This window comes from Streptomyces sp. ATCC 21386 (assembly GCF_018728545.1).
GTDB lineage: Bacteria > Actinomycetota > Actinomycetes > Streptomycetales > Streptomycetaceae > Streptomyces.
The window spans coordinates 5886484-5944154 of sequence record NZ_JAAVVL010000001.1; the positions used below are offsets into that span (position 1 = coordinate 5886484).

Below are 57671 nucleotides of genomic sequence, written 5' to 3' on the forward strand. Positions count from 1 at the left end.
GAAGAAGGGCTCCGATCCCAGCCGGCTCTCGGACTCCGGGATCACCAGGGCCACGGCGTTGGTGCGGTTGGTGACCAGGCCCCGGGCGACCGAGTTGGGCACGTAATTGAGTTCCTTGATCGCGGCGAGGACCCGGGCACGGGCGTCGGCGCTGACGAGGTCGGAGCCGTTCACCACTCGGGAGACGGTGGTGCGGCCCACACCGGCGCGGGCGGCGACCGTTTTGATCGTTGGGCGGCGGTTGCCGGACATGCGCTTCCCCCTCGGCGTCGCGCGGCGGTGCCTGCCGCGGAGGTGACCTGCGGCAATTCTTGCAGACCTGGACCTCGGCACGGCACCCCGGGACGCCGCGGTGCCCACCGCACAAGCCGCGGACCCAGGACGAGTTGCGTTCAAGTCATTGACAGACCCGCCCTGCTCCGACGAGTCTTCGAGGCGCGGTGGGAACGTGCCCACCCAGCGTTGGGCACGTTCCCACCGCCATTTGTCAGAGCCGCTGTCCGGCATCGCTGCAGCCATCGCAGAACTCGTCACCGATGGGCCGGCGCCGCCGCTGGGAGGAGATCCATGGGCACTTTCGGTTGGTCGCACAGAAGGGCGATGGCGACGGTCGCGGCCGTCGGCGCGCTGACACTCGTCGTCGGTTGCAGCGGCAGCGACGACTCGGTCACCGGTGGGGGAAAGAAGGACGGCAAGGTCACCATCACCATGGGCCTGTTCGGGGTGATGGGCATCAAGGAGACGGGCCTTCTCGAGCAGTACGAGAAGGAGAACCCCGGCGTCGACATCAAGGCCGAGATCGCCGGTGACGAGCAGACCTACTACACCGCGTTGCAGACCAGGCTCGCCGCAGGCAAGGGCCTGAAGGACATCCAGGGCATCGAGATCGGGCGTGCCAAGGAGATCACCGAGACGCAGGCCTCCCGGTTCGCCGACTTCGCCGGGACGTCGGGCACCGACCACTTCCTGCCGTGGAAGGAGTCCCAGATCAGCACTGCGGACGGCAAGGTGCTGGGGCTGGGCACCGACATCGGCCCGATGGCCGTCTGCTACCGCAAGGACTACTTCGAGAAGGCGGGCCTGCCCACCGACCGCGAAGAGGTCGCGGCGCTCTGGGCGGGCGACTGGAAGAAGTACGTCGAGGTCGGCCGCACCTTCAAGAAGGACTTCAAGGGTGACAAGGTCGCCTACATGGACGCCGCCAGCGGCCTGTTCAACGCCATGGTCTACGGCTACCCCGAGCAGTACTACGACGAAAAGGGCGAGTTGATCTACGACTCCAACCCCGCCGTCAAGGAGGCGTGGAACCTCGCCGCGGACGCAGCGGAGGACGGCCTGACGGCCAAGCTGCGCCAGTTCCAGCCCGGTTGGGACCCGGGTCTGGCCAACGGCACCTTCGCCACGGCCGTGTGTCCCGCGTGGATGCTCAGCCACATCAGCGAGAAGGCCGGTGCGGCGAACAAGGGCAAGTGGGACGTGGCCAAGGCACCCAAGGGCGCCAACTGGGGCGGGTCCTTCCTCGGCGTGATCGAGCAGAGCCCGGTGAAGGAGGAGGCCAAGAAGCTCGTCGCCTGGCTGACCGCGCCGGAGCAGCAGGCCCACATCTTCAAGGAGATCGGCAACATCCCCTCCTCACGCGAGGCACTGGAGAGCGCCGACGTGAAGAACGCCAAATCGGCGTACTTCGGTGACGCGCCGATCGGCGAGATCTTCGGCGCCGCCGCCCAGGAGATACCGGACAAGCAGGTCCTCGGCCGCAAGGACGGCACGATCAAGGACACCTTCTCCCAGGGCCTCACCCTGATCGAGCAGCAGGGCACCGCGCGGGACAAGGCGTGGAAGACCACCGCGGAGCGCATCGAGAAGGCGGTCGGCTGACCCCCGTCCGTCCGGCCGCGGCCGTCCGGGCCCGCTGTTCGGCGGCGGGCCCGGACGGCCGGCTCACCCATCCGCTCTCAGGAAGGATCCTCCGGTGGCCACCTCCACCACCACGGCCCCCGCCGGGCACTCCCCGGACAAGGGCCCGGCGCGGCGGCGCGGCGCGCTCCTGCACCGCCTCGACCTCAAGGGCGCCCCGTACGCGTTCGTCGCGCCGTTCTTCGTGGTCTTCGCCGCGTTCAGTTTCTACCCCCTGCTCTACACGTCGTGGATCTCGCTGCACGACGTGGAACTCGCCACCCTCGACGTCATGCAGTGGGTGGCGTTCGACAACTACGTGGAGCTGTGGGGCGATTCACGGTTCTGGAACGCGCTGCAGAACACGATCACCATCGGTGTCATCTCCACGGTGCCGCAACTGCTGATGGCCCTGGGACTGGCGCACCTGCTCAACTACCGCATGCGCGCCTCGCTGTTCTTCCGCGTCGCCTCCCTGGTCCCCTACGCCACCTCGGTCGCCGCCGCCGCCCTCGTCTTCACGATGATCTTCGAACGTGACTTCGGCATGATCAACTGGGCGCTCGGCACGGTGGGGATCGACCCCCTGGACTGGGAGGGCGGCAAGTGGCCCGCCCAGATCGCGATCTCCACCATCGTCATCTGGCGCTGGACCGGCTACAACGCGCTGCTGTACCTGGCCGCCATGCAGGCCATCCCCGCCGACCGGTACGAGGCGGCCTCCCTGGACGGCGCCTCCCGCTGGAAGCAGTTCACCCACGTCACGGTGCCCGGGATCCGCTCCACCATCGTCTTCACCATCGTGCTCTCCACCATCGGCGCCACCCAGCTGTTCGGCGAACCGCTGATCTTCGGACAGGGCCCGAACGGCATCACCGGCGGCGCGGACAACCAGTACCAGACACTGGGCCTGCTGCTGTACGAGGAGGGCTGGAAGAACTACCAGATGGGCCGCTCGGCCACCGTCGCCTGGGCCATGTTCCTGCTGCTCGTCCTCGTCTTCCTCGTGCAGCGCCTCGTCAAGCGCCTGCGCTCCGGCACGTCCTGACCTGGAGTCACCATGACCACTCAGAGTCTCCCGGCCCGGACCGGCAGCGCGGTCCGCACCCCCCGCAAGCCGGCCGGCCGCGGTGGCCGGCTGCTGCGCCAGCGAGCGGGCCGCCAGCACCACGCCGGCCCGCTGGCCTATGTGCTGCTCGCCGTGATGGCACTGCTGTCGATCTTCCCGTTGTACTGGACGATGGTGGCGGCCTCCACCGACAACACCCGGGTCAGCCAGACACCGCCGCCCTTCCTGCCCGGGCCGAACCTGTTCAGCAACCTCGCCCGGGCCTGGGACGAGGCGGCGATGGGCAAGGCCATGGTCAACAGCCTCATCGTGGCCGGGGTGATCGCCCTGTCCACGGTCATGTTCGCCACGCTCGCCGGGTTCGCCTTCGCCAAGCTGCGGTTCAAGGGCCGCAACGCGCTGCTCATGCTGGTGATCGGCACGATGCTGGTGCCGCCGCAGCTCGGTGTCGTACCGCTGTTCATGATGATGTCCGAGCTGGGCTGGTCCCAGCAGCTGCCCGCCGTCATCTTCCCGACGCTGGTGAGCGCGGTGGGGGTGTTCTTCATGCGGCAGTACCTGTCCGAGGCGCTGCCGGACGAACTCGTCGAGGCCGGACGCGTGGACGGGGCGCACTCGCTGCGGATCTTCTGGAGCATCGTGCTGCCCGTCGCCCGGCCCGCGATGGCCGTCCTGTTCATGATCACGTTCGTGCACGCCTGGAACGACTTCTTCTGGCCGTTCGTGGTCCTCGACATGACCAACCCCACCGTCCCCGTCGCCCTCACCCAGCTCAGCGCGGGCTACGTCCGCGACCAGTCGCTGATCATGGCCGGCGCGCTGCTGGGCACCCTGCCGCTGCTGGCGATGTTCATCGTCTTCGGCCGGCAGATCGTCAGCGGCATCATGGCGGGCGCCGTGAAGGGCTGACCCGCCCCCGCGCGCCCCCGCACAGCCGAGCCCGCCCCTCGCCCGGCCGACACGCCCCGGAACCCACCGCGCCCAATGCCACCCACCGCACCCGCGCACACCACCATCCCCCCTCGAAAGGACTTACGTGGTCACCGCAGCACAGCAGAGCCGGTCCGCCCCGGACGCCGCACGCACCTTCCCCCGAGGTTTCCTCTGGGGCTCCGCGACCGCCTCGTACCAGATCGAGGGGGCCGCCGCGGAGGACGGCCGTACGCCGTCCATCTGGGACACCTACGCCCGCACCCCCGGCCGGGTCCGCAACGGCGACACCGGTGACATCGCCACCGACCACTACCACCGCTGGAACGAGGACGTCGCCCTGATGGCCGAACTCGGCCTGGGCGCCTACCGTTTCTCCCTCGCCTGGCCCCGGATCCAGCCCACCGGCCGCGGCCCGGCCGTGCAGAAGGGGCTGGACTTCTACCGGCGGCTGGTCGACGCGCTGCTGGAGAAGAACATCCAGCCCGTAGCGACCCTCTACCACTGGGACCTGCCCCAGGAACTGGAGGACGCGGGCGGCTGGCCCGAACGGGCCACGGCCGAGCGGTTCGCCGAGTACGCGGCCCTCGCGGCGGACGCCCTCGGCGACCGGGTGAAGACCTGGACCACCCTCAACGAACCCTGGTGCAGCGCCTTCCTCGGCTACGGCTCCGGCGTGCACGCCCCCGGCCGCACCGACCCGGTCGCCGCCCTGCGCGCCGCCCACCACCTCAACCTGGGCCACGGCCTGGCCGTCCAGGCACTGCGCGACCGCCTGCGCGCCGACGCTCAGGTCTCGGTCACACTCAACATCCACCATGTGCGCCCGCTCACCGACTCGGACGGCGACGCCGACGCGGTCCGCCGGATCGACGCCCTCGCCAACCGGGTCTTCACCGGCCCGATGCTGACCGGCGCCTACCCGGAGGACCTGCTCAAGGACACCGCCGAGCTGACCGACTGGTCCTTCGTCCAGGACGGCGACCTGCGCGACATCCACCAGCCGCTGGACTTCCTGGGCGTCAACTACTACAGCCCCACCCTGGTCTCCGAGGCCGACGGCAGCGGCACCCACACCTCCGACGGACACGGCAACAGCGCCCACAGCCCCTGGCCGGCCGCCGACCCGGTCGCCTTCCACCAGCCGCCCGGCGAGACCACCGCGATGGGCTGGGCCGTCGACCCCAGCGGGCTGTACGACCTCCTGCGACGTCTCTCCGTCGACTTCCCCCGGCTGCCGCTGGTCATCACCGAGAACGGTGCCGCCTTCGACGACTACGCCGACCCGGCCGGCCAGGTCAACGACCCCGCCCGCATCGCCTACGTGCGCGGGCACCTGGCCGCCGTCCACCAGGCGATCCTGGACGGCTCGGACGTGCGCGGCTACTTCCTGTGGTCCCTGCTGGACAACTTCGAGTGGGCCCACGGCTACAGCAAGCGCTTCGGAGCCGTGTACGTCGACTACCCGACCGGCACCCGCATCCCCAAGGCCAGCGCCCGCTGGTACGCCGAGGTCGCCCGTACCGGCGTGCTGCCCGGCGCCTGACCGGGCCGGTGCGGCCACACAGCATCCCGCGTGGCGTGCCGCACCAGGGGACCGCCCCCGCCCGCCGACGGAGCGCGGACGGGGGCGGACCGTGCCGGGCGCCCGGTGCGCGTGAACGACTGCAGGACTTCCCCATGCGGCGCGTCACCGCTCAGCTTGACTCTGTCGGGGATCTTGGTGCCGGCGGAGTCAAGTGCCCAGGGTTCGCCAGGACTTCAGGCGAGGGATCTCGCGTTGGTCGAGGTAGTTCTGGAAGGCCGTCGGCCGGCGGGATGTGGGGGCTTCCTCAGCTGGTGGCAGTCCGCTGAGGCGCTCGATGTTCACGGCGATGGCTGTCAGGACGTGCTGGACGTGGACCTTTCCCTTTCCTCGGTAGCGGCAGCGCCGTATGCCGTGTCCGTGGGCGAACTCGTTGACCGTGCCCTCCACTCCGGAGCGGACCGCGTAGCGGGCCTTCCACTCGGGCGTCTGCTGCTCGGCACGGACGCGGAGTTGCAGGTCACGGAGCTCTCGGGGAGAGAAGCCCACGGTGCGGGCGTCGTCGGCGGTGCTGGTGCACTGGGTGCGGGCCGGGCAGGGGCGGCACTGGCTCTTGGTGAACCTGGCCACGATCAGCGGGGCGGCGGTAGGTGAGGATGTCGGGTAGGGGCCGTGCCAGCCCGCGCTGACCTGTCCCTGGGGGCAGGTCACCTGCTGACGGTCGAAGTCGATATGGAAGTCGTCCCGGGCGAAGCCCTCGCCTCGGCGGTGCTGGCGGGTGGGGTTGCTCTTCAGCGGACCGGAGACGGTGACCTGGTGTTCACGGGCGGCCTTTTCCAGGTGGGGCAGAGAGGTGTAGCCGGCGTCGACCAGGTGCTCGGCGGGCAGCAGGCCGCGGCGGGCGAGGCGTGTGTGGACGCCGGGCAGGACCTGGCTGTCGTGGGTGGTGGCCGCGGTGGTGGCGACATCCGTGATCACGTTGGGGCTGTCGGCAGCACAGGTCTCGGTCAGATGAGCGGCGAACCCCTTCCAGCTGATGATGTGCCCGTGTCGCGCGTAGCGGGCCGAGGTGTTTAGGGAGAGACGATCGCCCTCGACGACGACGGCAGACCCGCCCCGCCCTCCTTCTCGGCGGTGCGCCAGCGCAGGTGGCCCGCGGCATCACGGTGATAGTTCTGCACCATGATCTGGCGCAGAGCCTGGATACGAGGACCGGACATGCGGCCCGCTCCGAAGCGGTGGAGGTATTCCAGAAGTCGGACGGCGTCGTTTCCGGTGGCAAGAATCCTGGTCACGGGCTTGGTGGGGTTCTTCCCCAGGCGAACCGGCCGGCCGTAGCGCAGCCCCCAGTCCTCGTCGACCAGCCCGTCCAGCAGATGAGGAGAGATACCTGCGACCTCTTCGAGCGCGGCGCGGACCGCCTCTGTGACCAGCTCCAGACGGGTCAGATCCCGCACCGCTGCCAGAAACGTGCGTGGAATCGGTGCGCTGGGTGGTGCGCTCGCGGACGAGACCGGCCTCCTTCAGGCGCGCGAGTGCGAGGTCGAGGAGGCGGTCGGCGCGGCCGTCCTCGGCGAGACGGTCTCGGAAGTCGCCCAGCACGCTGTGGTGGAAGCCGGGGTCGTCCAGCTCCATGGCCATGGCGTACTTGAAGTCGATGCGGCAGCGGACCGCCTCGGCGGCCTGCCTGTCCGACAGACCGAGCAGGAACTGCAGCACACACACAGTGGCCAGCTGAGCGGGCGACAGACCCGGACGCCCGTCCCGCGGGTACCAGTCGGCGAAGTCCTCGTCGCACCACAGCCCATCAAGGCGGTCACGCACCCATATCGCCGTCGTGCCACCCGGGTTGCTCGCCCGCGCGACCTGCGCAGTCAGAGGCGGAACCTGCTCACCGGAACGGGGACGAAGGGACAACGAGCACCTCGACAGCTGTATCGGTCGGCGGACCCACACGAGCATGCCTGTCGATCTCGCTGCCGTACCGGGAAACTCCAAGATCCCCGACAGAGTCAAGCTCAGCGGGCTGCAGAGCATGCGGGGAGCTGATGTTCAGCTGAGCCCGTCTACGACGACTCGTGTCGGTGACGCGCCACCAGGCATGGCTCTTCTTCCCCCTGACCCTCCTCGAAGGGCTGGCCCTGAAGCTCCACGGCTTCCAGGGCCTGCGCCGTCAGACCGGCCGCGAACGACTGGCGGAGGGCAGGGCATGCTCCTCGTCGCCCACGTCGCCGGGTACGTCACCCTCCTCCTGACGACCATGCCGCTCACGCACGCACTCGTCTTCGCGGCGCTCCACCAGGCCCTGTCCGGGCTGCACCCGGGCATGGCCTTCGCGCCCAACCACAAGGGGATGGACATGCCCGACCCCGACGGCGAGAAGTGGGGACACCTGCGGCTCCAGGTCCTCACGTCCCGCAACGTCAGGGGCAGCTTCCTCACCGAGTGGTTCCTCGGGGGCCTCAACCACCAGATCGAGCACCACCTGTTCCCCGGCATGCCCCGCCCGCACCTGAGGCTCGCCCGGTCCATGGTGAAGGCCCGCTGCCGCGACCTCGGCATCCCCTACGCGGAGACCGACCTCGTCGACTCCTGCCGTCAGGCCCTGCGGCACATGTGGGAGAACCGCTGCGTGCCGACATATGAGGAGCCGACGCCTTGCGCCACTCCGGACGCCGTCGCGGCGCACATAGGCTGGTGCGCATGACCTCAGTGGAGGAGGAACGCCCGCGCGCACTGCTCGCGGGGGCTTCGCGGCGATGGGTGCGGCTGCTGCCGTGGGCCGTGGCGTTCGTGCTGTGCGTCGCCCTGCTGCCCACGACCATCGTGGTCCTCACCGCCGACTACGGCCTGACCGGAGGCGTCGCCGGCGGGTTGGCCGTCGCGCAGGCCGCGCCGCTGCTGCTCGCCGTCGTACGGCCGCTGCAGGCCTGGTACGTGGTCTTCGTCGCGGACGTCGCCGGGGCGCTCGCCCTGCTCACCGTCGACTTCCAGGAGCGGCTGCTGTGGCCGTTCCCGCCCATGGAGATCGTCGGGTATGTCGGCCTCTGCCTCGCCCTGGGGCTGCGCGAGCGGCGCCGGACACTGCTGCTGGTGTGGCTGGCCACGGCCGCCGCGAACGTGGCCCTGGGGTTCGTCGCGCCCCATGGCTTCGGCGCCATGGGCCTGCTGTTCACCATCCTCGGGGGCGTCGCGCTCCTGCTGGGCGGTGCGCTGCGCGAGCGGTCCGAGGCGCAGCGCAGGCTGGTCGAGCAGGAGACGATCAGCGAGGCCGAACGTGGCCGGCGGACGCTGCTGGAGGAGCGCGCCCGGATCGCCCGCGAGCTGCACGACGTGGTGGCACACCACATGTCCGTCATCACGGTGCAGGCGGACACCGCGGAGTACCGCCTCGACAGGCTGCCGCCGGACGTGCGGGAGGAGTTCACGTCCATCGCGGCGACCGCGCGCGAGTCGCTCGGCGAAATGCGACGGCTCCTCGGCGTGCTGCGCAACGAGGAGGCGCACGGCGAGCTCGCGCCCCAGCCGGGCCTGGCGCAGATCGGGCAGCTGGTGGAAGTGACGGCGAGGGCCCGCGGGCCGGTGGAGTTCACCCCCTGCGACGTCGAGGTGCCCGAGGCGGTCGGCCTGTCCGCGTACCGGATCGTCCAGGAGGCTCTCTCGAACGTCGTGCGGCACGCGCCGGGTGCCCGCACGCAGGTGTCGCTGTCGGTGACGGAGTCCGATCCGCAGGACGGTGCGCGGCTCACCGTCCTGGTCGTCAACGGACCGCCGCCCCAGCCGCCCGACGGGCCGCTCGAGGCGGGCGGCACCGGGCACGGCCTCGTCGGCATGCGCGAGCGGGTGCGGCTCGTCGGCGGCAGCCTGGACACGGGGCCGCTGCCGGCCGGCGGCTTCCGGGTCGCCGCCCGACTTCCCCTGAACTTCCTTGACTGAAAAGGACTTCACGTGACGACGCGCGTCATCATCGTCGACGACCAGGCCATGGTGCGGGCCGGCTTCGCCGCCCTGCTGGCCGCCCAGAGCGACATCGACGTGGTGGGCGAGGCCCCCGACGGCGCGCAGGGCGTCGAGCTGAGCCGGCGTACCCACCCGGACGTCGTGCTGATGGACGTGCGGATGCCGGAGATGGACGGGCTGGAGGCCGCACGCCGCCTCCTGGAGCCGGCACCCGGTGTGACACACCGGCCGCGCGTCCTGATGCTCACCACCTTCGACGTCGACGACTACGTCTACGAGGCGCTCCGGGCGGGCGCGAGCGGCTTCCTCCTCAAGGACGCGCCGCCGGCCGACCTCATCGCGGCGGTCCGCGTCGTGGCCTCGGGCGACGCGCTGCTCGCCCCTTCCGTGACACGCCGCCTCATCGCGGACTTCGCCAAGCAGCGTCCCGCCGCCCGGGGCAAGCCCGCGGCGCTGCGGCTCAAAGGCCTGACGGAACGCGAGAGCGAGGTCCTCATGCTGGTGGCCCGCGGGCAGTCGAACAAGGAGATCGCGCAGACGCTGGTGCTGGCTGAGCAGACGGTGAAGACGCACGTCAGCCGCGTCCTGACCAAGCTTGACCTGCGCGACCGCGCCCAAGCGGTGGTCTTCGCCTACGAGTCGGGGCTGGTCACTCCAGGCGAGTAGGACCGCCCCCGCCCCTCCTCCACCCCCTACCGCGGTAGCACCCCCACATTGGCTCCCCGGTATGACGCCCGGCGCAAGGCCGTCCCCGCACTCTTCACCCGTCACAGAAAGTGCACGTGAGAGGGAGACGGGACATGAGGCTACGCAGGGGCAAGCGGCAGAAGGCGGACACCCGGCCCGGGGTCCCGGCCGCCACGCCCGCTCTCGCCGTCGAACTGCGCGACGTCCGGCGGCAGTACGGCCGCGGGGGCGGGCACGGTGCACGCCCTCGCGGGCATCGCCTCGCCCTGCCGCGCGGCACGTTCACCGCGGTCATGGGACGTGCTGCTGCCCATGCGCCTGGCCGGGCAGCGCCAGGACCGGCGCCAGGCGCAGGCGGTGCTCGCCCAGGTCGGACTCGCCGACAAGGCCAAGCGCCGGCCCGGAGAGCTCTCCGGCGGTCAGCAGCAACGCGTGGCCGTCGCCCGCGCCCTGGTCACCAGCCCCGACGTGATCTTCACGGACGAACCCACCGGCGCCCTCGACACCGGCACCGCCGCCGAGGTCCTCGGCCTGCTGCGCAACGCGGTGGACGCTCTGGGCCCCACCGTTGTCATGGTCACCCACGACCCGGCCGCGGCCGCCTGGGCCGACCATGTGCTGTTCCTCGCCGACGGCGCCTTCGCCGACCACCTCGAGCGCGGTTCGGCGGAGCAGATCGCGGCACGGATGGCCGTGCTCACCTCGCGCGCCTCCCGCTCCGGTGCGACGGCGGGGGTGGCGGCATGACGCGCCCCAACGGACTCGCCCGTGAGGCCGTGCGCTTCAAGCCCGCGTCCTTCGCGGGGACCTTCCTCGCGCTGCTGATGGAGGGTCGAGGAGAAGGCCACGGCGAGCACGATCGAGGTGATCGCGGAGGCGAGGCGGCGGGCGTTGGTACGCGCGACGGTTCCGGCGGCCGTGAAGACCGCGACGATGGCGGCGACGCCGCCGAAGGAGCCGCCGATTCCGAAGAGCGTCACCTTGGCGTACCCGAGGCCCGGGTCCTCGACGGCACCGCGGTCGTCGCCGGTGTGGACCTGGACGCCGGAGCCGGCCAGGGCCTGCTTCACGGCGCCGGCGAGGGCGTCGGCGTCGGTGCCGTCCTCCGCCGGCACGGCGCCGGCGTCGGCCTTGCCCTGCCGGCGGTCACGCTGCCGGCCCGGGCCACGCTGCGCCGCTGGTCCTAGCCCATCCGGGGCGGCAGCCGGCATCGCATCGGCCCCCGTACCCGGCTCCCACCCCGTATCGGCTCCCGTCTCTCGGGCCGCGGAGCAGCGCACACCGTGCCGCGGCGGCCCTTGCCCGCGTCCGGCACGAGCCGCGGGGCGGCAGCGCGACATGCCGTGCGCGCCCCCTGCTGCCCCCTTCCTCACCCGGGTAATGACGGAAAGGACACTCATGACCACAACCCTGGCTCCCCCGGCCCCCATCGGGAAGGCCGCTGTCGGAGCCCTCGGTTTACTGGCACTGGCCACCGGCGCTCTGGAGTCGGTGGTGTCACCGACGGTCCCGCTCCTGGAACGCGAACTGGACATGAGCCAGTCCGAAGGGGCGCTGCTCAGCATCGTGCTCCTCATCACCGGGGCACTCATCACGCCGTTGGCAGGCAAGTTCGGCGACCGCTACGGCGGGAAACGGGTCCTGATCCGGCTGATGGCGGTCGTCGCGGTCGGCGGCACGGTGTCCGCCCTGGCCCCGAACCTGCCCGTGCTGCTGCTCGGGCAGGTGCTGCAAGGGGCGATGGTGGGCGCGCTTCCCCTGTCGTTCATCGTCGTGCGCAAAAACCTGCCCCCGGGAGAGTCGAAGGTTGCCATCGGGGTGGTCAGCGGACTCTTCGTCGGGGGAGGGATGGTCGGCATGCTGTCGGCCGGGCCGGTGGCGGAAGAGCTCTCCCGGCACTGGATGTTCGCGCTGCCCACGATCGCGGTCATCGGGGCCACCCTGCTCGTGAACAGGCTCATGCCGTCCGACCAGCCGGGCGGGTCGGACGACGCCGACATCGACTGGCCCGGCCTGCTGCTCCTGAGCGGGACACTGGTCACGCTCATGCTCGTACTCGCGCTGGCGCCCGAAGCGGCCTCGCAACCACTCGTGCTCGGCGCCCTCGTCGTGTTTCTGGCCGTCTTCGTCACCGGTTGGGTGTCCGTCGAACGGCGTGCGGCCTCTCCGATGATCGATCTGCACATGCTGGCACGGCCCGCGATCTGGAAGGCGTGTGCGCTGACATTCGTGATCTGCCTCGGCACCTCGATGGCGGTCTATCTCGTTCCGCAGCTGCTCGACGAGCGCGGCGACGGGTACGGATTCAGCGCCAGCGCCACCGAGATCGGCTTCTTCCTGCTGCCCGGCGCCGTCGCCGCGACGCTGGCCGGGCCGCTCGGCGGTATCGGGGACCGGCGTTTCGGCTCGCGTGCCGTGGTCGACACCGGGGTCGTCATGATGGCCGTCTCCCTGGTCGTCCTGGCGTCCGTGCACACCGAGGTCTGGCACGTCGTCGTCGGCAAGGCGCTGATCGCGCTGGCCAACGGCCTGTGCGTCACGGCGATGATGACCAGCACCGCCACGGCCGTCGATGCCAAGGACACCGGCATCGCCACCAGCCTGATCCTGGTGAGCCGCGTACTCGGCTACGCCGTGGGCGGGCAGCTCGGTGGTGCGCTCCTCACCGCCGCAACCCCTTCCGGGTCGGAGGTCTCGGCCGAATCGGCCTACGTCACCGGCTTCGTCATAGCCGGCGTCGTCACGTCGCTGGCCCTGTTCGTCACTCGTACCATGCCCAAAGGAGTCAAGGAATGACCCTCACCGATCAGCTGACGGATGTCCGTAGCACGCCGAGGCGCAAGGTCCTGGTATCCGGGGCGAGCATCGCGGGGCCCGCCCTCGCGTTCTGGCTGAACCGCTACGGATACGCGGTCACGGTCGTGGAGAAGGCGCCCACCCTGCGTGGGGGTGGCTATCCCATCGACGTGCGCGGCACCGCACTGGAAGTCGTCCGGAGGATGGGGATCCTGCCGCGGCTGCGGGAGGCGCACATCGACCTGCGGCGGCTGACCTTCCTCGATTCGGACGGCAGCGAGGTGACCTCCCTTCACCCGCATGCCGTCACCGGCGGCGTCGCGGGACGGGACCTGGAGGTACGGCGCGGGGATCTGACGGAAGCGCTGCACACGGCGGTCCGTGACGACGTGGAGTTCCTGTTCAACGACTCCATCGACACCCTCGACCAGAGCGACCACGGGGTCGACGTCACCTTCCACGGGGGCGGCAGCCGCACGTTCGACATGGTGTTCGGTGCGGACGGCATGCACTCGCGCACCCGGGAGATGCTGTTCGGTCCCGAAGAGCAGTTCCACCGCTACCTCGGCTACTGCTTCGCTGTGTTCACCATGCGCAACACCTTCGGGCTCTCCCACGAGACCGTGATGTGGAACGCCCCGGGCAGGGCCGCGGCACTCTACGCCGTGGGGGACGACGACGAGGTGCACGCCTTCCTGAACTTCGCCCGGCCGGAGCCGCCCATGGAGGCGTTCCGGGACCCGCAGGCCCAACGCGACCTGGTCGCCAAGGTCTTCGCCGACGCGGGATGGGAGGTCCCGGGCATGCTGGCCGCCCTGCGCGAGGCGGAGGACCTGTTCTTCGACGGGGTCAGCCAGATCCGCATGCCCCGCTGGTCCAGCGGCAGGGTCGCGCTGGTCGGCGACGCCGCGTACGCGCCCTCGTTCCTCACCGGACAGGGCACCAGCCTCGCGCTCGTCGGCGCGTACATGCTCGCCGGCTGCCTCGCCAACCGGGGTCACGGCGCGGGCTTCGCCGCCTACGAACGCGACACCCGGCAGTTCGTGACCGCGAACCAGGGGCTGGTCAGCCAGGGCGGCGCCACCCTCTTCCCCACCACCGCCCAGGCCCTGGAGCAGCGCAACGAACGACTGCGCAGCCTCAGCGCCATGCCCCCGGCGGAGGGAAGACCGGCTCATTCGGCGCTCACTCTGCTCGAGCCCCTGCGCCCGGCATGACCGCCGAGCCGGGTCGGGCCCTGCCGGCTGATGGAGCTCCATCTGGAACAAGCCGAGCCGTTGCGTCACCGACCCGTGTCATGCCGTCAGCGCGGGTCGACGCGCGGCCGTAGCGGGCGATCGTCATGTTCAGCTGTTTCTCGTCGGCAGCCTCGACGAGCTCGTTCTCCAGCTTCGTGGCGAGCGTGCAGCGCACCCGGTAACTCCGGGCGGCCCCGCCGCTGTCGTTCTCGCACCGGCCGTCACCGGGGAAGCTGGGCGGTCTTCTCCGGACGGGCCACGCCGACGTAGTGCATGGCGGTCTTCTCCGTGATGCCGAACAGGCGCATCAGCCCGCAGACTCACCAGCGGCTGAGCCTGGCCCACTGCGACGTGCCGGCCCACCTGAGGACCAGCGCCGACACCTACGACGTGCTCTACAGCGTCTTCGGCGCCGTCGACTTCACCGAGCCGCGCGAACTGCTGCCCGCGGCGCTGAGCGCGCTGCGCCCCGGCGGGCGGCTGGTGTTCGCCACCCTTGCCCATCACCTCGGCGGCGCGCCGGCCCATCCTAGAGTGCGGCACACCGAGATCGGTGCGAAGACGCCGGACGGCACGGTGGTGCTCATGCGCCGCTGGGTGCTTCAGGAGCCCGTGTGGATCATGCTTCTCGACGAGGCCGGGTTCACACAGATCAGTACCGAGGTGCTGCCCGGTGGACCGGGGACGCGCGCCGCCGACACGCTCCTGGTGACGGCGTTTCAACGGGTGGTCGGCAGACCGTCTGACGCGATGCCTTACGCGGTGGGCCCGGCTGCCCGGGACATCCGTAGGTTCGGCCGCTTCGTTAGCAGGAGGCCCTGCTGAGACTGCGGATTCCGCGTCGCGTTAGCAGCGTGTCGATCGGCTGGTCTTTAGCAATCGCGTGGACCGCCGGGAAGCATCGTCGGAGTGGAGCCCGGTCCGGCTGGGGCTGTTCAGTCGGCAGTCTCGATCCGCTCCGGGGCGATGCCCAGGATGAGCTTCTCCAGCGCGTCCTGGGCATCGCCGAACGTAGCCAGCCAGGTCGCGACCAGGTAGATCTCGCTGTTCTCGTCGATGCCGAGGAAGAATCTGCCCTCATCGAGTTCGCCGAGGGGGAAGATGGCGCGCCCGATGGTGTGACTCCAGTCGGCGAAGCGGTCTTCCTCGCCGATCAGGTTGTCCGGGTCGAAGTTGAAGGGGGTCTTGGCGCAGGTGATCCCGGGGCCACTGATCTGGACGTCCAGGCCACCGAACTCCGCCAAGAAGGCTTCAGCGGCATCGTGCATGCGGACCAGGCCGGTCTTCTCGAGCGTCTTGCGCCAGTGGTCCGTCGAGATGTGCCGTCCCGGCCGCCAGCCTGCTGAGCGCAGTGTCTCCTCGATCACGCCAGTTCCCCGTAGATACGTCGCCGCCGCATCGACCCATGCCTTGTCCACCGGCACGTCTTCTGGCCAGCCGGGCCGCCGGTCCGCCTGCCAGTGGGCGAAGTCGTCACGCAGGAACTGCGGGTCAACTGGCTTGAGTCGCACTTGCTGTCGCTGATCGGCCCACCAGACCTCGAATTCGGCCTCGGTTCCTTCGTCTGGCCAGCGTTCTGCGACCGCCGGCAGAAGCAGAACATCGACGAACCCTCCGACCGGAAGACCGATGTCGACGAATATCCCGATCGCGCCCGGCCTCGGGACTGCTGTCACCGTCCCTCGGAACCGTTGTCCGAACCGCAGGCCGCGACGGATTCGAATCCACTCTTCAGCGCTGACCACCCGGACATCCTGGCATCCCGCTGTTGCGCGTGGCGGCCAGACAGTCGTGGTGGTGGGGCTGGGGCCCAGCGCCGTTGACCCGGGACTGCTCGCTTCCGACCCAGTCGTTGCTAACGCGCGTCGGAAGATTGCCAGCCGACTGCTGGAGATCGACCGACACTGCTAACGGACCCCTGGAACCTACAACATCGCCTACGGCTCATTCCGCCGGCCTCCGGAGCCCCGTGTACAGTGGCGCCACCGACGCGGGGTGGAGCAGCTCGGTAGCTCGCTGGGCTCATAACCCAGAGGTCGCAGGTTCAAATCCTGTCCCCGCTACGAAGGAGAAGGGGCCCGGCATCAGCCGGGCCCCTTCTCCTATTTCTTTGATCAAGCGTGATAGCCGGTCCTGAACCTGCCACCGGGGTGCAGCCGTGCCTGGCCCGAAGTGACCGACTGCCGCAGCTGCCCCCTTTCCCGCCATTGACCGGTTACAGCTCGAACTGGAGGTCGACGATGTCGTTGAGCTGCACTTCCAGACCGTGCGCGCGGCGCCCGTTGTCGCGAAAGTAGACCTCGCCCAGGGCTTCGGCGGCGACCTGGCGGAGGTCGTTCTCGTCGGCGCCGGTTTCCTGGGCTTGGAGGAGGCGGGCGGCGTGGTGGGGTGGGAGGGCGAGGGTGAGGTGGCGTACGCGGGCCTGGTCGGTGCTGCCGGGGGCGGCGGTGTAGCCGAACCTCGCCTGGACATCGATCATGATGCCGCTTGTGGTGGCCGCGGCCTGCTTCGCCTTCGCCCTGATCTGCGGCTGCCAGCGCGCGCGGACCTCACGCTCCAGCCGCTCGGCGAGCTCCGGCCGGGGGGTCTTGATCTGCTTGTTCACATACCGCTCGACGGTGCGCTGGCTGATACCCAGCAGTTCGGCCACGCGTCGGGTGCTGCGCTGGTGTTGTCGGACCAGGTAACGCATCTGCGCCCCGGCGGACTTGGGGACAGGCCGCGTGAACGCCCCCTGCACCGCCTTGTCGAGTTCTTCCCCGACCGTGACCATCGGCGTAACTCTCCTATTCCCCGGTGTCCTTGGCGGTGACCTCGCCGGTCTTGATGTAGCGGGCGAGGTTGGCGACATGGCCGTCGGCGGCGAGCTGTTCGAGGACGTCCGCCCCCCACAGCACGCTCTGGGTGCCCTCGTGTTTGACCATGCCCGGCGAGACCCCCAGCCGGAAGCTGCCCGGTACGGTCTTGCCGTCCGCGCCGTAGGGCAGCACGTCCAGCGGGCTGGGGCCGTCGGCCGCGTACACGGCGCAGTCGGAAAGCACCGCGACCGGGTAACGGCCGGTGGCGGCTGCCAGGTTGAGCATCTTGCGGTGCATGTTGATGCGGGCCCGGGAGATGACGGTCGCGCGGATGTCCGGGCGCCAGGTCGGCCGGGCGAGCGCGGGCCAGGCCTGCCCCGGCTTCCAGCCGCCGCCGCGCGCCTTCTCCTGCAGCTTGCCGATGCCGCCCTTGACGGTCATCTTGACCGCGTCCACCACGATCCCCAGCTCCGGATCACGGCTCTTGTAGCCGTCCATCGCCTGAAGGAAATCGGCCGGGGACAGCTTCTCCGCGACGCCGAGGTCCGCCATGGTGGCGACGTAGGCATCGCGCAGCCGCTTGTACCAGCCGTCCAGGAACCGGCCGCTCTCCCGGCGCACCCACGCCTCCACGGGCGCGACGTCGTAGCCGAGCTCGACGGCGTACGCCACGGTGGGCGTGGCGTACCAGGCCGGACCGGTCGGGCGCTGGCCGCTCGGCGTGAACGGGCTGGGCAGCAGGCCACCGTCGAGGTCGCGCCACTGCTTGGCGACCTTCACCCGGGACAGGTCGACGTGGGAGAGGTCGACCAGCCAGGAACCGGGCACCGCCGCATCGAATGCGGGGCGGGTGACGTGCTCGGGCGGCGATGACAGCCCGACGACCGCCCCGTTGGCGGCCGCGCCGAAGGCGAAGTTCACATCCACGCCGACCAGGTGCCGCTGCATGCACTCGGCATCGGTCAGGTCCCGCGCCCAGTCGTAAGCCTCCTCGAACAGCCGCTCGCCGGGGCCGCGCACGTGGAAGCGGGGCAGATGGGCCAGGACGGGGTGTCCGTCGGTCGCCTCGCACGGCGCGGGGTCCACCGGCTGCGTGCCCAGTGACCCGGGCCGGTGCTCGCGGTGCCGCTTGCCGGTGGCGTCCGGCTCGCTCGCGCGGGTCGGCGGGTTGAGCGCGGTCATCAGCTGCAGCCCCGTCACGGCCGTTGAGCCGACCGGCGTCATCACCCGCACCGCATACACGCCCAGCACTCGGGCGAGCTCCGCGGGCTCCAGCTCTGCGGCATGGCCCCAGGCACGACCGTCCAGGGCACGCCAGGAGGGGATGCACAGCTGTACGCACTGGCGGCGGCTGCCGTGGGCGGGGCGGTAGATCCGCGCCCACGGCCCCAGCCCACGCTTGGTGAGCTGCCAGTCGGCGCGCTCCAGCTGCTTGATGACCTTGTGACCTTCCGGCAGCCGCCCGGCAAGCCGCTCGGCCTCGGACAAGGCGGCGGGCAGGCCGTAGCGCTCGCACGCGGCCTCGGTGAGCACCAGCAGCGGGTCGCCGTCCTTGCCCGAGCCGTGCAGCTTCTCCGACCCCAGCTGCGCCTCGGTGAGCGTCCACTCCACCAGCGCGGGCAGCGACTTGGCGGGCACGTCCAGGATCAGACCGCCGACGCCGTAGCCGGTCACATTCCGCTCTGTGCCGGCGTCGAGGACGAGCAGCGGACCGTGCACGTACAGGCCGCTGGGCGCGGGAGTGTTCGCCGGGGCGGGCTTCTTCGCAGCAGGGCGGCGCGGGCCTGAGGTCCGTTCGGCACGCGGCGGCGGCCCGGCGGCCGGTGCGCCCGCCGCCGGGGCAGTGGCCGAAGGTGCGGCGGTGGGCTCCTCGGCCGCAGGCGCGACAGCCGCTTCCGGCGCCCCGCCTGCGGGCTGGGGCCGCGCCGCGGGCGCTACGGGAGTGACGGTCGGCGCCGCCGGGGTGTCCGTGTTCTCCTGCGGAGCGCCGGTGACCTCGGCGGCGGGGTAGAGCTTGGCGAGCTGCTTCAGCAGGCGCGCGTACGCCTCCCGCTCCGGGGGCCGCGGCTCGGACTTGCCCGACTCCCAGCCCCCCACGGTCGCCCGCCGCACGCCCAGGGCAGCGGCCACCTCGTCCAGGGTGAGCGCGTGCGCCTGGCGCAGCCGCCTGCGCTCGGCCGGCAGCGGCAGCGCGGAACGGGACGCGACCAGAGCGTCAACCGCGTCGAACAACTCGGACATCGAGACACCTCCGCCACCCATCTTACCCTGAAACGGCCTTCTCGCGTACTAATAGCGTGCGGATCGCGTACTAACAGCGTACGGACGGCGTTCGGGGTGGTAAGGTCCGTCACCGAACCTGGACTGGTGAGAGCGTGACGAAGCAGCGCGAAAGCATGCGACGTGTTCGAGGGGGAGCGGTGGCAGCACAGGGTGACGGCTGGTCCGGCATGGGAGGGAACTGGACGGACGCCGACGACATCCGCCGGCGCCTCGACACCGGGCGGCGGTGTTCGGCTCTGCGGAGGCTGTTGCGGAGCTCGCCCACCGGGTTGCGGATGGACGCGCTCGAAGACGGGGTGACGGCCCTGTGGGAAGCCGTCATGTCCCGGAAGCCGGCCAACGCACGGGCGCTCGCCGCTGCCGGGGCCGATCCCTGGCGGCCGTCGCTCGGCGGCTGGTCGCCGGGGCGGCTGAGCCTGGCCGGACCGACGCCCGGGCTGTTCCCGGCACCGGACGGGGTATCCCTCACCGCTACCGAGCGTGCGGCAGCGCAGGAGGCCCCTCGCCTCACCGCGGCGCTGGGTGAGTTCTACTACGACGGCACGGGCCTGGCCTGCGTGGCGGGCATCGACGCAGCCGAGGCGGTACGCCGTCTTGAGGCCACGCCGGTGGTGGACGACAGCCTCCTCGGCGTGCTGAACGAGCTGCTGGAGGACCCCTACGCGCACGACATGGACGAGAGCCTGCACATCGTCGGCGTGACGTCCGTGCCGGGCGGCTGCGTGGTCACGGGGTGTTCACGAGTGGGTCCGGCCAGCAGCAGGTGGACCCCTTGAAGATCGCTTCCCGTTCGCCCGGTGATCGTTTCCCAAGTGGGCTGTCACCGCCGGGTGGGCCAGATCATCGGCTTGGAGGAGCGTCTCGCCGAGACACTGGACCGCTTGGTCCAGAAGCAGTTCGGGACCTGCCGGGGTGGTGTCGCCCGACGGCTCGCCGTCCCAGCAGTCGGCGGACTGGGAAGTGTTGCGGAGCTCAGGTGTTGGGGTGGGTCCAGTTGTCGAGCAGTCGCCGCAGGTGGCGGCGTTCGACATCGTTGCGGGCGGCTTGGATCGCGTGGTGCATCAATTGCCGCGCTTCGAGTCGCCGGCCGAGTTCGGCGGTGAGCTGAGCCCGGAGTGCGAGCAGCCGGTGATCGCCGGGGGCGGCTGGAACACCGTCGAGAGCGGCGATACCGGCGGCGGGTCCGCGGGCGAGGGCGATCGCGGCGGCGCGATTGGCCAGGACCGCCGAGGACGGTGTCTGTTCGGCGAGCCGGTCGTAGAGGGTGACGATGGCATCCCGGTCCGGCACGGGCTGGACCTGGAGGGCGGCGATGCCGGCCTGCAGTACCCACCGGCCGGGGCGGCTGCCGCTGCGGCGCAGGGCCTCGGTGGCGAGGCCGAGTCCATGGCCGATGTCGTTCCACCGCCAGCGGTCGCGGTCCTGATCGGCGAGCAGGACCAGACCGTCGCCGTCGGTGCGGGCGTCGCGTCGCGCGTCGGTGAGCAGCAGCAGTGCCGACAGGCCGAGGACTTCGGGTTCGTCGGGCAGCAGCCTGCGCAACAAGGCCGCCAGGCGCAATGCCTCGTCGCACAGGGCGGCACGGACCAGCACCGGACCTTCGGCGGCAGTGTGCCCTTCGGTGAAGACCAGGCCGATGACGGTCAGTACCGCGTCCAGGCGGTCCGGCCACGCGGCGCGGGGCGGGATGTCCAGCGCGATCCCGGCGTCGCGGATCTTGCGTTTGGCCCGGACCAGGCGCTGGGCGACGGTCGATTCGGTGGTGAGCAGCAGCCGGGCGGTTTCGGTGGCGGTCAGCCCGCACAGCAGGCGCAGCGCGAGCGGCACCTGGGCGGAGGCGGCCAGGGCCGGGTGACAACAGGTGAACACCAGCCGGAGCAGGTCCTCGGCTGCGGTGTCGGACCAGCACACGGCGCCGAACGGGTCGTCGGGATCGCTGACGCTGTCGGCCGCCGGTTCGTCGCGCAGTTCGTGGGCCAGGGTGGCGAGTTTGTCCACCGCGACCCGGTCGCGCCGCAGCCGGTCGAGAATCCGGCGGCGGGCGGTGGTCTGCAGCCAGGCGCCCGGCCGGGTGGGAATCCCGTCGTGGGGCCATGTCTCGAAGGCCTTGGCGATCGCCTCGGCGGCGGCGTCCTCGGCCCGGTCGAGGTCACCGGTCCACCGCGCCAGAGTGGCCACCAGCGTGGGCCACTCGGCCCGGTAGACCTGTTCGACGGCGACCTCGACCGGGTCGGACACCCGCTCAGCCCAGCTCGGCCAGGGACCGGACCTCGACCGAGCCGAAGTCAGCGGCCGGGCAGTCGGCCGCGTACTTCAGCGCGGTGTCCAGATCGGCCGCCTCGACGATCCAGAAGCCGCCGAAGGACTCCGCCAACTCGGCGTACGGCCCGTCGGTGAGCAGAACCTCCCCCTGCCGGTTGCGCACCGTCGTCGCCGTGTCGGCGGAGTGCAACTGCTCCGCGCCCCGCAGCACCCCGGACTCGGCCAGCGCCCGGGTGAAGGACACGAAACGTTCCATCGTCGCCTGGAGCACCTCCGGCGTCATCTCGGTCAGAGCGGAGTCGTCGACGTGTGACATCAGGATGTAGCGCATGGCAGTCCCTTTCCTCGCGGCGGCTGTACCGCCTCTCACCAGTCCGACGCGCGCACCGGCGAGGTTTCGACAGCGTAGGACATGTGTTTTTCGGGCCGGCCGTCAGCGCTGCGTCCGCACGGCCGGGTGCCGGGCCGTCGAGGCGGCCCGGCCGCTCAGGCGAACCGCGCCTGCAGCGCGGTGAGCGTCCTGTCCACCGCGGTACCGGCCCGCCGCGGGACACCGATCAGCCGTACCAGCCGCCGGGCCCGCTTGGCGGTGTAGTCGAAGGTCTCCGTGACCTCCGTGCCTCCGGGTACCGCCCGCAGCCGCCACCGCCACACATGCCGACCGCGGTGCCGCCACGCGATCAGCGCATCGTCCTCGAACTCCACAATGGTGTTCGTGGTCGTATAGCCCTTCATCCGCATCCGGAACACCGAGCCGAGCTCCAGCCGCTCCGGCCCCTCCACGACCCCCTGCACCTGACCGGTACCGTCCAAGCCCGCGTGCTCGCCCGGTGCCGCGAGCAACGCGAAGATCGCCGACGGATTGGCAGCGACCGTGACCCGGCGACTCACCAACGCCGCGGTACGGGTCTCGGGGCGGGGGGTGGTGCTCATGAGGGCCTCCCAGGCGTCCTGTGCGGGAGCTCGTCGCCACCCCGCTCACTCCGTCGACGCCCGGGCAGCCTCCGTTTCGACACCGGCCCCGCGAATCTCCGGAGAAGGTTTTGGGCAGAGGCCGTGCGAGTTCCGGGTCATCGTGGATGACTGCCAGACTCCGGCAGGACAGCCGCTGCCCGAGCCCCATGTGGGACTGCGCACACAAACCTGTCGCCGCTTCTTGAACCGTGGTTCTGGATCGCTTTCCGTGCCAGGGCCACGGAGGGTCACCGAATCTGCGATCATGAACGGCCGTGAGCGATGTCGTATCCAGGGACCTGTGGTTCCCCCAAGTCGATGGTGCCCTGGTCGAAGAGGTGCTGGTAGACGGCGAGTCAGTCGTAGTGCGGGCACGCTCGGGGGGTGGGAGCCGAGTGCCCGGGTTGCGAGACAGTTTCGGGCCGCGTGCACAGCGGCTACGTGCGACGACTCGCGGACCGTGCGGTCGACGGGCGCCCGGTGGTGATCGAGTACGGGTACGCCGGCTCCGCTGCTTGGACAGGGGCTGTCTGCGGGCGACCTTCGTCAAGCAGGTGGACGGGCTGACCTACCGATACGGACGGCGGTCGGCCGCCTTGCGGACCGTGCTGGAGGCCATGGTCGCCTCCAGGCGTTGTTGACCAATCGCCCAGGCGCACGGCATCGACGCTCTCGCCAGGCCGCTCCCCGGTGGTACTCCACCTCAGCGCCGGTCACGGCCCACCCAGGACTGTAGTGGAAGTGCGCTGAGGGTGAATCGCGCCTTTGAAGATCACTCACCGATCTCCTGGAGGCCGCTTCTCGGCTGGGGTGTGATCGTTTCCCGTGGTTCGGGGCGGTTCAGTGTGCCCGGGGTTGGGAGGCCACTTCCAGGTTGGATTCGATGGCCCGTACCTGGGCGGTGAGGTATTCGGCCCAGGTGCTGTGGGGGAACAGTTGGAGGTGGGGTCCGAGGGTGCCGGTGAGCATGCGGCGGAACTGGGTGAGGCGTTCGCTGATCCAGGCCCGTTCCCAGTTCTCCAGCTCGGCCTCGTCGGCGCAGAAGTGGTAGTCGCGTTCGCGGGTCCACAGGAGGGGCGGCCATTCGTTCTGCGCGCAGACGTTTTTGAGGGCGGCGATCGCGCGGCGGGTCTGCCAGCGGCTGAGTCCGCATGTTGCGGCGAGTTCGAGCAGAGTCATGCCGGCAGGCGCGGAGCGGAGCAGAGCGGTGCGGACGAGGTCTGCGTGGCGCTCCGAGGTCGGGGAGCGCTTGTCCACCGCTATTCACCCCGCAGAAGGCGGGCGAGTTCATCGTCCACGTCGACCTTGCCGGTGTCGACGGCGGTCTCGATCCAGTCGAGGGTGGCGCGGACCTTGGCGATGTTCTGGTGGACGATGGTGCGTTCGTCGTCGACGAGAGTGCGATCGCGCAGGCCAGGGACGGTGCGGCCGGCGGCAGCGACGAAGGCGTGACAGGCGGTGACGAGGTCGAGGAACTCGGCGGTGCGGTCGATGTGGCGGACAGCGGGGGCGACGGGGCTGGTGCGTTCGAAGTGCTCGCGGGCCTGCTTGCCGCGTTCGACCTGGGCGTGGTTGACCTGGGAGCGGGCGGTGTCGTCGCCCATGGCCTTGAAGGCGATATCCGGCCGGCGCAGCAGGTTGGTTGCCGCGGTCGTGGCGACCGTCTCGTCGCGGGTGAACTCCTCGACCATCCGGACCTTGTTCTCCGGGGAGACTTTGGCCGCGACCTGCGGGCGCTTGAGGAAGTCGGTCGTCACCGTCGCGGCGACTTCCTCGTCACGGGCCAGGTGGTGGATCTCGGTGATCTTTTCCTGCGGGGTCTCCGGGGTCTCGACCTTCCATCCGACCCGCCGCCTGGCGTCGTCGGGCAGCCACCGGGTCTTGCCTTCAGGTGGCGTCCTGACCGCGGCGAACCTTTCCTCTTCGTCCTCGATCCTCGCGAGGATGCGGTGGATCGTGAACGAGACACCCTCTTGGCGGTGTTCCTTCGGCCAGTGCGCCGCGGTGGACCTGGTGTTCTTCACCGTGCTGAACGTCACCCCGATGTCTGCGGCCAGGCGCAGCAGGGACTGCTTGACCGTCCATTCCATGTCGACGATGCCGCCGCGGGGCCTCATGGGCTCGATCTCCAGGGCTCGGTCGCCGATCGTGAAGGAGCCCTGGCTCTGCTGTTCGACGACCTGCCGGAGTTCGGCGACGATCTGTTCGTAGCGGGACTGGCTGACGTTTCCGACCTTCTCGGTCTCCTCGGTCATGGCGCATCACCACTGACTGCGGGCCGGGGCACGGCGCTTGGGGCCGTGACGGGACAGGACCCGCTTCCTCAGCCGAGAATCGGGCTACGAGTGAAGAGATCACAATAAGTAGCCACAAAGAGATTGATTGCGGCGAAATTCAGGCAATAAGCGTCACGAGCAAGGCTCTTGCGAACGGATCATGACCTGTTGCGGCCGGTTGGGGTCGTTAGCGGTCACCTTCTGTGATCATGTCGGGCCTGCTTCTACGGTGACTGCGGGGTTCCGGTCCGGCCGGGGCTGTCGGAGAACGCCGGCGGGTGCCGCGGGCGGGAGGCAGACGATGACGATACCGCCGTGGTCCGAGCGTCTGGACCATGAAGAGTCTTTGGTGCGCGGGGAGTTGGCGGCGCTGCGGGAGAAGGCGACGGTGCTGGAGGAGCGGCTCGCACGTCTGGTCATCACCAGGGAAACGCTGGCATCGCTGACGGGTGACGGGCTCGGAAGCGTCACCGGCGGGCCGCTTCGCGCGGCGCAGGACCCGCCGGTGGTCCCGGCTCCCGCGCCCGGCGCAGGCGCGGTCGGCGGTGAGCCGCCTCCGGCGCCGGGTCCGTTGGATCTGGAGGTGGCGCGGGAGCGGATTCTGGTGCTGCTGGCGGGCGCTCACCAGGCGTTGAAGGTGCAGGACATCGGGGAAGCGATCGGTGAGCATCCGGAGCGGGTGGAGACGACGCGTTCGCGGCTGAAGAAGCTGGCGAAGGAGGGGCTGGTGTCGGAGGTGTCCCCGGCCTGGTTCGCGATCACGCCTGCTGCCCGGGACCACGCCGGTGAGGGCGGGGAGGTGTCCGGGACGGCCTGATCAGGAAGACCCCCAGGGGCCGCCGTGGTGCGGTCCGTCTCCTGGGAAAGGGTGGCACCGCCGAGGGTTCAGCTCGGCGGCGCCGGTTGCGTGAGGTCCCAGCAGAAGGGCGGCTCGCGCCTTTCGAGCGTAGGCCTCGTGGAGGCCGCTCGGAGGACTGAGCCGCGAAATCGCCATGCCCGGTCGCCACGTGGGCTGATTCGGGCGTGAATCGAGGCTCAATGTGTCCTCTTACGGTCACCGGCCACCGGCGGCCAGATATCGGTCCGGGTGAAGGCGGCGAGGCGGGCGACGGTCGCGACGTCGGGCCAGGAGCGTCCGGCGAGCAGGTCGGCGATGGCCCGCCGGTTGACGCCGGACCCGTCGGCGCAGGCCCGCAGGCTCAGGCTTCGCTCCCGCAGCGCGGCGGCGAGAGCACGGGCGATGTGGCGGACGGCTTCGGCGGCCGGGTCGGCGGCGGGTTGTTCGGGCCAGGCTTCCGGATCACAGGTGTGCTGCCTCGGGGGGCGTGCGCGGGCATGTCCGCCGACCATGTGCGCACCGTCCTGTCCATAGAAGTCGATCAGTCATGGAATGGCTGTTTGTCCAGCCGGTATGCATGGACCGTGGAGCTTGATCCGGACACGTCGGCGAAGATCACCCGCTATCGGCCGAAGGACGCGCCCCCGGCCTGGGACGAGGTCGCCCCGGTGGTGCGCAGCGTGGTCGCCGCCACGGTCAGCGCGGTCCCCTACGACGTGGAGCGGCTGCTGCACGTCACCGGCGCTCTGGCGTTGTGGGCGGCGGGCACGGGGCTGGGGCGGGAGCCGGACGTGTGGCTGCGCAACGAGGTCATCGACGCGTTCGTCCTCTCCCGGGCGGGAGACATCGGGGCCTCGACGGTCCGTACCTACCGGACGTGGCTGCTGCGGGTGCGGGACGCGCTGGCGTTCAGCGAGCGCGGGGAAGCCGCTCCGGCCCGGCTGCACGCCCGGCCGAACCCGCACCAGCCCTACACCCCAGGCGAGTTGGCCGCGTTCAGGCACTGGGCCGAGCACCTTGCGCGCCAGCAGCGCACCGACGGACTGGCCCTGCTGGGGCTCGGGGCCGGCTGCGGGCTCACCCCGAAGGAGCTGGCGGCCAGCCGGGGCACACATCTGCGACGGCTCGGGCGGGACGGGCCCCTGCTGCACACAGGGGCCCGCCGCGTCGTTCCGCTGGTGGCCCGCGCCGCCTGGGGCCCGCTCCTGGGTGAACTGGCGGACGCGGCGGGCGGCAACTACCTGTTCCGGCCCCGGCGGACCGCCGCCTACGCCAAGAACCTGATCGGTTCCTGGTCGCTGCTGCACCGCCCGCCCGGCCACCTGCCGGGCCTGTCGGCGGGGCGGCTGCGGGCGACGTGGATCGTTGAGCTGATGGCCGCCCGCATCGACCACGACCTGATCGCCAAGGCAGCCGGGCTCGCCTCGGCCGCCTCGCTCGCCCGCTACCAGCACCACGTGCCCCCGCTCGACGACACCACCGCGATACGGCTCCTGCACGGGAGCGGCCCGTGACCGTCCCGGACGCCTGGCGGAATCCGCCCAAGGCACGGCGCTGCCGCCCCCGGCCCCTCACCGACGCTCCGCCGGTGATCCCGGACTCGAAGGTCGGCCAGCTCGACACACTCCTGCATGACTCCGGCGTCCTGCCCCTGATCGACAAGGAGCTTGCGGGCCGTCCCGGCCCGGACGGCCTCCCTGTGCGCACCGTGCTGGTGGGCCTCATGCTGGCCCTGCACTACGGCCACGGCGCGAACCTCGCCGACGCCTACCGGATCCTGGCCGACCACCTGCGGCCCACCGCCCGCTCCTGGCTCGGCGTCCCCGACCTCACCGGCGCCGACACACACGCCCGGCTCGCCTTCTCCCGCCGCATCTACCGCGCCTTCGACCGGCTGACCACCGCCCTGGACCCGCACCGCGGCGAGCGCCGCCGGCGCCTGCCCGCAGCCGAGGCCGCCGTCATCGCCGCGTCCTGGGAGGATGACGAGCCCGAACACGTCCGGCGCCGGGCCCTGTTGCAGGAGATCAGCGACCGTCTGGTCCTGGTCACCATCCAACTCGCCCACCGGCGCGGCCTGTTCACCGGCTGGCCAGGCGACATCGGCGCCGACACCACCCCGATCCCGTCCTGGCACCACCCGCCCAGCCGCCGCCGCGAGCTCGCCTCCGTCGATCTCACCGCGGGCTGGCACTACTGCGGCGGCGCCGAAGAGGGCATCTTCGGACACTCCGCCACCCTCCTCGTCGCCGCTAGTAGACGTCACTCCGACGGCGCCCGGCAGGCCGGTGAACGCGTCAGTCGCCACCCCCAGCTCGCCCTCGGCCTGGTCCTGGACACACCCGGCAAACGCGTCGGCCCCAACGCCGTGCACGCCCTGACCCGGCTCACCGCCCACAGCCTCAACCTGCCCGCCGGACTTCTGGCCGCCGACCGCGCCTACACCGACCAGCTCCCCGCCCACTTCGCCGTCCCCGCCCGCCGCCTGGGCTACCAGCTCGTCCTCGACTACAAACAGGAACACCGCGGCCTGCAAGGCTCCACCGCCTCCGGCGCTCTCCTCGTCGACGGCTCCCTCGCCTGCCCCGTGATGCCCGACGCCCTCGTCCACGCCACCACGAACCTCGACGACAAAGCCGTACGCGAAGTAGGCGAAGACGAACCGCTCACCCAACTCCTCGCCGCCCGCACCCCGTTCTTCCTCAAACGCAAACAGAACCCCGACCCGCACGGCACGATCCGCCTGCAGTGCCCGGCCGCCGGGCCCTCGCCCGCAGTCTCCTGCGCCCGCTACCACCAGGTCCACCAGACCGCCGCCACCCGGCCGGTCACCGTCGACCTCACCAACCCGCGCGCCACCACCGCGCACACCGCGGCCAAACCCACCGTCCCCATCCCCACGGCCGAACGGCTGCGGCCACCGACTCTCGACCAGCTGCCGAAGATCTGCCAACGGCCCACGGTCACCGTCCACCCCGCCAGCCTCGGAAAGATCGACAAGTTCCGCCAGGACCGCCACTACCTCCAGCCGCCCTGGCAGGACGCCTACCGGCCCGCCCGGGCCAACATCGAGGGACTCAACGGCAGAGCAAAGTCCCACAGCGTCAACATCGCCGACTCAGCCCGACGACTCGCCCACGGCCGCGTCGCCCAGACCATCCTTCTCGCCCTGATGATCCTCACGATCAACCTCGGCATCCTGCACAGCTGGACACAGACCAGCACACCCGCCGCCGACGCCGAGTTCACCGAGAAGGACATCCGGGGCGACGGACAACGGCCACCCATCTCGTCGGCCTCCGGGATTCCACCGCCCGCTGGCACTCGCACCACCGCAACAAGCTGACACCCCGGCCCCATGCCCCGAGCTTCGGCCTGCCCGGCGACGGCCACATACCGCCTCCCGCACCGAACCACCACCGATCCCCCGGCGAAACCCCGCCCAGCAGCCACCCGCGACGCCCCACACATTCGGACGCCGCATCGAACACACCCCGGAAACGCCAAAGATCCCGCCCGATCTTCCGATCGGACGGGATCTCGTCAACCACTCCCGAGCTAACTCAAGAACAGTCGTCTACCACGTGACGGGGGACTTCCATCCGGGCCCCCGCGTCACCTGCGTGAGGAGCCTTGAACCGTCTGCTCCAGCCGTATCTGGCGCAGACGGCCACGGTGCCCGGTGCCGTCCGACCACTGGACGCCCGCCCCGGCGAGACCCTGGTCACCCGGCGCCGGGGCGACCTGCTGATCCTCGCGAACGCCCTGCGCGCCGCGCGTCTCACCGACGACCTCGCGGCGGCCGCGCGGGAATCGGCCCCGGGCACGCCCGAGGGGGCACGTCGACTGGTCGTCGTACGCGCGGAGCAGAGCACGCTGTCGCCACGGCCGGCCGTGCAAGGACTGGTGAAGGAGGCCGGGCGGCGGTGAATCGCGACTCGGCTGCTGTCCGTCCCCGGCTCGCACACTTTCTGGCACTCGCTTCCTGCTGTCGGCTCGGCGATGGCCGAACTGGACCGCACGCTGGGGGCATTCCCCTCATGAGCTCCGCGCTTGCCGCACTCATGACCACTGGTCGGCTCCTCCGACTCAGAGGCATCGCTGCCGCCACGATCACGGCCGGTGTGTTGTGCCAGTTCGCGCAGCGGACAGACCCGACGGCCCCGCTGCTTTACTTCACCGTCGACTCAGCCATACTCGCCGCCGCGGTCCAGACGTGGCGTCTGGTGCGCGGACCCGCGAGCAGCATGTGGGGCGACCGGATCCGTGGCGCCGCCGTGGTCGGTGTGGTGCTCTCCGCGCTGGTCCACGCGACGGTCATCGCGCCGAACAGCCCCTCGGGCACCTGGTTCGGCGCTCACGACGACGCATGGGTCCGCACCGCCACGATCCTGCTGCACGCCGTCGCACCGGTCCTCGTGGTCACCGAGTTCCTGACGAGTCCCTGCGTCCTCACCCGGGGTCGGCGCGAGGCCGCCCTGCTCACCCTCTGGCCCGCCGCCTGGCTAGCCGTGGTCGGCACCCTCGCGTGGTCCGGCGCTGCGACGATGCCGTACCTCTTCCTCCGCCCCTCACAGTTCGGCGGCTTCGGAGTCCTGGCGGTCATCGCCGTCCTGTACGGCACCGCCCTCGCCCTCGGCACTGTCCTCGTCGCGGCCGGGCACAGGGTCCAGCGGGCCGATCGCGCGTGACAGACGGCGGCGGCGGATCGGGCGGTTCCGCCATCACCGCGGTACCGGATCTGCGATGTGTTGGCTTCGTGCCAGTGAGTGCGGCCTCCCGGCTTGGGGTCCGGTGGCGATGAGAGTCGGTGTTGATGGTGGGGTGGTTGGTTAACGTGAAGTGGCCCGTACGTTGCGCGCCGAGTCAGTCGCCTGTGGTCGGGTGGCAGCCGGTCTCGGGGTTCTGTTCGGCCTCCAGGTCTGGTAGGTAGCGGTTCTGCTCGAGCATGGTGAGATCGCGGCCTACGGCGCGGCAGATCTTGCGGATCGCCGCGGCGGGGGTAGGTAGGGCCGCGTTCCACACGCGTACGGTCTGGTCTGCGCTGGCGGTGGTCAGAGTGCGGCCGTCCCGGCTCCACGCAATTGCTTTCACGGTGTTGGTGTGTCCGGAGAGCGCGGCGAGGTTCCCGCCGGTGGCCACGTCCAATAGCTGGATACGGTTGTCGGTGCTGGCGGTGGCCAGAGTGCGACCGTCTGGGCTGAAGGCCAGTGAGCCGGTGGCTTCGCTCAGGCTTCTGAGAAAACGGCGGCGGGCGTCGCTGTCCCACATCGCCACGGTGCTGTTGCCACTCCCGGCGGCCACGGTGCGGCCATCAGAACTGAACGCCAACGAGACGAGCGGCGCGCTTTGGTCGGTCAGGCTCTTACGGAGGAGGCCGGTGCGGGTGTCGTACAGCCGCACCTGCCCTTCCGCACCTTCCAGCGCCAGAGTGCGGCCGTCTGGACTGAACGCCAAGGGGAGGTGACCGCTCGTCCCTTTCTCTACCCTCAAGCGCTCGCGGCGGCGGCCGGTGGCAACGTCCCACAGTTCTGTGCCACGGTCGGGGCTGGTGGTGGCCAGCGTGTTCCCTTGCTGATTGAACGCCATCGAGGATGCGTCAGAGCTGTAGGTGGGCACGCTTCTACGGAGGCGGCCGGTGGAGGTATTCCACAGTTCTATGCCGCGGATGGCATCGTTGACGGCCAGGGTGCGACCGTCCGGGCTGAGTGCCAACGAGGTCGCTTGAGCCCGGGATTTCGGCAGGCTGGCTTGAAGGCGGCCGCTGTGCGTCTCCCACACGCGCACGACGATGCCTTTGCTGGTGGCCAAGGTCCGGCCGTCCTGACTGAGCGCCATGGACTCCGCGTCCTTGAGACGTCTGGTGTGGATGGCCCGAGGGTTGACACTCACATCCCATATCCGCACAGTGTCGTCGTCGCTGCTGACGGCCAGGGTGCGCCCGTTCGGACTGAACGCCAAAGAGGTGACCGCCCCGGTACGACCCGGGAGGTTATGACGGAGGCGGCCCGTGTCTGTGTCCCACAGTCGCACCACCCGATCTTCGCTGGTGGTGGCCAGCGTGCCGCCGTCCGGACTGAACGCCAACGAGGCCACCGGGCCGGGGAGGCTTCTGCGTAAGCGGCCAGTGTCCGTGTCCCACAGTCGCACCGTCCGAGACCTGCCGGCGGTGGCCAGGGCTAGGGTGCGGCCGTCCGGACTGAACGCCATTGCATCGACCGGGCCGGTGGTTCCCGGCAGGCTTCTGCGAAGACGCCCCGTGTCCGTGTCCCACAGTCGCACGGCGCCGTAGAAGCTGGTGGCGGCCAGCGTGCGGCCGTCCGGACTGAATGCCACTGAGACGCCTGGGCCGGTGCGCCTGAGGAGGCTTCTGCGTAGACGGCCTGTCTCTGTGTCCCACATCCGGACAGTGCCGTCGTTGTTGCCGGTGGCCAGAGTGCGGCCATCCGGACTGAACGCCAGAGAGAACACCGACCAATCTGCATCTGCGCCAGCCGCTTGAGCTTGTGGACGCAGAGGTTTACGGAGGCGACCGCTATCCGCGTCCCACAGCCGCACGGCGCCGCCGACGCCATCGGTGGTGCCCAAGGTGCGGCCGTCCCGGCTGAACGCCATCGCGGTGACCGACTCGTCGTGTGCTGCGCGCCACTTGTCGCGTAGACGGCCGCTGCCTGTGTCCCACAGAAACACCCCGCCATCTGAGTCGCTGACCGCCAGGGTGCGCCCGTCTGGGCTGAACTCTTCCGCTACTACAGGGGTGCGGTAGTGGTGTCGGAATGTCTTTCGTAAAGGCAGGGCGGATGCGGTGTAGAGGCTCTCCAGGGCCTGGGAGGTCGGGCTCGTTCGATAGGCGTGAACAGCCAGCAGCACGGCGAGTTCGGGGTTGGTGCGGATGAGGGTGGCCGATTGTGCGGCGAGTTGGCGGGACAGGGCGACCTGCCCGGCGGCGTCGGCGGCTTGTCGCTGCCGGTATGCGACCATGCTCACGAGGACGGAGAGGACCAGAAGGACGGACAAGGTCCCGGTGAGCGCTCGCAGCCGCCTCGTGACGCGGGCTGCGGCACTTAACGCCTGTTCTCGGTCGGCCAAGCTTGCTGTGAGGAAGGCGTGTTCCAAGTCGGTGAGGTCTTGGGGGGCGTCGCTGAGGTGTTCCTGGGCAGTGGCGAGTCGGCTTCCCCGGTACAGGGCCCCCGGTTCGCGGCCCAGCTCCTCCCAGGTACGGGCGGCCTCGGTCAGCTTGCGGTGAGTGCGCAGGCGTTCACGGTCTTCGTCGATCCAGCCCCGCAAGCGGGGCCAGGCAGTGAGCAACGACTCATGAGCCAGATCGACGGTGCCGCCGTTGAGGATGAGCAGCCGCGCCTGGGCCAGAGCCTCCAAGGCCTCGGCTGTCTCCTGCCGGCCAAAGGAGGCAAGTTCCTCCCGCTCGGTGGGCCGACCGGTGTCGGGAGTGCCCTCGCCGGGAGCGACCAGGCGCAGCAGCAGACGGCGGGCTGTAGCAGCCTGGGCATCGGAGAACCTGCGGTAGACGTCCTCGGCGGTCTTAGCGACAGCGCCCTCTAGGCCCCCGGCAGCTTCGTAGCCGGTCAGGGTCATGGTCTTGCCGCGGCGGCGGCGCCAGGTCTCCAACAACACGTGAGAGAACAGCGGCAGTCCACCGGGCGCGTCCGCGACCTCGTCGACGATGCGGGCGGTCAGGGCGCGTTCCACAGTCAGACCCTCGGCTGCGGCCGGTTTGACGATTGCCTCGCGCAGTTCCGCCGGGGTCATGGGGCCGACCAGCAGGTTGGCGTCGCGCAGTGCGTCGGCCAGGCCAGGGTGTTCGGCGCAGCGGCCGTAGAAGTCGGCGCGAACCGCCAGGAGTATCCGAAGCCGACTGCTCGGTTGTCGGGCGGTCAGGAGCAGGTCGATGAAGGCGGCGCGTTCGGCCGGATCGTGGCAGAGGGTGAAGACTTCCTCGAACTGATCAACGATCACGAACACGTCCGCCTGAACATCATCCGTGGCGGGACTGGTGTCGAACACCTGGGTATGCGTGCGTGCTGGGAGCTGGCCCGGGGTCAGGATCCGGATGGCGGCCGGGCGCAGTGCGATGTCCTGGGTGTCCCGCAGGGCGGGGATGAGGCCGGCGCGCAGCAGTGAGGACTTGCCGCTGCCGGAAGCCCCGAACACCGCAGCGAACCGTCGCCGACGCACGAGCTCCAGTGCGTCGGCGGTGAGCTTGTCACGGCCGAAGAAGCGCCCGGTGTCGCCGGGCTCGAACCGCGCCAACCCTCGGTACGGCGGCGCCCCGCTCTCTTCATCCTCCGAACTCGATGCAGCGGCCTCGTCAACCGCCTGCTTCCACCGAGCCTCCCACTCTGATGGATCGCCCCCGCACGCCTTCACATACGCCAGGACCACCGCCAGCGTCGGCAACTGCTCACCTGATGCCGCCTGCGACAGCGTGGTCACCCCGTAGCCCGCTCGCTGCGCCAGCGACCGGTAGGTGATCCCGCCCGCCTCGGCGCGCAGTTTGCGTAACTCGAACGCGAAGCGCTGTGCCGGACCCGCCGCCGGATCCAGTGGTACCTCAGGACGCCCTGCCAATGCCCACACCTCCTCCGGCCGCTCCCGCACCACACAGGGCAGCCGACCCAGAAACTCAACGACTCCAGAAGAATCACGCCCCCGGTCATTGTTCTGCCGCCTCAACCGTGCTGTCGAACAATGCCCCAGCCGCTGAACTCGGTGCTGTGAGCGGCCCGGGGGAGCGGTCCACGGGGGAACGCCCTGCTGGCCGCCCACGCAGCCAGCAGGGCACCGAAGCAGACGATCTGCCCGCCCATAGATGAACTGCAGCGCGTCCAGCTTCCACCTGCCCGCATCAAGCACCGTCCTGACCGGAAGGAACGAAACAGTGCACAGGGATCGAGCTCTTGGCCCAGCGCTGGCCGCTGGATCTGTGGGGGCACTCGCCCGCACCGCCCTGGGACCAGCAAGGGCAATCTCGTGCGCTCCCGGATTCACGGGAGCGTGAGGGCCCGGTATGCAGCGTCATTGGTTTCATCAGCGGACTGCGCTGGTCGGGATCAGCGCGGCGGCCGTGTTCGTGGTGGTCTCCTGCAACGTGCCGCAGGCGCCGCGCGATCCGCCCGTCTCGGCGCCGTCCTCGCTGACGGAGCGGGAGCAGGACCTGCTGCACAACGCGGAAGAACACCTCACTGTTTCCTGCATGGCCGCCCGCGGATTTCGGAGGTGGGCCGTGCCACGGCGTCCCCTTCCCGAGGACCGCGACTTCCCGTACGTGGTCGACGACGCCAAGTGGGCTGCCCGGCACGGGTACGGCAGCGAGCTGCAGGCACGCCGTGAACGCCTGCGCGTGAATGACCCCAACCAGCGTTACTTCAGCAGCCTGCCTGCGGCCGACCAGCAGCGCGCCGTCGCCGCCCTCAACGGAGAGCAGTCCGCCGACCGGCTGGAGGTCCGGATGCCGACCGGAGCGACTGCGGGCCGCGTCGCCGACGGCTGCACCGCCCAGGCGCAGGAAGAACTCTACGGCGACCTCGCCGCTTGGTTCCGAGCCGACATGATCGCTGGCGCGCTCCCCGCCCTGCGCCACCAACAGGTCTCAGCCGACAGCGAGTTCAAGGCAGCCGTGAAGAAATGGTCCACCTGTATGCGGGATCGGGGACTGGGCTACACCGATCCCTACCAGGCCCGGGCCGCCTTCACCCGCTCATCGGCGCCGCACACCGAGGCGCATCAACGGCAGGAAGTACGCACAGCGGTCGCCGAGGCGCAATGCGCCGACACCAGCGGCCTCACCGCCACCGCCCGAAGCCTGGACCGGCGTTACGACACACGGCTGCGCGAGCGATACCAGGACGCGGTCCGCGACCGGCTCCGGCTGGCGCACGCCGCACTGCCCCGTGCCCGCGCCCTTGTGACCACCGACCCAACCGACACCAGCACAACAACCGAGGAGAACCAGTGACAAGGACCAGGATCACCACCGCGCTTGCGGCCGTGGGGCTCACCGCCCTGAGCCTGACCGCCATACCCGGCGTCGCCCAGGCGTCCGAAGCGTCATCGTCGTCAACGCGAGCCGCAGCAGCACCGGCGGCTGACGGCTACCTCCACGCCTGGGAGCACGAGAAGAGGAATCAGGACCGGCCTGGTCGGCACTGCCAGTGGTCCGGCGGCAGCGCCAACTGGGACAGCTGCAGCATGCGCAACACGGCGAGCTCCCTCCACAACAACGGCTACACCCACGACGCTTGGCTCTACTACAGCCCGGGCCAAACCGGCGCCCGCTTCTGCCTCAACAGGGGCGTGTATCTCGAGAACATCGTCCACCACTACTTTCCGCACAACGGAACAGGAGGCGGCACGTCCCTGAACGACAACATCGCCTCCCACTCGTGGACCCCCAACTGCTGAACCTCGCCCCCTGAACACCGTTGCCGCCGCTTTTCACTAAGCGGCGGCAACGGCCACGCCGCTTGATCTGCCCGCAGCGGGGCGGGCGAGGGCTTCTTCGTCGAACGGCAGTACAGAGGTGCGGCTCTGAATGGCGGCAATCACGTGATTTCGGGCCGACCTCTCGTCCGGCCCTCACCCGCCCCATGCCATGGTCGGGAACTCGACCATAGGGCCGACCACGGCCGCGGGCATGCCTTGGCTTGCCCCTCCACGGCTGGTCAGCGCGTTGCCGACCCTCGCTGGCCGTGTGCGTGGCCGGTCTTGCGCTGGCGCCTGGAGTAGTTGATGAGGATCTTTGAAAACGGCCAGGGGCGCTCTTCCCTCCATTTCGTTGGATCTTGAACGTTATGGGGACGATGGGGAGCGACGAGCATGTGTGAGGACCCCGGCGGCCGAAGGCCGCCGGGGTCCTGTTGATCGGTGACGGTCAGGCGGAGTCGCTGAGGATGCTGGTCACGGGGTCCGTCTGAGCGGAGTGATGTCCGGGACCCGGTTTGTGATCGAGGGCCGGGCCGCTTCGGGGGTGGCCAGCAGGGCGACGATGGTGACGGGCTGGTCGCAGTGCGGGCAGTTGCGGATCGCGGTGGGAGTCAGGGCCTCCTCGGGGCGGGCGGGGACGCTCGCGGGTGCCGGAGCGGGTCGTGCCGGTTGCTCGCCGAGCCGGATGGCCCGCTGTTCGTCGCGGGCCTGGTTGCGCTGTTTCTCCGCGTCGCGTCGGCAGTTGGGTGAGCAATAGACCTGCCGCAGACGGGGGTTGGCGGTGAAGGTGCCGTGGCAGACCGGACAGGTGTGGGCCGCAGGGGCTGCCGGCGGAAGTCGGTGGGCTGCGGATTTGCAGCGGGGAGAACAGTAGATCTGCCTGGGCTGTGGGATGAACTCGCCCTGGCAGACAGGACAGTTGGCGGATCGCGGAGCGAGTGGGGTGGTGTCGGGGTCAGGAGACACGGGCGTTCACTCCCTGACGGATGGTGTCGGCCTGGGTCTGGTGGTTGCGGAGCCGGTAGGAGGGTCCGTCGATGCCGGCGACCGCGGCCCGGTGCAGGAGCCGGTCGAGCATCGCCGCGGCGACCGTGGCGTCGCCGAAGGCGCCGGCCCAGTCGGCGATGCCGACATTGGTGGTCAGGATCGTGCTCGACTTCAGATACCTCTGGTTGATCACCTGGAAGAGGGCCGAGGCCCCGTCCTCGGGCAGCGGGAGATAACCGAGCTCGTCGATGATCAAAAGCTTCGGACCTGCGAAGAAGCGCATGCAGGTCTTCCAGCGGCCTTCGAGGGCAGCCTTGTGACACTTGGCCGCGAGCTCGGCGGCGGTGGTGAAGTAGACGCGGTGCCCGGCGTCGACCGCGGCCCGGCCCAGCGCGACGGACAGCATGGTCTTGCCGACCCCGGGCGGCCCGACGAACAGCACGTTGGAGGCGTCGTCGAGGAACCGCAGGGTGGCCAGGTCGCGGATGAGTTTCTCGTCGACGCCCGGCTGGGCGGCGAAGTCGAAGTCGTTCAGCGTCCAGGGTTCGGGCAGGCAGGCGAACCGCAGCCGGGCCGCGAGCCGACGGGCCTCGGTCGCCTCGACCTCGATCTCCAGCAGCCTCTCCAGCGCGGCCGTCAGCGACATCCGTTCGGTGCGGGCCTGGTCCAGCACCCGGTTGAGTGCCTCGGCGGCGTCGTTGAGTTTGAGGTAGGACAGGTGACCCCGCAGCTGCTGGAAGCGTCGTGCTTCGCTCATCTGCATCGGCGACGTACTCACTCCGTGTTCTCCTCCTTCGGTGAGGGAACGGACCGCAGCCGGTCGGCCACGGCGGCATAGTGGGACAGGTCGATCACGACCCGTTCGGCCGGATCACCGGCACTGGCCTGCTGTCCGCGAAGCCGCTCGGCCTCGGCGAGCGCGGCCTCGGACGGCGGGCGGCGGACTTTGTTCTTGCACGGGGCCCGGTCCGAGAAGGCCGCCAGCACCTCTCGTTCCAGCGCGATGACGTGTCCTGCGTCCCGCACTGTCTGGCCGGCGCCGCGAGGCGCCCGCCGGTGGCGGGCGATGACGGCCCGTCCGGTGGTGGCGATGTCGAGGTGGTCCTCGCCGAGCCGGTGCCGGACCCTGACCTGGGCACCGGCCAGTCCCGGCGGGACGGAGTACAGATTGCCGTCGAAGGACACCAGGCACTGCGGGCTGACCGTCCGCTCGACCTCCAGCTCGGCCGGGAACGGCCGGACCGGGATGTCCAACAACGGTTCCGCTGCCGCGAGTTCACCGACGGTGACCTTGAGTCCGTCCAGGCTCCGACGGCGGTCGTCCATCCGGACGGCGAGTTTGTCGATGCCGGACTGGGCCTGAAGAACGCTCAGCGCGTCGGGGACCGTGCGCCACCAGCGCTGAGCGGCCGAGTGGTTGGCCTTCTCGACGACGCCCTTGCGGTTGCCGCGACGCGGCGGGCAGATGTCCACCCCGACGCCGTAGTACTTCGCGACTGCGGCGAAGGCGGCGGTGACCTGACCGCTGGAGGGGTAGCAGACCGTCGCCATCCGGTCGAACCGCCACCGTCTGGCCGTCCCACCGAGCCTGCGGACCACCTGGTCGAGAGCCTGGACCAAGTGCGGGAAGTCCTCGGACTCCGCCAGCACTGCCCGCCACTTGCCCGAATGCGCGAGCGCCCCGACCAGCAGATGAGCGTGCTCGCCCACTCCCCAGCCTTCCGGCGGGTCCGGCAGCTCCAGCCAGTCGAACTGGATCTCCTCGCCCGGCGGATGCGCGATCACCGCGACGTTCCGGCCGGTCGCGGCATGACACGGCTCGCAGTGCGGGCGGACCTGATAGCGGCGAAGCGCGCGGGTGAACGTCGAGTACCCGCCTTCATAGCCCAGGCCCTTGACCTCGTCGAACAAGGTCGAGGCCCACAGATGAGGATCGTCTGCCAGCCGCTGCCGGCAGTACTCCAGGAACGGCACGAAGGCGTCTGGACTCTGACGGCGCTGCCCCGGGACGTGCTCGCCGTTCAGATAGGCGCGGATGGTCTTGCGGTCCCGGCCCAGATGCCGCGCGATCGCCGAGATCGTCCAACCCTGACGACGCAGTGCATGAGCGTCCACGTCTTCCTCCCGCGTGAGCATCCAGGCCCCCGACCAGGCCGAACTCGAAGCTCACGCAGGCTCTCCACAACACACCGCCACCAGTGCGACACGCCGATCAACATCACGCGAAGAGACCCGCCGAGGTCACACGAAGGGTGGGGAGATCAATAGAGCAGGTTTGGTCCACCACAGAGCACCGGGTGGCCGCTTTCAGAGAGCGTCATCATAGTGGCCGACACGGTCACGGAGCAGGTCAGTGCGGATGGGTTGAGCTCCGCGATCGGGGTCGCGTGAGTCGGCCAGTGGACGGCCTACCAGGTTGGCTCCCGGCTCGTGCGGGGCCGTCGGAGACAGCCGTTGGCCGGTTGTCCTGGCGGGCTGACAGCACGACCATCGGCGCTCTTTCCCGCCGTGGGGTCCGCAGGACTTGGGGCGGGTAGATCGCCGGGATGGCGAAGAAGAAGACGAAGAGGGCGCCGGCCAAGAGGACGGCGACGGCAGGTTCCTTATCGGGGCCGGTCCGGCTGACGCGCCAGCAGCTGCTGGATGGCGTGCCGGAGCCCGGCGGTGTGCAAATCGGGCTTGCGAGGCCGGGGGAGGCTGCCGTGGTGAACACGCTGCTGAAGGAGGCCGCCGATGATCTGGAGGCCGGCCATCTTGAAGCACTCGCTCGCGGGGAGTGCGGGACGTGGCTGGTGGACGCCCTCGCGGGCGCCGATCCCGGGGAGCGGCTCGTGAGGGCGGCGGCAGCCGGGGAACTCCAGCGGGCGGCGGGGGAGCTGTCTCTGCCGCTGGTCGCGCGGGACGGCGACGGCCGGGTCGTCGGTGCGCTGCTGGGGGTCCCCTCGGGCACGGTCGTCTCCGGGCTCGCCCGGATGCCGGCCGCCAAGCAGCAGATCCTGATGTCGATGCTGGTGTACGCGAAGATCAAAGCGGTCGCCGTGCCCGAGGACGTCCGCGGTCGCGGAATCGGGGCCGCGTTGATCGCACGATGCGTGCAGGTGTACTGGCAACTGGACTACACACTGCTGTTCGGCGAGTTCGACACGACGCGCACCCTGGGGCCCTACTACACGCGGCAGGGCTTCAGCGTTCTTCGGCCCGGACAGGGCATCGACGTCGGCACCCTGCTCACCGGTGTCCCGCTCCATCTCGGTGCAGGACCGGGCCTGACCTTGTTCCACCAGTGGCGGACCCAGGACACATGAGAGCTCCGGCGGCAGCAGGGTGTGGGCGCGGGCGCGGACACGGCGGAAGCCGGTCGAAGCCGCGGAGCAGAGGGTCAGCTCCTGGCCGGGTCCGCTCAGGGTGCACAGCCGAGTGCCCAGGTGCTCTGCCGCGTCCAGGGCATGGTCCACATCGGCCAAGAGGACGGCGACGACAGGTTCCCTATCAGCGCCGGTCCGGCTGACGCGCCGGCAGTTGCTGGACGGTGCGCCGGGGGAAGCTCATGTACGGCCGGTCGGTCTTTGTCATGGTCGTGCAGGGGCCGGAGGCGGTTCGCCGTCGGCGGCGCGGGCGTTGTCAGTGCCGTGGTCTACGGTGCTCGTGTCCCGGCACGGGACTGTGCTCTCGCCTGGCCTTACGGCTGGCCAGGCGATAGTCGTCATCGCGGTCACGGCAACGGTGTTCGCCTGGAGCGTGGTGCTGGTCGCCGCCGGCCAGACGGCCGCCGCGGTGGCCGCGCTCGCTCCGGCCCTCGCCCTGACCGTGCAGCAGATCGTGCACGCCTCCCGTTCCCACACCGCGCCCGGCCCCGGCCACCGCGTGGACGCGGCCACGGACAAGGAGGACGACGCCCCGTGATCACTCCTGCCGAGCCGCCGCTCCCACCCGGCAGACCGTTCATCGTCCGCCCGGGCCGCAAGCTCGGGCCGATCGCCTCGTCCGTCGGCAGCGCCCACCGGGCCTGGCTGGACCCGATGCGCGAGAGCTACCTCGCCAGCGGCCTGACCCTGGCCGATCTCAGCATGCGCGTACGGTTCGCCAAGTCCAAGCTCTCCGAACTGCTGCGCGGTGTCGGTCTCTACCCCCGCTGGGAGATCGTCTTCCTTCTGGCGACCGAGCTGGGCATGCCGAACTGGCCCCTGTACCGGCTGTGGTGCCAGGCCGCTCTCGAAGCCCACAGGAGCAGCGAGTGGGTCGACGACTGCACCGAACGGACCCCCATCCTGACCGCCACCCACACGACCCCGCCCTTGGACCACCACGCGTTCCGCGAACTCGTCGAACTGGACTACCTCCTCTACGCCCAGGTCTTCCTCGACGACGACCGGCGCGACGCCGCCGTGTCCAACACCTTCGACATCCTCTGGCTGTCCTGGGACGACGCCCTGGCCAGCCAGGACACCCGCCGCTACGCCTGGAAGGTCCTGCGTGCCACGGTCATGGCCAGCACCCCGCACCGGGACGGACGGCCCGAGCTGGAGATGGCCGCCTTCGACACCGCCGCCCTTCAGTCCCTCGCCGATCCGGCCGACCACATGGACCAGATCGCCGAGAGCCTGAAGGTGTTCGCGGCCATGAGCCGCCTGCCCGGCAGCCAGCTCGATGTCATGGTGCTGCGCCGGCTGTTGAAACGCCCGCCCGAGACCGTCTCCGCCCTCCTGGGCGTTCCGCTGGCCACCGTCCGCTCCGACGAGCGTCATGCCACCCGCTTCCTGCAGAGCGTCCTGTGCCCACCGCCCCCGACCGAAGGGAACACCCCGTGACCGGCATCGAAGAACTCCTCTCCAGAACCGCGCTCGTCCGCGAGCGCACCCTGCCGCGCGACATCGTCCGCCCGACCGCCCCCTCGTCCGCGCCTGATGCCGACCACCCCGGCCACGGCTCCCCGGGCGGCAGCCGCCACGCGGCGGCTGAAGACCTGCGTACGCTGTGCGAGACGCTCGTCTCGCACACCCCGCCGGGCACCGTGGCGAAGTTCGTCACCGATCAGGTCCCCGAACCTCGTGCCGCCCTGGTCCTGGCGTGTGTCCTGCAGCTGACCGACACGGACGAAGGCGCCCGCTTCTGGTGGCAGTACGCCGCGGGCGCCGGACATGCTGCCGCCGCCTACTGCCTCTACCTCCACCACCTGGCGCTGGGGGAGGGGGACACCGCCGACTTCTGGCACCGGCAGACCGACGACGTCCAGCCTCCGCCCCAACCCCCCCGCGGTCGACGACGGCGGCACCTGGCATCCGGCAGAACACCGGATCACCAGCACCACCACCACCTACTTCATGCGGGTCCTCGGTCACCTTGCCAAGCAGACCGTCCGCTCCCGGCCCGCCGGAGTCAGCAAGCTCATGGCCTACATCCCCGCGGCCGTCACGGCCGGCTACCTCCGTGAGCCCGACACCGAGCTTCCCCTGCCCGGCCATGAGTTCGCCCGCCGCATCAACAGCCTCCTTGCCGCAGCCGATCATCCCTCCGTCTGGGGACGCCGCCCCAGCCGTCCCGCCCCCGGTCCGTACACGTCCCCGGACACCAGAGCGGTCGACCGTGAGCGCAGGCAGACGACCCCCGAGCAGATGGGCACCGCGAAACGCTGAGCATCACAGCCGAACGTGCAGGCCTGGACGGCCGGGACCCGCTCCTGGCCGTCGCCGGCCCGGGCTGCGGGTGATGGCGTCCGCGCCGCTGCACGGGGGTGAGAAGCCGTGTCAGAACCCGTGATCTGTGACGTTCCGTGACTGGCCGAGCTGAACCCCTCACTCGCAGACCGATGCGGGATGCTGGGGAGGTCCCGGCGGCATCATTCAGACGAGCTCATCGCCTGTCTGTCGCATCCCCGCATCGGAAGGCACTGCGGGCACATCAGCGTCTCCGCACCGTCCGGCCTCGCCCGCTCCGCATGCTCCGGGCGGCGCTATGCCGGACACTCCTGTATAGGGGTCGGCGTATTTCGCGCGGGCCATGGTGAAGGTGTTCGGCGTGCTTGAGGTCCCGCTCTGGCTGTGGGGGGCGTTCGCCGCGACGGTGGTCGTGTCGCTGGTGGTGGACCTGCTGTCCCATCGCACCGCGCACGTCATCCGCTTCAAGGAGGCAGCCGCCTGGAGTGGCCTGTGGGTGAGCCTCGCCCTGATCTTCGGCGCGGTCGTCTTCCTCGTTCTCGGCTCCACTGCCGGCACCGAATACACCACAGCGTGGCTGCTGGAGAAGAGCCTGTCGGTCGACAACCTCTTCGTCTTCGCCGTGATCTTCGCGTACTTCAAGGTGCCCCGCGCCTACCAGCACCGCGTGCTGTTCTTCGGTGTCATCGGCGCGCTCGTCTTCCGAGGGATCTTTCTCTCCCTCGGCGTGGCCGTGGTCAGCCGCTTCACCGCGGTGCTGTTCGCCTTCGCGGCGGTCCTCTTCTACAGCACCTACAAACTCCTCAAGGACGAGCAGGAGAGCTTCGACCCGGGCAAGAGCTTCGCCGTACGGATGCTCCGCAAGATCATCCCCGTTCGGGACGAGTACGCGGGGGCGAAGTTCTTCGTCAAGGAAGCCGGCAAACGGATGGCGACCCCGCTGCTCGCAGTGGTCGCCGCGATCGAGGCCGCCGACCTGATCTTCGCCGTCGACAGCGTCCCCGCCGTCCTCGCGGTCAGCGACGACGCCTTCATCGTCTACACCAGCAACGCGTTCGCCATCCTCGGCCTGCGGGCCCTCTACTTCATGCTCGCCGGCCTCCTGGACCGCTTCCACTACCTGAACAAGGGCCTCGCGATCATTCTCGCCTTCATCGGCGTCAAGCTCATCCTCCAGGCATCCCACAAGATGATCAGCCCCGACATCCCGGAAATCCCCTCACCGATCAGCCTCGCAGTCATCGTCATCGTCCTGGCAGGGTCCGTAGTCCTCAGCATCACCAGGCCCGCCCCGACAGGCGCCCAGGAACAGAAAGACGCCCTTGGGACCACTGAGCACCTCAGCTCACCACCTGGGGCGGATCCCCCAGAGCCTCCCACCGGTTCACCGGGCCGGGACACTGGATCCCGCCCGCAGTCAGGCCGACGAGGAGCCAGGGCACTACCCGACCCGCCAGTACGGGCATATCGTAAAAAGATGGTCAAAGTGAAGCGTAAGGCTGAAGCGTACGTGTGTCCGGCCTGCAAGAAGGCCGTGCCGGCCGCAGTCCACCGCTACAAGAGCCTCGGCGTATTCGTTCCCGTCTGGGGCCCGGGTGCATGTCAAAACCGTGACTGTCCCGACTTCCGGTTGGACCCCAGCCGCAAGCACTCCCCCTCCCGGTAGCGAAATCGACAGCGCGGCGATGGACTGCCCGCCTGGACCGGCGGGCGTTGCCCCCGTCAGCTCAGGCGGCCCCCGGAATCCCGCCGGTATCGTCGATCAGCTTGATCTGCCGGGCCTGACCTCTGCTACATGGGCCGCCAGCCGCGCATGCACGTGCTCCTGGTCGCCCAGTCCGCCACCGCCCGCGCCCTTGGTGGGCCCGAGGTCCGCGAGCGGTTCGCCACCCGCATCCTCCCCGCTACAGCGTGAACGCCTGGCGCATGCTCGCCCCCGAGGTCCACCCGGCGCCGAAGTCCACCAAGCACCACGGCCGCGCCCAGGTCGTCATCGGCGGCTCCGCCCGCTCAGCCGGTTGCGCGTCGGCGGGGGCGAGGTCGGGGCGGGCACGGTGCCAGCGGGAGGGAGGTCGCAACCGGCCGGAGGCGTCGCGGGCGACGTCGACGCCGACTTCCACCACCAGCTCGGGTTCCACCAGCGTGACGTTCAGCTTCTCGTAAGTTGGCTTCGCCGCTGGTTGTGGGCTGGGCCCGATCGGCCGGGTTCGGCGCGCTGGTGTCGTCCACCAGGCCCCTTGGCCGCCGCTACGGGGGCCGTTGGTCCAGGCCGGTTGTGAAGCGTCCGAGCCGGATGCCGGCCTTCGAGGTGGGCGCCGGCTCCGTTATCCGGAGCGCCCCGGACCGCCGTCACATGTCAGCCGGCTCGGACCGTCGGCTTCAGCCGCCCGCTACGGGCTTGGAGCCGATGGCCGCGCAGGCCGCCTTCTTCGTCGGGTAGCCGTCCGCCGGATAGATCACCGGCCCGCCCAGCTTCTTGCGGCCGTCGGTGGCGGAGGACTCGCCGTGGTCGGGCTGCGCGTTGGGGTGGTAGCAGGCCGCGAACCGGGTCGGCTTGGGGTACTTGGGCGCGGTGCCCGGTGCGGACTGGTTCCACAGTCGGTCCCAGGCCACGGCGCAGGAACGTGTCGCGTCCTGCGGGTCGAAATCTTTCATGTCTTTGATCGGCAGCTGGCTCAGGTCTGCCTCTGGCGACAGAGTGCGCGCACAGAAGACATCGCGCCCGCCCTCGCTCCAGGGCCCGAGAGTGGCTACGGCTGCCGTGGTGGCACCGCCCAGGAGAGCGGCCGTGACCGCACACACCATGAACAGGTGCCGGCGCCTGCCTGTACCGGCCGTGCCGCGCGGCTGCTCGGGACGGCGCAGGATGTCACGCAGGACGGCCTGGCCGTCGGCGGATGCTGCCCAGCCATCGGTGTCGTCGTCGGAGGGCCGCAGGGCTCGGATGGCGGCGAGGTCGGATCCCCGACCGCGCTGGGTGACGGTCGGCTTCATGCTGACTCCCTATGGGTGAGGTGGGGCTGGGGAAGAGCGCCTTGGGTCTGCTGTACGTGGGCCGGAGGCGGCAGCGCTGCCCTGAACCGCTTGCGTGCCCGGTGCAGGCGCACAGCGAAGGTGGGGGCCGTACAGCCCAGGACCACGGCCGCCTGCCTGGCCGTCAGGCCGTACCAGGCACTCAGCACGAGTACCTCCCGGTCCTGCTCGGACAGCGCCGACAGCGCGGCGGCCACCTCGGCGCGCGCCCCTATCGTGTCCGCGATCTCCGAGGTCTCCGGTCGGTCGGCCATCTCCGCCAGGCGCGCAGTCAACGCGTGGTGCCGCTGATCGGACCGCACACGGTTGGCGAGCAGCCGCCGGGCCGAGGCGAGCAGCCACGGCAGGGCATCGTCGGGTACGGATCCCAACTTGCGCCAGGCCAACACGAAGGTCTCCGAGAGGATGTCCTGAGCTGTCTCCCGGTCAGTACGGTGCAGCAGATACGCCAAGACCCGGTCGGCATGAGCCGTATACAGGGCTTCCAGGGCCTGGTGTCCGGCCGGGTCACCGTACTCCCCGGCGTTCGTTCGTCGTCTCACAGGGTCTCCATGTTCCGTCCATCAGTGGCCGTCAAGAGGGAGATGTACGGCCGGGCCGGATCTCTTACAGCCTCTGCGCACCCAGCCGCATCACGGGGCTGTGACCGGGCACTTCCGGCTGCGACTCCTCAGGCGTACTCGGCAAGCTGCGTGCAGATGAAGGGCAATGCAGGGTCCACCGACCGGCCGAGAAGCACGGCGCCGATGTGTCGTATCCGATGGTCATCAGGCGTCATGTCGCCGACCGGAAGCCGCAGATTGCGGTGAATGCGGGCAAGGTGCCCACTGGTAAAGCGCACACGCTCCGGCGAACCCGTGCGAAATGCTGCTTGCACAGCACGGGCATCGAACCGACCGACTCGGTGGCCTCCTTCACGAGTACCAGCATGCTGCGCGACCAGGCCGGATGAGGTTTCCGGCAGGGGCAACGTCACCTTCATGCATTTCCTCAGCGTCGCTCAACACCAATGGCCCTGGATCCGCGGGATCCAGGCTTCTCATCCCGCCAGAGCCGGTGACGAAGCGACCGGTTGGGATTCCTCCCTCGGTCAAGGGGTCGCGCGCCAGATCCGCGCGGTCCCGTCACCGCTGACGGTGGTGATGGTGCGGCCGTCCGGGGAGTACGCGACATCCTGAACCGGGCCTTTGTGTCCCTTGAGGAGCTGGAGTGCGGTGCCGGTCCTGACGTCCCAGACCTGCGGAGTGTTGGCCCAGGACTCGTTCGCGCGGCTGTGCCTGACCACCAGGGCGTGACTGTCCGGGGCCCAGGCGATCTGATCCACCTGCTCGCTATTGCCGACCGATATCAGGAGACCATGCAGGCCACGTAGCGTACGGAGCTTTTTGCCGCTCGCCGGATCGACCAGCCAGACGTCGTCGCCACTGCGCTCCGCCAGCAGGCTCCCGTCCGGTGCGTAGACCGGCGTGCTTCCCTCATACGGCCCTGACGACCACCGCACAGCACCTGTCGCCGTGTCCCAGGCCCGGACCCTGTCACCATCGGCGACCACGGTTCTTCCGTCCGGCGCGAACCCGACCGTCCAGGCGAAATGCCCTCCGGACGGGTCGAGCGGGTGTACCCGGGCACCGGTGGCGACGTCCCAGATGCCGCCCTGCCGTTCGGCCACGGCGGCGATGGTCCTGCCGTCCGGCGCGAATGCCGCATCCTGGGCTGAGACGTCGATCCGGTGGCGGAGCGCGCCGGTGACCACGTCCCAGAGCTGCAGACGGTCACCGGTGGCCGCGATGGTACGACTGTCGGGTGAATACACCAGCTTGCTGACGCGCAGCGGCATCAGCCCCTGGGGATGGGTGACCGGGACCTTGATCACGGTGCGCGTGGCGCCGGTCTGCGTATCCCAGATCTGGATCGTCTTCCCGTCGTTGAGCTCCGTCGCCACCGTGTCGCCGTCCGGTGCGAAAACCACCTTCCGGTAGGAGTGTCGCGCATCGGAGTGAACGGCGAAGGGCAGGACGTGTCGACGCGTGCCCTTGTCGACATCCCACAGTTCTACAGTGCCGTTGTTACTCCAGGAAGCCAGGGTGTGCCCGTCGGGCGAGTACGCCACCGGGCCCCTCAACGGCAACGTCCGCAGCGTCACGCCGTTGGATGACGCGGTGGGACCGTACAAGCCCAGGATGCGGCGCGCCTGCGTGTACACGAGGGGCGTGATACCGGCGAGCAGCCCGAGCACCAGCAGAACAACCACGATCACTCGCCCACCCCTTCGTTTGCGCTGCCGTCCTGCACCGGGAGCGCAGACGGGTCCCCTCGGATCACCGAACCCGCGGTTGCCCGCTTGCGGAAAAATCGGAGGCGGCGTGGGTTTCCGGTCGCTCACGGTTGAATCCTCCGAGTCGGGTGCGTCGTGATGCGCTGACCAGACCTGTACCGGGACCGCCGGCGTCGCGTATGGCGAGGCTAACCACGCATCCCGATGTCGGCATCAGTAGAGCTACTTAGTTGTGATGTGTAGTTGTCGTCGGCGGTGACGTAGCCAGCGGCGAACTGGGCGTGGCGAAAGGCGCAGTGGTCGTGGTTTCAGTCGGGCCGGTAAGGGTGCCATTGGCGCCAGCGCAGGCCACGGTGGGTCAGTCAGGTCTCCCGGCCTATCACGTCGAAGCCCGCAAACGCGACGACAGCCGCGACGGCTACACCCTGCTGCGTCTCGGCCCGTACACCCAGGCCCGGCACGCCCAGCAGGACTACGACCGGCTCACCGCCGCCCTGGAGAGGCGGGAGACCACCGCCGTGCCCGGGTGCCGGGTCTCCGTGCGGTACGCGCCGTTCGACGTCAGCGACCACCAGCTGTTCGCCGACCCGTACGAGGCCGACGCTGTGGAGCTCCTGGAGGCCGCAGTGGAAGGAGTGACCGCGTGACCGCCCTGTACGAGATCGTGACCAGCGAGGGCGACGACGGCACGACGCATCCGCCGAACAGCTCTGGACGCCCGGCGAGGACGCGGTGGAGAACGGCTTCATCGTCCATCGCGGCCTGCACCTCACCGGCATCGACGATCCCACCGACGACCACCTCTACCCGGTCGGCTTCGTCGTCCTCGGACACCAGCGGTGGGCCGACGTCATCGAGGCCGCCGCCGCGCACATGGCCCGCATCCACGGCTGGCGGAACCTGCACCTGTACCCGGGCGACGACCCCTCGGTGCTCATCCCTCGCATCCCGCGCGCCGTCCTAACGCACGGCGTCTTCTTACGGCACCCGCACCCGGACCACGGCTGCGGATGCGAGTGGGATGAGACGTGGCGGATGGTGTGGGCCCCCAGCACAGAACCCGGCGCGGTCCCGATCACCGCCATGCGACACCCGGCCGCCCTGGTGACCGCCGCCAGCATTCCCAACCCCGACGAAGAAGGCGCGCCCGCGAACTGGGCGGCCTGACACATCCGCCCGCCTCAAGGGGGCCGGCCTCTGCTCATCGACGCCATGTGGGCCGTCGTCAACTGGCAGGACGTTGCCCGGCGCTACGCCGCCGCCAAGGAGCGCGGCGACAGTCTCCTGCTTGCCCCGTGACGCCGTAGCAGCGTCACACAGACGTCCTGCTCGTGATCGTCTTCTCACCCTTCATGTAGCGGGCGGTACAACGGGCTCCCGCAGGCCGGATGCCTGCGGGAGCTTTCCTATGCCCGACGGGCCCGGCCGGTGACCTCGTCCCAGTGCAGGACGCGGTCACACCAACGGCGCAGGAGCACCTGGTCGTGGCCCACAGCGAGCAGACCGGCACCGGTGGCTGCGCGGTAGTCCTCGACGGCCGCCACCAGCGCGGCCGTGGTGGAGGCGTCCAGCATCGCGGTCATCTCGTCACAGATCAGCCAGCGCGGACGCAGGACCAGGGCGCGGGCCAGGCAGGCGCGTTGCAGCTGGCCGTCGCTGACCTCATGGGGGCGGCGGACCAGGAGGTCGCGGGTGAGACCGACGGCCGCGGCCAGTTCGGTAATACGGTCCGGTACTTCGTCGCGGCGGCCGGTGGCGCGCAGGGGCTCGGCGATCAGGTCGGTGAGCCGCAGCCGGGGGTCGGCGGAGAGCCGGGGCTGCTGGAAGACGACGCCGATGGCGGTGCGCAGGTCACACGGGGCGCGGTGCCGCCAGCGCCGTACGGGTTCGCCGTCCAGGACAAGGGTGCCCGCCTCGGGGCGGTGCAGCAGGGCCGCGACGCGGGCGAGGGTGGACTTGCCGCAGCCGCTGGGGCCGAGCAGGCCGACGGCCTCATCGGGTGCGACGGTCAGGGAGGCGTCGCGGACGACGGGGGCTTTCCTGTCGTATCCGGCGGTGATGGCGTGCAGCTCAAGCACTGAGGTCCTCCGGCACGTGCGGGTGATGGCAGGCGACGTGGCCGGCCGTCGGCGGGAGTGCGGCGCAGGCGTCGGAGGCCTGCTCGCAGCGCGGGGCGAAGGCGCACCCGTCGGGAAGGTCACCGAGCTCGGGCGGCATACCGGGAATCGGAACGAAGGCGCGCTCGGGCAGGGCCTGGAGAAGGCCCCGGCTGTAGGGGTGGCGAGGGCCTGGGGTGCCGAAGAAGGCTTCCGCGTCGGCGAGTTCGACGATCCGGCCCGCGTACATCACGGCCACGCGGTCGGCGATGCGTCCGGCGGCGGCCAGGTCATGGGTGATCATCAGCAGGGCCCGGTCGCCGTCGTCGACGTGGCGTCGCAGTTCGTCGACCGTGTGGTCGACCAGGTCGCGGTCGAGTCCGGTCGTCGGTTCGTCGGCGAGCAGCAGGGGCGCGCCGCCGACCAGGGCCAGGGCGGTGGCCGCGCGCTGGGCCAGGCCGCCGGAGAGCTGGTGCGGGTGGCGGTCGAGGTGGTCGGTGGGGAAGGCGGCGCGTTCGGCAGCGCTCTCGGCTGCCGCCCGCACGGCGGCATGTCCGCGTGCGTCGGTCAGCGCGCCGACCGTCTCCTCCAGCTGGGAGCGCACCGTGCGCACCGGCGTCAGATGCGCGGCGGGGCTCTGCGGGATGAGCCCGATCAGACGGCCCCGCACCGTCCGCGTGAGAGTGCGTTCGTCGGCCGTGAGCAGGTCGAGGTCGCCGAGGCGGGCCTGTCCGGCGGTCTGGGCGTTGGCGGGGAGCAGACCGAGGAGGGCGGAGGCGAGGACCGACTTGCCGCAGCCGCTCTCGCCGATCAGGGCGAGGCACTCGCCGGGCGGCACGTCGAAGTGGGCGTCGGTGACGGCGGCGATGCGGCGTCCGCCGGGCATGAGGAAGCGCACGGACAGCCCGCGCACCGAGAGGACGGGAGGTCGGTCGGTGACCGTCACAGCATCAGCTCCGATCGGCGGCGCGGGTTGATCCGCTCCCGCCAGGCTCCGGCGAGGCCGGCGATGGCGAGTGTGGGGACGATGATGAACAGCCCCGGGAAGAGGGTGGGCCACCACTGCCCCGCGAGCAGCGAGCCCCTGGCGTCCTGGATGAGGTTGCCGAGGCTGGCCATGTGGGTGGGCAGGCCGAGCCCGAGGAAGGACAGGGCGGACTCGTGCCACATGGCGTGCGGCACCATCAGCGCGGCGGCCAGCGCCGCCTGCGGCAGCACAGCGGGCAGCAGATGCCGTACCGCCACCCGCCACCGGGAGGCGCCCCCGGAGATGGCGGCGTCGATGTACGGGCGCGAGCGCAGGGACAGCACCTCGGCGCGCACGATCCGGGCGGTGGACAGCCAGTGGGTGAGCGCGACCGAGACCACCACCGGCCACAGGCCGGGCCGGAACATGGCGACGATGAAGATGCCCAGCAGCAGGTGTGGCACGGAGGCGACCGTGTCGACCACCCGCATGACGCCCCGGTCGACCCAGCCGCCCAGTGCTCCGGCGGCCGCCCCGACGGCTGTGCCGATCACGGTGGCCGTCAGGGCGGCTGCGACCCCCACGAGCAGGGAGACCCTCAGGCCGTAGACGCAGCGCAGCAGCAGGTCCCGGCCGAGGTCGTCGGTGCCGAAGGGGTGCGCCCAGCTGGGGGGCAGCAACTTCGCGCCCAGGTCGACGGCCTGCTGGTCGAGTTGCACCAGTGGCGGCACGAGGAGGACGGCGAGGACGATGACGCCGGTCAGGGCCACCGAGACGCGCACCCGCACGGTCCTGGTGGAGCGGCGGCTCGTGCCGTACGACCGCCAGGCGGGCTCGGCCGCAGGTTCACATGTCACTGAACTTCACCCTCGGGTCGAAGAGGCCGTAGAGCAGGTCGGCCAGGAGATTCCCGGCCAGCACCGCGGCGGTGGCCAGCGTCGTCAGGGCGGCGAGCAGCGGGAAATCGACCGCGGTGGCCGCCTCCACCGTGGCCGCCGCGATGCCGGGCCAGCTGAAGACGCTCTCCACCAGCAGGGCGCCGGTGATGAGTTCGGGCACCCGGGAGCCGACCAGCGTGAAGACCGGCAGCAGCCCGGAGCGCAGGGCGTGGCCGAGCAGCACGGTGCGCTCGCTCAACCCCCTGGCCCGCGCGCCGCGTACGGGATCCTCGGCGAGCGCGTCACCGACGCCCTGACGGACGTACAAGGTGAACCACGGCAACTGGGACACGGCGAGCACCCCGGCCGGCAGCACAAGATGACTCGCCACCTCGGAGGGCGTCACCTGCTCGCTCGCGGTGTCGGTGAGACCGCCGGCAGGGAGCACGCCCCACTGCAGAGCGAACAGCCAGACGGCCAGCAGGGCGAGCCAGAAGACGGGCGCCGCCTCCAGGGAGTACGCGACGGAGGTGACCAGCCGGTCGAGTACGGAACCGGGGCGGCGGGCCGCCAGCACCCCGAGCACCGTGCCGGACAGCACCGCCACCACGAACGCGACCGCGCACAACAGGCTCGACCACACCAGGCGTTCGCCGATGACCTGGGCGACCGGCTGCCGCATCACGCTGGACTGACCGAGGTCACCGCCAAGCGCGGCAGTCAGCCAGTGCCACCAGCGGGAAGTGAACGGCTGGTCCACGCCCAGGTTCTCCCTCAGCCGCTCCAGGGTCTCAGCGTCGGCGCCGAGGGCGGCCGTGCCCGCGTACGCCTTGACCGGATCGAAGGGGGAGGCCGCGGCGATCGCGAAGACGCCGAAGGTCACGACGAGCAGGACGGGGGCGGCGAACAGCAGCCGCCGCCCCGCCAGCCGTGCCATCGCTCCCCAAGGGAGTCGGTTCACTTCTTCGGCTGCCAGGCCTCGAGGTTCCACCACGGACCGGAGGCGAAGCCGTGCTCGTGCGGCTCGACCTGCGTGCTCAACCCCGTCCAGCGGTCGGCAAGGACGTAGACATGGTCGATGTGGGTGAGGAAGGTGTAGCCGGGGTTCTTCACCAGCTCCTGCTGCAGGGTGTTGTAGGCAGCCTTGCGGGTTGCCTGGTCCGAGCTGCGCCGGCCGGTGTCCAGTGCCTTGTCCACGACATGGTCGTCGTAGCGGCCCATGTTGTTGAAGCCGTCGCCGGCGAGGGAGGAGTGCAGCAGGGTGTACAGGCCGTAGTCGGGGTCACCGTTGCTGCCGAAGCCGGCCAGGACCGCGTCGTTCTTCATCCGCGGCTCGATGACCTCCCAGGTGCCCGTCTCCACCTTCACCTCAATGCCGGCCTTCTTGGCGTCGGAGGCGTAGGCGAGGGCGTGGTCCTGGCGGACCTTGTCACCGGACGGGTAGAGCAGGGTGAAGGAGGCCCGCCGTCCGTCCTTGACGCGGATGCCGCCTGCGCCAACCTTCCAACCCGCCTGATCCAGGATCTGCCGGGCCTTGGCGAGGTCCTGCCCCCGCTGGATGCCCTTGGCAAACCAGGGGTCATCGACCGGCAGCGGCCCGTACGCCGGACGCCCGGCCCCGTCGAGGATCTTGTCGACCATGGCCTGGCGGTCCACGGCGGCATCGAGAGCCTGGCGGATGGCGCGGTCGCCGGTGACCTTGTTCTCCTGCGGGAGGGTGACCGTGCGGAAGTCGTACGTCTTCGCGTCGTACGTCTTCTTCGCCTTGTCGTTCTTGAAGGTGGCGGCGAGGTTGGGCGGCAGGATCGCTCCGTCGAGGTCGCCGGAGCGCAGCCGGGTGGCGCGCACGTTGTCGTCCTCGATTATCGCCATGGTCACCTTCTTGACCTTCGGCGCGCCGCCCCAGTAGTCGGGGTTGGCCTTGAAGGTGAGCTTCTCCCCCTTGCTCCAGGCGGCGAGGACGTAGGGGCCGGTGCCGACCGGCTTGGTGTTGAAGGAGCCGGTGTTGGGGTCCTGCCCCTTGGCCACGTGCTCGGGGACGATGGGCAGCACCGTGCGCCCGGCGAAGGGCGCGTAGGGGTACTTGAGGGTGAAGACCACCTTGTCGGCACCCTTCGCCCGCACGTCCTTGATGGCGTCCAGCTCGCTGCGGGAGGTGTTGTTGGTCTTCGCGTCGAGGACGGTGTCGTACGTGAAGACGACATCGGCAGCGGTCAGCGGCTCGCCGTCGCTGAACTTCACGCCCTCGCGCAGGGAGTAGGTGTAGGTCAGGCCGTCGGCGGTGACCTCAGGCAGCGCCTTCGCCAGCGCCGGTCTGAGGTTCAGATCGGCGTCCCTGGCCAGCAGGCCGTCGAAGATCTTCGAGTTGCCGTCCTTGCCGTAACCGAGCAGCGGACTGAGCGTGTCCGGCTCGGAGGCCACCCCGATCACGACGGAGTCCGCCGCGTCACCGCTGCCCGTGCTGCTGCCGGGAGCCGAGCAGGCGGCGACACCGGTGAGTATCGCCGCCGTGGCAGCGGCTGTCCGTATCCGTCGGACCGTCATGTACCCCACCCTTATTGATGACTGAAATCTGTTGCATATTAATTGCAACTAGGGCTACCCAGGTCGGCTGGTGGGCAGTCGGCCGCTCGCATCGACCCCGTCATGGGGCAATGCCTTCCGCTGACGCACCAGCTGACGCACCAGCTGACGTCGGCGCGGCGCAACGCAACCGAGACCGGCCGTCAATGCGGCGGCACCGTCATGCGGGGAATGTCGGCGGGGGAGAGGGTCGGGGCGGGCAGCTGGTACCAGGCACGTATTCCAGGGCTGCGGTATTCCTACGTCAGTAGGGCCGTCCGCTCGACCGCCCAGCGCTTCGGGATAGGGGTAAAACCCTTGCTCCCGGGAGCGCGGACGGTGATTTCCATGTCGATGCCGAGGGCGGCGGCGTGCTCGACGAAGTGCTTGCGGTAGCCGCCGTCCACCCAGGTCTTGCGGATCGTGGGGTGGTCGGCGGCGACCCGGTCGAGCAGGCGGGTGCCGGCGGTGGAGTCCTGGACGCTGGCCGCGGTGACCAGGACCGCGAGCAGCAGGCCGAGCGTGTCGGTCACGATGCTCCGCTTGCGGCCCACGATCTTCTTGGCGTTGTCCGTGCCCTGGCTGGCGGCGGGGACGCTGGTGGAGGTCTTCACGCTCTGCGCGTCGATCACGCAGGCCGAGGGTTCGACGCCGTGGCCCTCCTGTTCGCGGACCAACTCCCGTAACAGGCCGTTGAGCTGGGCGAAGATGCCATCCTTCTGCCACTTGGCGAAGTAACCGTAGACGGAGTTCCAGTGGGGGAAGTCGTGCGGCAGGTAGCGCCACTGCACCCCAGTGCGGTCCACGTACAAGATCGCGTTCATGATCTCGCGCAGGTCGAGCTCGGCGGGTCGGCCGAAGCCCAGTGCCCGGCCGTGGCGCTCGTAGCGCCAGGCGGACAGCACCGGCTCGATCAACTCCCAGCGGGAATCGGACAGATCGCTCGGATACGGGCGACGGTCAGCCATGACCTGGAGATATCGCCACGCGGGGCGTGCGCCCAGGCGTGCGTGCGGCCGTATCGAACACGGGACGGATCCGGGCGTCCTGGAATGAGACAGGCGTAAGCCGCCCTCGGCCCCAGGCGCCACACCATTCGTCTCGACAGTCACCACCAGCCCGGCAGCCTCACCACCATCAGTCTGCCAGACAGCCGAAACATGTCGATAACCCATCAGACAAGATGAAAACGACCTCTGAGTCGCTGTTTTTGATCCCTGGTCCTGAGTAGGGCTGGGCCGGGATGATCGGTGCGTGGGGTCCGGTGCTGGTGGCCGGCGGTATTGCCGGGAGTGTGGTGATCCGTTGCCGTCGTCGAAGGCTGCAGCGGCGGTGTTCTGCTCGGGTCGGTGCAGGTCACGGCGGTGGCGGCGGTTGAAGCGGACCCGTGAGCGGGTGGCGTTGATGCAGCACGGTCAGACCGTGGAGTGTGAGTGTCCGGTGTGTGCTCGGGCGTGGACGGTGGGGGTGGAGCGGTCGCGGGCGGCGGTGTACTGCTCGCGGAAGTGCCGGGTACGGGCTCATCGGCAACGGCTGGCGTCACCGAAGGGTGTTTCAGATGACGCGCCTGCCGCCACGGCCGCCGCCGGGAGTGCGGCGGCGGCCGTGTGCCCGGCGGCCCCACCAGGTCGCCGACCCGGGTCAGGAGGGCAGCGGTCCGCGCGAGCGGGCGTCGGCCGCGATCATGCGCCGTCGCGGTGACGTTGCGGCGGTCAGGCGTTCGGCTCGCCCTCCTGGCGGTGCGGTGGGCCCAGCGGGCCGTAGTTCGCGTAGGCGTTAGCGGTGGCTTCGGCCATGGCTGTTGCGGTGGGGCCGGCCACCCGGCCGGCCGCCTCGGTGATGGCGGCGAGCAGCGGTGCGACCAGGTCGGCCGGCACCGGGACGGGGCCGAGCGGAGTGTCCAGGCCGGTGGTCGGCGCCTCTTCCGCGGCCCCGCTCGAGGAGGGCAGAGCGGCCAAGGGGTCGATGCCGCCCTCGGGGGTGAGCACCGGAACCGTGTCGTCGACGGCCGGAGCGAAGAGGAGGATCAGCAGGAGCGCGGCGGCGGCCGCCCCCGGCGGGCCGCCGAGCAGGCCGGCCGCCGCCAGCACCGCGCCGAGGATGATGAGGATGAGGATCAGCTCCAGCATGGTCAGCGCCATCACCGGTTGCGGTACGGGTTGTCGCCCGCCGGGTGTGGGGCGCCAGTCGCGCAAGTCCTTCTCGAACTCCCGGACCCAGTCGCGGATCTTGCGGCCCGCCTCGTCGAGGAGTTCACCGCCGAGCTCCGCCGCTTGCCGCAGCCACTCCCGCAGCCTGCGCAGCGCGGCCTCCACCAGGTCCCGCAGCTCGCGGTAGACCCGGCGCATCGCTTCGAGCAGCGTCTTGGCGCGCACCACGACGTAGGACACCACACCCGCGAGGCCGTCGAGGGTGAAGGGCACCGCGAGGAGGTCCGGCGGGGCCACCACCGCGGGGATCGGTACGCCGGACGGCCAGGCGTAGGCCTCGCCCGGTGCGATGCGGTGCGGCTCGTCGGGGTCGGGCAGCACGATCAGGCGCTGCTTCGACATCGTGGCGTAGGCCAGGTTGTAGCCGTTGACGTACTGATAGATCTGCGCCACCGCCTCCGGCGCGCGATGGGCCGGCTTGATCTCCCAGAGCAGGCCCCTGGTGAAGTCCAGGGTGTCCGGTCTGAGGCTGCCGACAGAGGTGTTCCGGCTCCACAGCCCGACCCAGAGGGCGTCGTAGCGCAGCGGGCGGGCCGGGTTCCAGGAGCGGGCCGACAGCGGGGCGCCGCGCTGCCAGGTCGCACTGAGCTGGGAGAGCCGTGACAGCTGCTGGTACGGCAGTCCGGGCCGGTAGACGCGGCGTTCCTGCACGATTTCGGAGGCCCGGAGAATCGAGGGCACGCCCCGGACGAAGGGCGGGCGGCCGACCGGACCCCACAGGAACCGGTAGAACTCCTCCAGGAAACGGTGCACGCGATTGCCGATGACCATGCTGGAGGGGAGGATCAGGCCCCGGCTCATCGCGGCCAGCGTGCCGGCCTCGACCGCGTAAGCGACGGTCAGCTGCTTGAGCCAGCGCTGCCTTTCCACGGCGGCGTTGATGGCGGCGACCGGCGGGACGCCGAAGAGGCGGGCGAGCCGCGCCTGTTGCTCGATCAGGGCCTCAATGGCCTGCGGCAGATTCGCGGGGCCCTCGTCGTCGGGGTCGCCGCCCGCGCCGCCGCCACTCGCGGCGGCGCCGAATATGGCGCCGACCCCAGGTGTGGCGGCGGCGAGC

Annotated in this window: 51 protein-coding genes, 1 tRNA gene, 7 pseudogenes and 1 riboswitch (2 of these 60 only partly in view); of the genes and pseudogenes, 29 read left to right on the forward strand and 30 right to left on the reverse strand. The window is 70.2% G+C overall.

The window, feature by feature from the left end:
• A protein-coding gene (locus GWK25_RS25275; RefSeq protein WP_215453285.1) for a LacI family DNA-binding transcriptional regulator crosses the window boundary here: on the reverse strand, positions 1-252 show its start. Its footprint begins 762 nt before the window's first position; the window shows 252 of its 1014 coding nt (coding positions 1-252); its start codon is at positions 250-252; the stop codon falls past the left edge of the window.
• A gap of 315 nt (positions 253-567) precedes the next feature.
• Here GWK25_RS25275 and GWK25_RS25280 point away from each other — a divergent pair, with 315 nt between their 5' ends.
• The 4 genes from GWK25_RS25280 (at position 568) to GWK25_RS25295 (ending at position 5441) form a co-directional block, all read left to right on the forward strand.
• Positions 568-1878, forward strand: coding sequence for an ABC transporter substrate-binding protein (locus GWK25_RS25280; RefSeq protein WP_215453288.1), 1311 nt, complete (start codon positions 568-570; stop codon positions 1876-1878).
• Positions 1879-1972: 94 nt separating this feature from the next.
• Positions 1973-2944, forward strand: a complete 972-nt coding sequence (locus GWK25_RS25285) for a carbohydrate ABC transporter permease (protein WP_059084708.1) — start codon at positions 1973-1975, stop codon at positions 2942-2944.
• A 12-nt stretch (positions 2945-2956) separates the two neighbouring features.
• Entirely contained in the window at positions 2957-3874 is a 918-nt protein-coding gene (locus tag GWK25_RS25290; RefSeq protein WP_215453291.1) for a carbohydrate ABC transporter permease, read from the forward strand.
• Between the two features lie 127 nt (positions 3875-4001).
• Complete coding sequence (locus GWK25_RS25295) at positions 4002-5441, forward strand: GH1 family beta-glucosidase (protein WP_215453294.1); 1440 nt, start codon at positions 4002-4004, stop codon at positions 5439-5441.
• A 189-nt stretch (positions 5442-5630) separates the two neighbouring features.
• Here GWK25_RS25295 and GWK25_RS43735 read toward each other — a convergent pair whose 3' ends face one another.
• The 3 genes and pseudogenes from GWK25_RS43735 to GWK25_RS43745 all read right to left on the reverse strand — a co-directional run.
• Complete coding sequence (locus GWK25_RS43735; RefSeq protein ID WP_308404314.1) at positions 5631-6398, reverse strand: transposase; 768 nt, start codon at positions 6396-6398, stop codon at positions 5631-5633.
• 95 nt (positions 6399-6493) lie between these two features.
• Complete coding sequence (locus GWK25_RS43740) at positions 6494-6877, reverse strand: hypothetical protein (protein WP_251830816.1); 384 nt, start codon at positions 6875-6877, stop codon at positions 6494-6496.
• 145 nt (positions 6878-7022) lie between these two features.
• Positions 7023-7457 (reverse strand): annotated as a pseudogene (locus GWK25_RS43745) (transposase); the annotation flags it as partial.
• A 47-nt stretch (positions 7458-7504) separates the two neighbouring features.
• Here GWK25_RS43745 and GWK25_RS25305 point away from each other — a divergent pair.
• From GWK25_RS25305 to GWK25_RS25335, 7 genes and pseudogenes are all read left to right on the forward strand, one after another.
• Positions 7505-8127 (forward strand): annotated as a pseudogene (locus GWK25_RS25305) (fatty acid desaturase); the annotation flags it as partial.
• Positions 8124-9356, forward strand: coding sequence for a sensor histidine kinase (locus GWK25_RS25310; RefSeq protein ID WP_215453297.1), 1233 nt, complete (start codon positions 8124-8126; stop codon positions 9354-9356). The pseudogene GWK25_RS25305 and the gene GWK25_RS25310, both read left to right, overlap by 4 nt.
• A gap of 12 nt (positions 9357-9368) precedes the next feature.
• Positions 9369-10046 (forward strand): response regulator transcription factor, encoded by a 678-nt coding sequence (locus GWK25_RS25315; protein WP_215453300.1) that lies wholly within the window; start codon positions 9369-9371, stop codon positions 10044-10046.
• Positions 10047-10180: 134 nt separating this feature from the next.
• A pseudogene (locus GWK25_RS25320) lies at positions 10181-10814 on the forward strand (ABC transporter ATP-binding protein).
• Entirely contained in the window at positions 10811-11254 is a 444-nt protein-coding gene (locus tag GWK25_RS44830) for a hypothetical protein (protein WP_215453302.1), read from the forward strand. Before GWK25_RS25320 ends, GWK25_RS44830 begins: the two are co-directional and overlap by 4 nt.
• 211 nt (positions 11255-11465) lie before the next feature.
• Positions 11466-12863, forward strand: a complete 1398-nt coding sequence (locus GWK25_RS25330; protein ID WP_215453305.1) for an MFS transporter — start codon at positions 11466-11468, stop codon at positions 12861-12863.
• Positions 12860-14080 carry an FAD-dependent monooxygenase gene (locus tag GWK25_RS25335; protein ID WP_215453308.1) on the forward strand — a complete coding sequence of 407 codons (1221 nt, stop codon included), beginning with the start codon at positions 12860-12862 and terminating at the stop codon, positions 14078-14080. Before GWK25_RS25330 ends, GWK25_RS25335 begins: the two co-directional genes overlap by 4 nt.
• A 103-nt stretch (positions 14081-14183) precedes the next feature.
• Here GWK25_RS25335 and GWK25_RS25340 read toward each other — a convergent pair.
• Positions 14184-14294, reverse strand: a pseudogene (locus tag GWK25_RS25340) (AAA family ATPase); the annotation flags it as partial.
• 80 nt (positions 14295-14374) lie between these two features.
• On the opposite strand from GWK25_RS25340, the gene GWK25_RS25345 reads away from it, so the two are divergent.
• Entirely contained in the window at positions 14375-14926 is a 552-nt protein-coding gene (locus GWK25_RS25345) for a hypothetical protein (RefSeq protein WP_215453309.1), read from the forward strand.
• A gap of 110 nt (positions 14927-15036) precedes the next feature.
• Here the strand turns inward: GWK25_RS25345 and GWK25_RS44585 are convergent, their stop codons facing one another.
• Positions 15037-15846, reverse strand: coding sequence for an SUKH-3 domain-containing protein (locus GWK25_RS44585; protein ID WP_215453310.1), 810 nt, complete (start codon positions 15844-15846; stop codon positions 15037-15039).
• Between the two features lie 244 nt (positions 15847-16090).
• Here GWK25_RS44585 and GWK25_RS25355 point away from each other — a divergent pair.
• A tRNA-Met gene (locus GWK25_RS25355) sits at positions 16091-16164 on the forward strand.
• 152 nt (positions 16165-16316) lie between these two features.
• On the opposite strand, the gene GWK25_RS25360 is transcribed toward GWK25_RS25355, so the two are convergent.
• Together GWK25_RS25360 and GWK25_RS25365 are read right to left on the reverse strand one after the other, a co-directional pair.
• Entirely contained in the window at positions 16317-16874 is a 558-nt protein-coding gene (locus tag GWK25_RS25360) for an XRE family transcriptional regulator (protein WP_215453311.1), read from the reverse strand.
• A gap of 13 nt (positions 16875-16887) precedes the next feature.
• Positions 16888-19140: a helix-turn-helix transcriptional regulator gene (locus GWK25_RS25365; protein WP_215453312.1), complete on the reverse strand. Its 2253-nt coding sequence runs from the start codon at positions 19138-19140 to the stop codon at positions 16888-16890.
• Positions 19141-19319: 179 nt separating this feature from the next.
• Between GWK25_RS25365 and GWK25_RS25370 the strand changes: the two genes are divergently transcribed.
• Entirely contained in the window at positions 19320-19958 is a 639-nt protein-coding gene (locus GWK25_RS25370) for a hypothetical protein (protein ID WP_308404315.1), read from the forward strand.
• 196 nt (positions 19959-20154) lie between these two features.
• Here the strand turns inward: GWK25_RS25370 and GWK25_RS25375 are convergent, their stop codons facing one another.
• The 5 genes from GWK25_RS25375 to GWK25_RS25395 form a co-directional block, all read right to left on the reverse strand.
• Positions 20155-21420: an RNA polymerase sigma factor gene (locus tag GWK25_RS25375; protein ID WP_215453313.1), complete on the reverse strand. Its 1266-nt coding sequence runs from the start codon at positions 21418-21420 to the stop codon at positions 20155-20157.
• Positions 21421-21424: 4 nt separating this feature from the next.
• Positions 21425-21775, reverse strand: coding sequence for a YciI family protein (locus GWK25_RS25380; protein ID WP_215453315.1), 351 nt, complete (start codon positions 21773-21775; stop codon positions 21425-21427).
• A 155-nt stretch (positions 21776-21930) separates the two neighbouring features.
• The gene (locus tag GWK25_RS25385; RefSeq protein WP_215453317.1) at positions 21931-22377 is read right to left on the reverse strand and encodes an SRPBCC family protein; all 447 of its coding nucleotides are present in this window, start codon (positions 22375-22377) and stop codon (positions 21931-21933) included.
• 661 nt (positions 22378-23038) lie between these two features.
• A riboswitch (ZMP/ZTP riboswitch) is annotated at positions 23039-23125 on the reverse strand.
• Positions 23126-23238: 113 nt separating this feature from the next.
• Positions 23239-23655: a RacP protein gene (locus GWK25_RS25390; protein WP_215453319.1), complete on the reverse strand. Its 417-nt coding sequence runs from the start codon at positions 23653-23655 to the stop codon at positions 23239-23241.
• Positions 23656-23657: 2 nt separating this feature from the next.
• A complete protein-coding gene (locus GWK25_RS25395; protein WP_215453322.1) occupies positions 23658-24653 on the reverse strand; it encodes a DUF6192 family protein in 996 nt (331 codons plus the stop codon).
• Between the two features lie 322 nt (positions 24654-24975).
• Here GWK25_RS25395 and GWK25_RS25400 point away from each other — a divergent pair, with 322 nt between their 5' ends.
• Complete coding sequence (locus GWK25_RS25400; RefSeq protein WP_215453325.1) at positions 24976-25491, forward strand: hypothetical protein; 516 nt, start codon at positions 24976-24978, stop codon at positions 25489-25491.
• A gap of 218 nt (positions 25492-25709) precedes the next feature.
• Here GWK25_RS25400 and GWK25_RS25405 read toward each other — a convergent pair whose 3' ends face one another.
• On the reverse strand, positions 25710-26024 hold the full coding sequence (locus tag GWK25_RS25405; protein ID WP_215453328.1) for a helix-turn-helix transcriptional regulator: 315 nt from the start codon (positions 26022-26024) through the stop codon (positions 25710-25712).
• 72 nt (positions 26025-26096) lie between these two features.
• On the opposite strand from GWK25_RS25405, the gene GWK25_RS25410 reads away from it, so the two are divergent.
• The 4 genes from GWK25_RS25410 (at position 26097) to GWK25_RS25425 (ending at position 30203) form a co-directional block, all read left to right on the forward strand.
• Positions 26097-27026 carry a hypothetical protein gene (locus GWK25_RS25410; protein ID WP_215453331.1) on the forward strand — a complete coding sequence of 310 codons (930 nt, stop codon included), beginning with the start codon at positions 26097-26099 and terminating at the stop codon, positions 27024-27026.
• Positions 27023-28858 (forward strand): hypothetical protein, encoded by a 1836-nt coding sequence (locus GWK25_RS25415; RefSeq protein WP_215453334.1) that lies wholly within the window; start codon positions 27023-27025, stop codon positions 28856-28858. The genes GWK25_RS25410 and GWK25_RS25415 overlap by 4 nt, the downstream gene beginning before the upstream one ends.
• Before the next feature lie 287 nt (positions 28859-29145).
• Positions 29146-29442 carry a hypothetical protein gene (locus GWK25_RS25420; RefSeq protein ID WP_215453336.1) on the forward strand — a complete coding sequence of 99 codons (297 nt, stop codon included), beginning with the start codon at positions 29146-29148 and terminating at the stop codon, positions 29440-29442.
• A gap of 110 nt (positions 29443-29552) precedes the next feature.
• The gene (locus GWK25_RS25425; RefSeq protein ID WP_251829027.1) at positions 29553-30203 is read left to right on the forward strand and encodes a hypothetical protein; all 651 of its coding nucleotides are present in this window, start codon (positions 29553-29555) and stop codon (positions 30201-30203) included.
• A gap of 175 nt (positions 30204-30378) precedes the next feature.
• On the opposite strand, the gene GWK25_RS25430 is transcribed toward GWK25_RS25425, so the two are convergent.
• Positions 30379-34131: a helix-turn-helix domain-containing protein gene (locus GWK25_RS25430; protein ID WP_308404316.1), complete on the reverse strand. Its 3753-nt coding sequence runs from the start codon at positions 34129-34131 to the stop codon at positions 30379-30381.
• A 406-nt stretch (positions 34132-34537) separates the two neighbouring features.
• Here GWK25_RS25430 and GWK25_RS25435 point away from each other — a divergent pair, with 406 nt between their 5' ends.
• Together GWK25_RS25435 and GWK25_RS25440 are read left to right on the forward strand one after the other, a co-directional pair.
• Complete coding sequence (locus GWK25_RS25435; RefSeq protein ID WP_215453338.1) at positions 34538-35485, forward strand: hypothetical protein; 948 nt, start codon at positions 34538-34540, stop codon at positions 35483-35485.
• A complete protein-coding gene (locus GWK25_RS25440) occupies positions 35482-35931 on the forward strand; it encodes a hypothetical protein (RefSeq protein ID WP_215453341.1) in 450 nt (149 codons plus the stop codon). Before GWK25_RS25435 ends, GWK25_RS25440 begins: the two co-directional genes overlap by 4 nt.
• Before the next feature lie 495 nt (positions 35932-36426).
• Here GWK25_RS25440 and GWK25_RS25445 read toward each other — a convergent pair whose 3' ends face one another.
• The 3 genes from GWK25_RS25445 to GWK25_RS25455 are packed head-to-tail and all read right to left on the reverse strand — an operon-like array spanning position 36427 to position 39054.
• Entirely contained in the window at positions 36427-36918 is a 492-nt protein-coding gene (locus tag GWK25_RS25445) for a hypothetical protein (RefSeq protein ID WP_215453343.1), read from the reverse strand.
• The gene (gene istB / locus GWK25_RS25450; RefSeq protein WP_308404317.1) at positions 36908-37717 is read right to left on the reverse strand and encodes an IS21-like element helper ATPase IstB; all 810 of its coding nucleotides are present in this window, start codon (positions 37715-37717) and stop codon (positions 36908-36910) included. Before istB ends, GWK25_RS25445 begins: the two co-directional genes overlap by 11 nt.
• Positions 37714-39054 (reverse strand): IS21 family transposase, encoded by a 1341-nt coding sequence (locus GWK25_RS25455; protein WP_308404318.1) that lies wholly within the window; start codon positions 39052-39054, stop codon positions 37714-37716. The genes istB and GWK25_RS25455 overlap by 4 nt, the downstream gene beginning before the upstream one ends.
• A 587-nt stretch (positions 39055-39641) precedes the next feature.
• On the opposite strand from GWK25_RS25455, the gene GWK25_RS25460 reads away from it, so the two are divergent.
• The 5 genes and pseudogenes from GWK25_RS25460 to GWK25_RS25480 all read left to right on the forward strand — a co-directional run.
• A complete protein-coding gene (locus tag GWK25_RS25460) occupies positions 39642-40244 on the forward strand; it encodes a GNAT family N-acetyltransferase (protein ID WP_308404319.1) in 603 nt (200 codons plus the stop codon).
• Positions 40245-40662: 418 nt separating this feature from the next.
• Positions 40663-40842 carry a hypothetical protein gene (locus GWK25_RS25465; RefSeq protein ID WP_251830817.1) on the forward strand — a complete coding sequence of 60 codons (180 nt, stop codon included), beginning with the start codon at positions 40663-40665 and terminating at the stop codon, positions 40840-40842.
• Complete coding sequence (locus GWK25_RS25470) at positions 40839-41747, forward strand: sigma-70 family RNA polymerase sigma factor (protein ID WP_215453353.1); 909 nt, start codon at positions 40839-40841, stop codon at positions 41745-41747. The genes GWK25_RS25465 and GWK25_RS25470 overlap by 4 nt, the downstream gene beginning before the upstream one ends.
• A 513-nt stretch (positions 41748-42260) precedes the next feature.
• Positions 42261-42572: a hypothetical protein gene (locus GWK25_RS43760; protein WP_251829028.1), complete on the forward strand. Its 312-nt coding sequence runs from the start codon at positions 42261-42263 to the stop codon at positions 42570-42572.
• 382 nt (positions 42573-42954) lie between these two features.
• Positions 42955-43903 (forward strand): annotated as a pseudogene (locus GWK25_RS25480) (TerC family protein); the annotation flags it as partial.
• Between the two features lie 594 nt (positions 43904-44497).
• Here GWK25_RS25480 and GWK25_RS43765 read toward each other — a convergent pair.
• The 5 genes from GWK25_RS43765 to GWK25_RS44590 form a co-directional block, all read right to left on the reverse strand.
• Entirely contained in the window at positions 44498-44731 is a 234-nt protein-coding gene (locus GWK25_RS43765; RefSeq protein ID WP_251829029.1) for a hypothetical protein, read from the reverse strand.
• Between the two features lie 241 nt (positions 44732-44972).
• Positions 44973-45587, reverse strand: coding sequence for a hypothetical protein (locus GWK25_RS25495; protein WP_215453355.1), 615 nt, complete (start codon positions 45585-45587; stop codon positions 44973-44975).
• On the reverse strand, positions 45584-46168 hold the full coding sequence (locus tag GWK25_RS25500; protein ID WP_215453357.1) for an RNA polymerase sigma factor: 585 nt from the start codon (positions 46166-46168) through the stop codon (positions 45584-45586). Before GWK25_RS25500 ends, GWK25_RS25495 begins: the two co-directional genes overlap by 4 nt.
• Before the next feature lie 128 nt (positions 46169-46296).
• Complete coding sequence (locus GWK25_RS25505; protein WP_215453359.1) at positions 46297-46608, reverse strand: hypothetical protein; 312 nt, start codon at positions 46606-46608, stop codon at positions 46297-46299.
• A 108-nt stretch (positions 46609-46716) separates the two neighbouring features.
• Positions 46717-47883, reverse strand: coding sequence for a WD40 repeat domain-containing protein (locus GWK25_RS44590; RefSeq protein ID WP_215453360.1), 1167 nt, complete (start codon positions 47881-47883; stop codon positions 46717-46719).
• 371 nt (positions 47884-48254) lie between these two features.
• On the opposite strand from GWK25_RS44590, the gene GWK25_RS25515 reads away from it, so the two are divergent.
• The 3 genes and pseudogenes from GWK25_RS25515 to GWK25_RS25525 form a co-directional block, all read left to right on the forward strand.
• A complete protein-coding gene (locus GWK25_RS25515; protein ID WP_251829030.1) occupies positions 48255-48548 on the forward strand; it encodes a hypothetical protein in 294 nt (97 codons plus the stop codon).
• Positions 48549-48633: 85 nt separating this feature from the next.
• Positions 48634-49068 carry a hypothetical protein gene (locus GWK25_RS25520; RefSeq protein WP_251829031.1) on the forward strand — a complete coding sequence of 145 codons (435 nt, stop codon included), beginning with the start codon at positions 48634-48636 and terminating at the stop codon, positions 49066-49068.
• Positions 49069-49104: 36 nt separating this feature from the next.
• Positions 49105-49200, forward strand: a pseudogene (locus GWK25_RS25525) (superoxide dismutase); the annotation flags it as partial.
• A 107-nt stretch (positions 49201-49307) separates the two neighbouring features.
• Here the strand turns inward: GWK25_RS25525 and GWK25_RS25530 are convergent.
• The 7 genes and pseudogenes from GWK25_RS25530 to GWK25_RS25560 all read right to left on the reverse strand — a co-directional run.
• Entirely contained in the window at positions 49308-49979 is a 672-nt protein-coding gene (locus tag GWK25_RS25530) for an ABC transporter ATP-binding protein (protein WP_215453363.1), read from the reverse strand.
• Positions 49972-50883, reverse strand: a complete 912-nt coding sequence (locus tag GWK25_RS25535) for an ABC transporter ATP-binding protein (RefSeq protein ID WP_215457566.1) — start codon at positions 50881-50883, stop codon at positions 49972-49974. Before GWK25_RS25535 ends, GWK25_RS25530 begins: the two co-directional genes overlap by 8 nt.
• Before the next feature lie 56 nt (positions 50884-50939).
• Positions 50940-51821, reverse strand: coding sequence for an ABC transporter permease (locus tag GWK25_RS25540; RefSeq protein ID WP_215453366.1), 882 nt, complete (start codon positions 51819-51821; stop codon positions 50940-50942).
• Positions 51811-52779, reverse strand: coding sequence for an ABC transporter permease (locus GWK25_RS25545; protein WP_215453368.1), 969 nt, complete (start codon positions 52777-52779; stop codon positions 51811-51813). The genes GWK25_RS25540 and GWK25_RS25545 overlap by 11 nt, the downstream gene beginning before the upstream one ends.
• Before the next feature lie 20 nt (positions 52780-52799).
• A complete protein-coding gene (locus tag GWK25_RS25550; protein ID WP_215453371.1) occupies positions 52800-54386 on the reverse strand; it encodes an ABC transporter substrate-binding protein in 1587 nt (528 codons plus the stop codon).
• Positions 54387-54679: 293 nt separating this feature from the next.
• Positions 54680-55372 (reverse strand): annotated as a pseudogene (locus GWK25_RS25555) (IS5 family transposase); the annotation flags it as partial.
• Positions 55373-56116: 744 nt separating this feature from the next.
• Positions 56117-57671 carry the 3' portion of a hypothetical protein gene (locus GWK25_RS25560; protein ID WP_215453375.1) on the reverse strand. It continues 380 nt past the right edge of the window, so the window shows 1555 of its 1935 coding nt (coding positions 381-1935); its start codon lies off the right edge, out of view; its stop codon occupies positions 56117-56119.

Excerpts from the sequence above, each read along its gene's own strand:
- GWK25_RS25280 (WP_215453288.1), top strand. The coding sequence starts at position 568 with ATGGGCACTTTCGGTTGGTCGCACAGAAGGGCGATGGCGACGGTCGCG.
- GWK25_RS25290 (WP_215453291.1), top strand. The coding sequence starts at position 2,957 with ATGACCACTCAGAGTCTCCCGGCCCGGACCGGCAGCGCGGTCCGCACC.
- GWK25_RS25310 (WP_215453297.1), top strand. The coding sequence starts at position 8,124 with ATGACCTCAGTGGAGGAGGAACGCCCGCGCGCACTGCTCGCGGGGGCT.
- GWK25_RS44830 (WP_215453302.1), top strand. The coding sequence starts at position 10,811 with ATGACGCGCCCCAACGGACTCGCCCGTGAGGCCGTGCGCTTCAAGCCC.
- GWK25_RS25330 (WP_215453305.1), top strand. The coding sequence starts at position 11,466 with ATGACCACAACCCTGGCTCCCCCGGCCCCCATCGGGAAGGCCGCTGTC.
- GWK25_RS25335 (WP_215453308.1), top strand. The coding sequence starts at position 12,860 with ATGACCCTCACCGATCAGCTGACGGATGTCCGTAGCACGCCGAGGCGC.
- GWK25_RS25345 (WP_215453309.1), top strand. The coding sequence starts at position 14,375 with ATGGCGGTCTTCTCCGTGATGCCGAACAGGCGCATCAGCCCGCAGACT.
- GWK25_RS25360 (WP_215453311.1), bottom strand. The coding sequence starts at position 16,874 with ATGGTCACGGTCGGGGAAGAACTCGACAAGGCGGTGCAGGGGGCGTTC.
- GWK25_RS25365 (WP_215453312.1), bottom strand. The coding sequence starts at position 19,140 with ATGTCCGAGTTGTTCGACGCGGTTGACGCTCTGGTCGCGTCCCGTTCC.
- GWK25_RS25380 (WP_215453315.1), bottom strand. The coding sequence starts at position 21,775 with ATGCGCTACATCCTGATGTCACACGTCGACGACTCCGCTCTGACCGAG.
- GWK25_RS25385 (WP_215453317.1), bottom strand. The coding sequence starts at position 22,377 with ATGAGCACCACCCCCCGCCCCGAGACCCGTACCGCGGCGTTGGTGAGT.
- GWK25_RS25395 (WP_215453322.1), bottom strand. The coding sequence starts at position 24,653 with ATGACCGAGGAGACCGAGAAGGTCGGAAACGTCAGCCAGTCCCGCTAC.
- GWK25_RS25400 (WP_215453325.1), top strand. The coding sequence starts at position 24,976 with ATGACGATACCGCCGTGGTCCGAGCGTCTGGACCATGAAGAGTCTTTG.
- GWK25_RS25405 (WP_215453328.1), bottom strand. The coding sequence starts at position 26,024 with ATGGTCGGCGGACATGCCCGCGCACGCCCCCCGAGGCAGCACACCTGT.
- GWK25_RS25425 (WP_251829027.1), top strand. The coding sequence starts at position 29,553 with ATGAGCTCCGCGCTTGCCGCACTCATGACCACTGGTCGGCTCCTCCGA.
- GWK25_RS25435 (WP_215453338.1), top strand. The coding sequence starts at position 34,538 with ATGCAGCGTCATTGGTTTCATCAGCGGACTGCGCTGGTCGGGATCAGC.
- GWK25_RS43760 (WP_251829028.1), top strand. The coding sequence starts at position 42,261 with ATGCGGGTCCTCGGTCACCTTGCCAAGCAGACCGTCCGCTCCCGGCCC.
- GWK25_RS25495 (WP_215453355.1), bottom strand. The coding sequence starts at position 45,587 with ATGAAGCCGACCGTCACCCAGCGCGGTCGGGGATCCGACCTCGCCGCC.
- GWK25_RS25505 (WP_215453359.1), bottom strand. The coding sequence starts at position 46,608 with ATGAAGGTGACGTTGCCCCTGCCGGAAACCTCATCCGGCCTGGTCGCG.
- GWK25_RS25535 (WP_215457566.1), bottom strand. The coding sequence starts at position 50,883 with ATGCCCGGCGGACGCCGCATCGCCGCCGTCACCGACGCCCACTTCGAC.
- GWK25_RS25545 (WP_215453368.1), bottom strand. The coding sequence starts at position 52,779 with ATGGCACGGCTGGCGGGGCGGCGGCTGCTGTTCGCCGCCCCCGTCCTG.
- GWK25_RS25550 (WP_215453371.1), bottom strand. The coding sequence starts at position 54,386 with ATGACGGTCCGACGGATACGGACAGCCGCTGCCACGGCGGCGATACTC.